Source organism: Sphingopyxis bauzanensis, from assembly GCF_002205675.1.
In the GTDB taxonomy this organism is placed as follows: Bacteria; Pseudomonadota; Alphaproteobacteria; order Sphingomonadales; family Sphingomonadaceae; genus Sphingopyxis; species Sphingopyxis bauzanensis.
In genome coordinates this window covers 1-49,389 of sequence record NZ_NISK01000009.1, presented here as the reverse complement: position 1 = coordinate 49,389, position 49,389 = coordinate 1, and the positions used below count along the sequence as shown (strand labels likewise).

Here is a 49,389-nt window from a genome sequence, read left to right as displayed (position 1 = left end):
ACTCGTGGCTCCGGCGAAAGCTGCGCTGCGCCCGGCTGAAACAATGCAAGCGAACCATGTCGATCGCCAACTTCCTCCAGGAAGCCGGCGTCCCGGAATGGCGCGCGTGGGTTCTGGCGCTTTCGGGAAAAGGATGGTGGCGACTGGCCGGCAGCCCCCAGGCCGCCGAAGCCATGACCATCGCATGGTTCAACCGGCAAGGACTTGTCAGCCTCGCTCATCATCACGCAGCGTTGAACATTACCGGAAACCGCCGTGGTACGTAGAACGTATGCCCGGTGGTGTGGGAGGGGGGTTCCGTGAGGAATCCCCCTACCCGATCATGGCGCGGCGATGGCGGCAGGATGCAACATCCAGGTCGCGGGCGGCGTTGCGGATACTCCAGTATGAAAGGATTATCCCATGGCAAACGCCGAGCCGCTCGCCTCGCACCGCATTCTCATCATGGCCACCGACGGGTTCGAGCAATCCGAACTTGAGGTGCCGCTTGAACGACTCCAGGCGGCGGGCGCAGTGGTCGATATCGCGTCGCTCAAATCGGGCGACATTACGGGATGGGACGGCGATGATTGGGGCGACGACATCGAGGTCGATCTGAAGATCGCCGACGTCAATATCGCCGACTATGCTGCGCTTGTTCTGCCCGGCGGCCAGATCAACCCCGATTTATTGCGCGTCGATGATGCCGCGGTGGGGCTGATCCGCGACTTCGACCGCGCTGGAAAACCGATTGCGGCTATCTGTCATGCTCCGTGGCTGTTGATCGAGGCGGGGCTTGCAAAGAGCAAGCGCCTGACCAGTTACAAGTCAATCCGTATCGACGTGATCAATGCGGGTGCGGAATTTGTCGATGAGGCAGTCGTGGTTGACGGCAATATCATCACCAGCCGCTGTCCCGACGACCTGCCCGCCTTTTGCGATGCGATTATCGAGGCTGTGGCTGAGAGCCGGATCGAGGCCTAGTTACGCCAACGTCAGAGCAAATCCAAACTTCCGAGCGCCAGCGCCTGCCGCGCCGGGCGCTCGGCCATGACCGCGAACATTTCGTCGCCGCGGTCGGTGCGTTCGACGTTCATCGACGCAAAAACGGCCATGAAATAGCCGCTGAGCGCCCCGATGCGGTAATCGTCCCACAGCGCCGGCGGGTCGGGGGCAATACCTCGTGCGCGCAACGCCGCGATCCAATGGTCGAAGGCCGGGCGGTCGGCGGCGGCGCGTTCCAAAGGGTCGGCGATGCTGGTGCCGACCAGATAGGCGAGATCGGCGGCGCCGCTGCCACGCCCCAGCGTCTGCCAGTCGACAAGCCAGCAGGCGTCGCCGTCAGGCGCGAACAGGATGTTGTCGATGCGAAGGTCGCCATGGACGAGCGCCCGTGCAGCGGGCTCGCGCGACAGATAAGCGTCGAGCTGCGCGACGATGCCCGCGCCAACGTCGAGGATTTCGGGCGCCAGGCGGGCGGCATATCGCTCGCGAAATCCCAGATAAAGCTGCGGGAATAGCGCCCGGACCAGATCGCCATTATCGCGGGCAAGCCACGGCATTTGCGCGAGGCGCGGATCATTCCAGAGATAGGCGTGGAGGCTGGCCGCAGCGTCGATGCACGGCACGAGGCCGTTAAGGCCAAGTCCTGCCAGCTGGTCGCCCTGCCGCGCCGGGGCGAGGTCGGAGAGGATGAGGATGAAGCCGACCTCATCGTCGGCAATCTCCGAATGATGGCAGCGCGGCGCCGGAACTCCGCTCGCGGCGGCGAGCTCGCGATACCAGCTGACTTCTTTGACGTAAGTGCCGGTGAGCTTGGCGATATTGCGGCTCGCTTCGTCATGGCTCGGGCATTTTGCGACCACGGTCGCGGGGGCTTCGGTGTTATCCTGCCAGTCGAGCGTCAGGCGGTAGCTATCGCACATTTGCCCGGTGCCGACTTTGGTCGCAGTGAAACCTTTAAGCCTTCCTTGCTGCCCGAGCACCCCGCCGAGCCAATCGGCAGACATCGCCTCGGGCGACGTCGGAAAGGTCATGCGGCTGGATCCATCAGCCCGGAGAGGCCAGTAGGTGCGTGCGGGCCAACAAATAACTGTTCGAGCACCCCCACCCCGACATCGGTCCGGTCGCCATCAGTCAGCTCGGCGCTAACCAGCGCCTGGACGTGCATCGCGAGCGGATTGCCCCACTGCCGCTTGGCCTCAGCGAGGCTGTCATGTGCGACTTCCAGCGCGCCATGATCGAAGCCGTGGCCCCAGACGGGATGGGTGTACCCGAGCCCGCTCATCGCGAACAATGGCCCACTGGGGGTGAGGGTCAGACGCGTGCTCCCGTCGAAATCGGCGGTCAATTTGTTCAGGCGTCGCGTTCCCGGCAGCCATTCGGCGGCAAAGGCCGGATCGGCGAAATGGCGTTCAGCGCCCTTGCCGCTCACCACCACCGCTCGCCGGTTCCACGGGCTGCCCTCGCCATCGTCGTTGCTGTGAAAGAACAACGAGCGATCGGCGAAATTGCACGGCGTCCACAGCCAGAAGAATTGGTGAAAATTGCCCTGCGGCGGCGGTTGCGGTTCGGCGGCGCCGACCGGGCGGATGCCCCAGCTGCGGTCGCGTGTCCCGGCCCAGTCGGACCCGACATCGACGCGCGCGCCATTGACCGCCAGCCAGCCCGACCAATGGCCGTTCTGGGTCATGCGGGTATAGTCCATGAAGAGGCGGGTGCCGTTGCGGCGCGTGAAGCGCGGTTCCTCGATCGGAAAATGGCGCGCGGTGAAATGCAACTCGCCGCTGAGCGGGCCGTCGTTGGCGGAGACAGTGAGCGTCAGCCGCTCCAGCGGTTCGTCGATGCGGATCACGATCGGACCGACCGCCAAATCCAGCCGCTCGCCCGCCGAGCGGCGGCTGGCGCGCAAGTTATACTGCACCCCGTCGATAAGGATGCAAAAGCCAGCATCGACGATCCCGAGCTGCGGATAAAATCCCATCGCGGCGGCAAAGAACACCGATCCGTCGGGAGCATAACCGTTGAAGAAATAGCGGTCGTAAAAATTGCGATCGGTGCCCGCAAAGGCGATCGGCTCGGCGCTCTGGTGCAGCGGGAAATCGTCGCCCTTGGTCAGCATCGTCGTTCCTCATCCCGTTTTTTCTTGCAACCTAACGGGATGGCCAAGGGCGTCAATGGGCGGCGTCAATGCACCGGCGGATCAACCGGCGGGACGGCGTGGATGGGTGCCACCGGTTCGCCGGGGTCGCGCGGCGGCAGGGCGTCGGTAGGAATATCGGTGATCTGCATGTCGGGGGTGGGGACGGCCGCGACATTGCGGACGCGGACTTCGACCGCGCCATCCTTGATCCGAAGTTCGTTGAAGCTGGGCGGGGTCGAACGGATGCGCTGCGACAAGGTACCAGCGCCAATCATGCGGATCGGACCCGCGGTGGTGGGCGCGACCAGGTCGAACGCGTCATGGACGTGGCCGGTCAGCACCGCCGCGACGCCGCGCGATGCCAGCGCCTCAAGCGCCCGCGCGCCGCCGCGGGTCAGCGCGCGTCCTTTTGTTCCAGCTTCGACCAGCGGATGATGGGCGGTGACGAGCGCGGTGATCCCGCTCGGCAGCGCGTCGATCGCGGTCAGCGTCTTGGCGAGCGCATCACGCGTCACCCAGCCTTTCGACCAGTCGAGCCGCCACTGCGCGCGTGCGGTGGTCTTGAGCGGCACCACCGCGACATCGGCAAAATCAAGCTCGCGTTCGACCAGCCGCTCGATTCGCCGGATGCGGCGATAGGGCCAGAAAAAGCGCGCGAATGGGTTGAAATAGGGCAGGTCGTGGTTGCCGACCTCCACCGTGACCGCCACGTCGAGCGCCTCGATCCAATCGCACGCTGCGGCAAATTCATGGCTGCGCGCGCGCATCGTCAGATCGCCGGTGATCAGCACCGCGTCGGGTTGTTCGCGCCGGACGCATTCGCGGAACCAGTCAAGCGCGGCGCGATCCTCCAGTCCGAAATGCAGATCGCTGATATGGAACAGCCGCGTCATGCCGTCGCGACGAAATCGACCGCGCTGGTGCCGATCGAAAAGCGGGCCGGCGACGCCATTTCGCCGAGCTCGCCGTCGAACTCGAGACAGATGCTCTCGTCGCTTTCAAGAGCGAGCGTCACGCCGGTTGCGATCGGCTCGCTCGGCCCGTCGCGGAAGTCGCCGCCGAGCCACGCAAGGCCGTGACGCAGCACATCACCGGTGCCTTCGGTCAATATGCCATCGGCGCGGATGCCGGTTGGCGTCGGGGTCAGGATCACGGCCGGATAGGCTTTGCCGTCGGCACCCACGCGGACGCCCGGGGCGTTCATCATCTCGTCGAGCGCCTCGGGCGCGGCGCGGCTTGCCTCGATGATCCCGTCCTGCCGCATCGTCTCACGCACCTCGGCCCAGCGCGTTGCCGGACCAGCGACGACGGTGATGAAGGCGGTGCCGGTGTCGGACCGGATCGTCGGGATCGCGCTGCGCCGCATCTTGCCTTGCAGGGCATCGGTCAGGATTTCGGGTGCCGACCGGTCGCCGTGCAGCGCCTTCGACAACAGGTTGAGCGTCCCGCCGGGCAGCACCAGGATTGCGCCATCCCAACCCGCCGCCTGCGTCGCCGCGGCGTTGATTGTGCCGTCGCCGGTCCATACCAGCAGCAGGTCGATGCGTTGCAGCTTCAATTGGGTCGCATCGGGAATGTCGCCGTCGGGCAAGGCAAAGGTCGCGACCAGCGGCGTCCCGTGGTCGCGGCAGAGCATTTCGATCTGTTCGCGCACAGCCTCGTCGTGGCCGCCGCTCTGGGTGTTGCAGATCAAGGCGGGGCGGGAGAAATGGCTGGTCATTGTCCTGTTCTACGCACGAGCGCGAAAAAGGTGGCGGACATCATCGCGGCTCTTTCGCCATCCCGATCGGACCGGGCGGGGCGGCGTCTTGTCGCGCCCCGCGCTGCCCTGTAGGGCGCAATCATGGCAGCAGAGATTTCCAAGGGACGGCGATTGATCAAATATCTGGTGGTGGCCGTCCTGCTCGTGCTGCTGTTCGGCGGCGCGGCGCGAATGATCGTCGCGGGCGGCGCGAAATCGCTGAATTTTGGCGACCGGTTTCTAGGTGATAGTGACGGCGCGACGTTACTGGTCGCGGGGCAGCCCTATGGCGAAGGGCCGCGCAACAAACTCAATATCTGGGTACCGACGGGGACCAAGAAAACCGACAAGCTGCCGGTGCTCGTCTTCCACTATGGTGGCGGCTGGTATAGCGGCGCGCGCGACGACTATGGCTTTGCCGGACGCGCCTTTGCCAAGCAGGGCTTTGTCGTCGTCATCCCCGATTATCGCATTGTGCCCGAGGGTCATTGGCCCGATTTCCTGCACGACAGCGCCGCCGCGGTGGCGTGGACCGACGCGCATATCGCGAATTATGGCGGCGATCGCGATCGCATCGCGCTGTCGGGCCATTCGGCGGGTGCCTATAACGCGGTGATGCTGGCGCTCGACCCACAGTGGATGAAGGCGGCAGGCAGTGACGCGTCGGTGATCCGCGGCGTCGCGGCGCTCGCTGGGCCTTATGACTTCTACCCCTTCGAAAAGGGTGGCCGCGCCGATGTCGCGATGGGCGATATCCGCCCGGTTGAGAAGACGCAGCCGATCACTTTCGTGAGCGCCGATGCGGCGCCGCTGTGGTTGGGTCACGGCACCGCCGACACCGTGGTGCGAGTCCGCAACAGCCGCCGACTGGCGGCGGCGATGCACAAGGTCGGCGGTTCGGCGACGCTGCGCGAATATCACGGGTTGAGCCACAATGACCTGGTCATGGCCCTGACCAAACCGCTGGCGTACAAAGGGCCGATCCTGCCCGAGATGACCGATTTCCTGCGCGGCGTCACCGCGCGCCGTGTTTCGCCCGCGCCAATTGCCGAATGATCCCGGCGATCGTCCTCGCGGGCAGTCGCCCCGGTCCCGACCCATTGCTGACGGGCAGGGGGATCTCGACCAAGGCGCTGCTGCCCATCGCGGGCCACGCAATGCTGGTGCATGTGGTGCGCGCGCTCCGCGCCTCGCCGCTCGTCGGGCCGATCACGATCTTGGCGCAGAGCAGCGCCGAGCTGGCCGCCGAGCCAGAGTTGGCAGGCTTCGCCGACGTGCATTTCGCCGATTCGGGGCAGGGGATCAGCAGCTCGCTCGCCGCGGCGCTGCCCGCGGGTGACGATCCGTTGCTCGTGACCACCGCCGATCATGTCCTGCTCACGCCGACGATGGTCGCCGAGTTCCTAACCGGCGCCGCGGATAGCGATGTCGCAGTGGCGATGGTCGAGCGCGCCGTGCTGCTCGCGCGCTATCCCGAATCCAAACGCACCTGGCTAAAATTCCGCGGCGGCTGGTGGTCGGGCGCGAATATGTTCTACCTGCGGGGGCGCCGCGTGATGCCTCTGCTCGATTTCTGGGGCCGGATCGAGCGTGATCGCAAAAAGGGGTTGAAGATCGTTGCCGCGTTCGGCCCGTGGTTGCTGAGCGGGGCGTTGCTTCGTCTATTCACGATCCAGCAGGGTGTTGCACGCGCCGGGCTGCGCTTCGGGCTGAAAGCCAGGATCGTGCCGATGTCCGAAGCCGAGGCGTGCATCGACGCCGATAAGCCCTCCGACATTGAGCTGATCGAGCGGATATTTGCCGCGCGGCGGCAAGCCGCTATAGGGCAGCCGCTATGACCATCGAAAAAGCTATCATCCTGTCGGCCGGGCAGGGTTCGCGCCTGCTGCCGCTGACCCGCGACATTCCCAAATGCCTGATCGACCTCAACGGTCGCACATTGATCGGGTGGCAGGTCGCGGCGCTGGCCGCGAACGGCATCAAGGACATCGTCGTCGTCACCGGGTTTCGCACCGAGCGGGTCGAGGATCATGCGCTGCAGCTCTACCGCGACACCGGGGTGCGCATCCGCACACTGTTCAATCCGTTCTTTCAGGTCGCCGACAATCTCGGTACCTGCTGGATCGCGCGCGAGGAGATGGACCGCGATTTCATCATTCTCAACGGTGACACCATCATTTCGGACGACCTCGTCGCGAAACTGATCGCGGGCGCGAACGAGCCGATCACCGTCACCGTCGACGTCAAGCCCGACTATGACGACGACGATATGAAGGTGAACCGCGACGCCGAAGGGCGACTGCATCACATCGGCAAACGCTTGCTGCCCCCCGACACCAACGCCGAATCGATCGGCATGCTCGCTTTCGTCGGCGACGGTCCGTCGATCTTTCGCAGCCAGGTCGACCAGATGATGCGCACCCCCGAAGGGGTCGAACGCTGGTATCTGCGCGCGATCGACGTGATCGCCAAGGGCAACCGCGTCGGCACGGTGTCGATCGAGGGGCTGGCGTGGCAGGAAGTCGATTTCCCGCAGGATGTCGAAGCCGCCGATACGCTCACCGCCAAATGGGCGGCGGAAGGGCTCTACGCGAAATAGGGCTTGAGCCAGCCGGTGAGCGCGGCGATCTGCGTCTCGTCCAGCTTCACCGCGTGCGCCAGATTGGGCTGCCCCGGCCAACCGGCGTCGGCAACCGTCAGGCCCGCCCCCGAGCGTTCGCCGTCGTAGCGCGGCAGGACGTGAAAATGAACGTGCGGGTCCACCATCATCAGCATCAGATAGTTGATCTTTGCATAGCCGACGGCGCCGGTCAGCGCCGCCTCGATCGCCGCGGTCGCGACTTTGAGCTCGGCATGCGCCGCGGCAGGCAAGTCGCCGAACGCCGTCGCGTCGGATTTCGCCGCGAGCACCAGCGCGCCGAGCGCCGGCTGTGCGGGGCGGAGGAGCACGACCCAATGATCATATTCGGCGATCAGCGTCGCGGGGTGGCCGAATTTGGCAATGGTTTCGTTCATGCATCTTCCATCCAGCTGACGATCGGGCGTCCGGCGCGCCGCGCGGCATAGGCCTGCACCAGTTGTACCGCATGGACAACCAGCGAGATGATCGTCCACCAGGCGACCGCGATCAACCCGATGTCGGGGCGCCCGGCGAGGGTGGCGAAGAACAGGATCGCGATGTTCGGATTGCGCCGCGCGGTGATCAGGCGGAACTGGCTGTCGAACCGGCGCCAGACATGGACGTCCATGCCGAAATCCTTGATGAACATCCCCTCAATCACGCGCTGGAGCACATAGCCCGCTACGACCGCGATCATCACCAGCAGGAAGGTCCGGTCCGACAGCGCCAAGCCCCAGGTGCCGAGCCCGACGCCCCAGAAATACCACCAGAAGGGCGGGTGGACCAGATCGACGCCATGGTCGGCGACATTGCCCCATTTGGACGAGGTGATCGTGCAGCGCGCCAGCTTGCCGTCGACGGTGTCGAACACCATGAAGATGAACGCGGCGAGCATCCCGGTCCAGTAGTGCCCGTAAGCGAACAGATAGGTTGCATAGATGCACAGCGCCGCGCCGATTGCGGTGACCATATTGGGGGTCATGCCGATGCTCGCCGCAATCCGCGTCAGCCACAGCGCCAGTTCGGGCCACAGATATTTGGTCAGCAGATCGGTGACGCCCTTGTACGCGCCGAAATAGCTTTTGCGCTCGATTTCGCGCCGCGTCTCCGGGGTCAGTCGCTGGATGAACGGCGTGTCGAGCTTGCGAAGCTGTCGGTTATAAATTTGCGGATTGGTGCGGTAATCGATCATCGTCAGCGCGTCGCGGTGCGCCGCGACATCATCGGGGTTCACGCCGCCGGTCAGATGCGCCATCACCAGCGTTTCGCCGTCCATCACCACCGCGCCGGGGAGGGTGACGATGTGGCGTAGCCACACCGGATCGAAGACATAGTCGAGATTGACGAACAACTGCGCGCCCGAGGCGGGGGGCGTATCGGGAAGCCCCTCGGCGCGCGCCATTCGGCGCAGCCGTTCGGCGTTGGTCATCCCCCACAGCAGGGTCGGATTGTCGCCGATCAGCGCCAGGGCGGGCAGGGTCGTTGGTTCGCTCATTCGCCGCTCATATCCTGCGCAGCGTCCATTGCAAGGAAGCGGGCAATCGCTTCGGCGCCGCGCCGTGCTGCGCCCGCGGGATCGCCGCCGATCGATTCGGCCAGCCGTTCACGCTGAGCGTTTAGATAGCCCGGATGGTGTGCGGCGGCTTGGTCGAGAGCGCGGGGCAGCCCCGCCAGATCGTCGACGACGTCGCCCAAGGTCCAGAACAGATAATCGGGATGACCGACCCATTGGGCGCCGTGCGCATTGAGGAACACGCACGGGCGCGGGGTCGCGAGAAACTCGTAAACCTGGCTGCTGACGTCGCCCAGATAGATGTCGGCGTCGCTGGTATAGCTCATGTCGAACAAGCGGTCGGACTGCAGATCGATCAGAATCTTTTGGGGAACCGCGAGCGCCATCACCGCGGCGCGCTCGGCATCACTGGCCTCGGCGAACAGGCGGATATGCGGTGCAACGACCAGATTGTAGCGATCCTGCGCGGAGAACCAACCGATGATGTCGTGTCCGAACCGGTCCCACGACGACAGGTCGCGCCGGAAATGCGGGGCGTAAAGGACGGTCGGTCGGCCGTTGCTGAACAGGCGAACGCGGCTGGTCTGAAGCCGGCGCATCAGGTCCATTTTTACGTAGCCGTTGACGGCATAGTGCCCCGGTCGAATGGTCCCGGCGTCCAGCATTCGCTGCTCGCTCTTTTCGCCCGCGACGAGCGCAAAATGGAAATGGCGGTCGCGCGCGTCGAAGGTGATCGCCCGGTCACCCGCGCCGTGCGGGGTGAAGATCAGTCGCGTGCGCCGCGGCAGGAAATGCCGGATCGCGGTCGTCGTCCGTTCGGGTACGATGATCGCATCAAATTGCCGCAGGAACGATAGCGCGCCGAACAGGATCGGCAGGCGCGGATGGCGTATGACCGCGCGATCGCGCAGCCAGCGGCTGATCCCGCGCTGACCGAGCAGCGTGATGCGCGGAGCAAAACCGGGGTAGGCTGCCGCCACCTGCTCGACCACCGGCAGATGGCGTGTACTAGCAACCGCGACCTCAACGTCCCAACCGGTAGCCGCCATCTCAGCGGCAATGGGCAGCGCATGGAAGATCTGGTGCGGTTCGCCGATAAACAGGAAGAGAATACGCATTATCGGCCCTCGGCGGCGGCGCCTGCCGCAGCCTCTTCGAAGTTCGCCACCCGCCAGCCATGCTTCGCCGCCAGCCGGACAAATTTGTCGCCGCGGCCGACAAGCCAGGATTCATCGGCGAGGGCGAAGGTCGGTGCGTCGCTGACATGGTCCGAATAGGCGCGGATGTGCGCGGCACCTGCCGCATGGGTGCTCAGCCATTCGGCCACGCGCCGCGCCTTTTCGGCGCCGTAGCAATTAGGTCCGTCGAGCACCGGGAGCCAGTTTCCGTCGGGATCGCGCTGATGGCGCGTGGCGATGATTGCGTCGAACTTCAGTGCGTCGGCAATCGCGCCGGCGTAAAATTCAGGCGCCGCGGTGGCCATCAAGAGCCGGTAACCCTGCGCCCGATCGTGCGCGATGCAGGCTTGAGCGCCCGGCGGCACATCGCGCTGTACCCGCCATGTAGCGAAGTGTGTCGCAAGCCGCGCGGCCCGCGCAGGTGTCAGATGCGGCCCAAGCATCAGGCGGATTGCGGCGGGTTTGAACCGGTCACGGCCATAAAACCGCAGCGCATAGCCGATCATCAGCGCGGCCAGCCCGGGCAGCAACAGCAGGCGCCACGGCGCGTCGCGCGCCGCCGCCCACAAGAGGAACAGGGTGAAGGTCGGTTTGCGCAGGACGGTGCGGTCGAGGTCGTAGATCGCGATGCGGGTGGCGTGGTCGGTCATGGTACCTCGCTCCCGATAAGTCGCAGCTTTCGCCCCGCTTTACCGAGCGACGCGCGGTCGGCATAGGGCAGCGCGAAGCGGATCGCTGCCCAGATCGATGCCAGGGCGATGATCACGATCAGCGGCAGCGCGATCGGATCGGGCAGCCGGTCGGCCAGCAGCGCGGCGCCGCCCGCGACGAACGTCAGTACCATCCCGCGTATCGCCACGACCGGGAACTGGCGGTCAAATGGATGCAGCTTTTCGTTCATCGCCAGCTGGAGTGTCGGAATCCCCGCCATCACCACCAAGCCGATCGACGTCGCGAGCGTCACGCCGGTCAGCGCGTCCATATGCCCGACGATCAGCCAGCCCGCGCCGACCGCGACCCCGACGCCAAAGAAGCTTGCAGTCAGCTGGTGGCGAAAGGCCGAGACCACCTGCAACACCGGCGACGAAATGCCGAGCACCGCCTCGGCGGCGCGCGCGAACAGCAGGATGATCAGCGCCGCCTGCGCCGCTTGCGCTTGCCCGCCGAACAGGCTGAGCAGTGACGCGCTGCCCGCCGCGAGGACAGCTGCGAGGGGGAGGGCGATCGCGGCAATCAGCCGCGTCGCATAAGCATAGATGTCGGCAACTTGCGCGCGGTCTTCGCGCTCGGCGCTCGACGCAAGCGGCGCCATGACATAGACAAAGGCGATCCGGACGAGCTGGACGACGCTCGACAGCTTGCGCGCGATAGTGAACAGGCCTGCCGCCGCGGCACCGGCGGCGCCCGGAAGGATCAGGTTTAGGATCAGTGCGGGCGCGTCCCCGAACAACCGCGCGATGACGTTGGACGGCAGGATCGACAATCCGGCCCAGAAGGTCTGGCGCTCGATGTCGCTACCCCGCCCTCCGCGCCGCAGATCGCCGAAACTATAATAGCGGGAAAGCAGGCGGACGCAGAGGATGGCGGTGATCGCGAGCGAGCAGAGATGCGCGATGAACAGCCCCTTGAGGCCGAAACCGCCGACGAAAAACAGGCCGGCGAACACCAGCCGCATGATCTGTTCCCACACGATCCGCAGCCGAATTTCCGCGCCGAACACCATGCGGGCGCGCATCGCGCTGGTCGCAATCTCGACAAAGGCCCAGAGCGGCAACGCCCAGACGAAGATCTGGATCGCGGGAACGACAAGCGGGCGATCGCGCTCGGCGACGTTGAGCAGCGGCGCGAGGTCGGCAGCAAAAAAGGCGATGATGCCCGCGACAGCCAGGCACGGACCGACGCCAAAGAGCATCGCCGTCCGAAGTGCCGCGGCAGCTTCGGCATCGCTTGCCGATTGGGGCACCGTGCGCTGCATCGCGCTGGTCATGCCAAGGTCGAAGATATTTTCGAGCAGGTTGATCGTCGCCCACAGCACCGCATAAAGGCCATAGCCCGCGAGCCCGAACATCAGCACGTAAAGCGGCTGCGCGACGATTTCGACGACCGCGCCCAGCCGCGCGAGCACCGTGGTGCCAAGCCCGCGCGCGACGCTGCGGCTGGTGACGGCGGGTTGGGCGGCGCTTTCGCTCATTGCTGCCGCCCTAGCGCCTTGCCCGCGCGGCTGCCAGCGGCTTTCGCGCTTTCAACCCGCCATCACCCCCTTGTCGTCCCCGCCAATCGGGTCTAGTCAGCCCGCAATCGTTAAGGGAGCCTCGCGACATGGCCGAATTCCGCCTGCCCAAGAACAGCCGCCCGCAAAAGACGGGCAAGGTCCACAAGGCCGAGGGCGCGGCTGCCGTCAAAACCTTTAAAGTCTATCGCTACGATCCCGACAGCGGCCAGAATCCGCGCTTCGATACCTTCGAGGTCGACACCGAAAAATGTGGCCCGATGGTACTCGACGCGCTGATCAAGATGAAGAGCGAGCAGGACAGCTCGCTGACCTTCCGCCGCTCGTGCCGCGAGGGCATTTGCGGCAGCTGTTCGATGAACATGAACGGCAAGAACGGCCTCGCCTGCACCACCGCGATCGAGGATCTGAAGGGCGCCATCACGATCACCCCGCTGCCCGCGATGGATGTGATCAAGGATCTGGTCCCCGACTTCACCCATTTCTACGCCCAATATGCCTCGATCGAACCCTGGCTGAAGACCAAGACGACGACGCCGAGCGGCAAGGAACGGCTGCAGTCGCCCGCCGAGCGCGAAAAGCTCGATGGGCTGTATGAGTGCATCCTGTGCGCCTGCTGCTCGACCAGCTGCCCCAGTTACTGGTGGAACAGCGACAAGTTCCTCGGTCCGGCGATCCTGCTTCAGGCGTATCGCTGGCTCGCCGACAGCCGCGACGAGATGACCGGCGAGCGGCTCGATGAGCTCGAGGATCCCTTCCGCCTCTATCGCTGCCACACGATCATGAATTGTGCCAACGCCTGCCCGAAGGGGCTCAACCCGGCGCGCGCGATCGCCGAGATCAAGAAGCTCGAGGCCGAGCGGCAGGTGTGAACGACGGGATCGAGGAGCCGCGCCGCGCCGACCATTTTAGCGCCGAAGAAACGGGCGATGGCTGGCTCAGCTGGGATCTGAAAGACGCTACGCGCTTCAACAGCTTCATCGAGCCGCTGACGGTCCGGGTCGAACCATCGACCGCGGATGGCCGCCCCTGTGCTCGGGTCCGGATGATCCCAGAGCGCAAGCACAGCAACCTGGGCAACAACGTCCATGGCGCGGTGACATTGGCACTGGTCGATATCGCGCTGTTCGCGGCGTCGCATCAGTTCGGTTCGCTCAACGCCGGCCATTCGGTGACGCTCGACCTGTCGACGCAATTTGTCGGCGCGGGGCGGGTCGGCGAGCCGCTCGATGCGGTCGTGGAGCTGGTGCGCGAGACGGGTCGCCTGATCTTCCTGCGCGGGCTGGTGGTGCAGGGTGAAGGCGACAGCCATATCGTGCTGAGCTTCGCCGGCACCATTCGCAAGGCGAGCAAGGATCGCGGCTGATGTCGGTGCTGGCGGCCTATGACGCGCTCGTCGCGGGCGGCGAGCTTCGCCCTGATCCCGAACAGCGTGCCGCCGCCGAGCGGCTTAACGCGTTGCAGGCCGAACTCGAGGCGGTGCCGCCGCGCGGCAGCCTGCTGTGGCGGCTGACCGGGCGCAAGCCCGAGAGCCCTCGCGGCGTCTATCTGTGGGGCGCGGTCGGGCGCGGCAAGTCGATGCTGATGGACCTGTTCTACGACCAGCTCCACATCCAGCGCAAACGGCGCGTCCATTTCCACGCCTTCATGCTCGACGTCCATACGCGGATGCGCGAGGTACGCAAAAGCGAGGCGGGCGATCCGATCCCGCTGGTCGCCGATGCGCTGGTCGCGGACGTTCGCTGCCTGGCGTTCGACGAGATGGTGGTGAACAACAGCGCTGATGCCATGATCCTCTCGCGCCTGTTCACCGCGCTGATCGATCGCGGGGTGACGGTGGTTGCGACCTCGAACCGTCCGCCGTCCGACCTCTACAAGGACGGGCTCAACCGCGAGCATTTCCTGCCCTTCATCGCGCTGGTCGAGGCGAAGCTCGACGTCATGGGACTGAACGGCCCCACCGACTATCGCCGCGACCGGCTGGGTGACGGGGCGCGCTGGTTCGTGCCCGCCGACGAGGCGGCGAGCGCGGCGCTGTCGGCGGCCTTTTTCCGCCTGACTGACTATCCGCCCGAGGACCGCGCGCACGTTCCGACGCTCGATCTTGACCTAGGCGGAGGGCGGACGTTGCATGTCCCGAAAGCGCTGAAGGGCGTTGCGGTTTTTTCGTTCAAGCGGCTGTGCGCTGAAGCGCGCGGGGCGTCCGACTATCTGGCGGTGGCGCGCCATTTCCACAGCGTTATCATCGTCGGTATCCCGCGCATGGGGCCGGAAAACCGCAACGAAGCGGCGCGCTTCGTGACGCTGATCGACGCGCTCTACGAATATAAGGTCAAGCTGCTCGCGAGCGCGGCAGCGATGCCCGATGGGCTTTATGTCGCAGGTGACGGCGCGTTCGAGTTTGAGCGGACCGCGAGCCGCCTCGCCGAAATGCAGTCCGATGAGTATCTCGGGCTAGGCCATGGCCAGCAGGACGCCGGTGGCAATCTTTCCCCAGCGTGACGAGTTGATCGTCACCGCGATAACATCGCGAACATAGCGCACTTCATGCGCAAGATGCCCAATCCCTTGTTGAATGACGCGGCGCAGCGTGCGCAGCGGCCGCGGTGCAGCGACCTGGATCCGCGCCGGACGCGCGGGCGGCGCGGGCAAGGTGGCCAGGCCGCCGCTGGTCACCCGCGGATCGTCGGCAACGGCGCGGCACAGCGCCTCCATCCGCGATATGGCGAGCCGGTTGGCGACCTTGCGATCTCGGCTGAGCAATTCGAAACTGTGGCTGAATGCTGAAAACTGGGTCGCGCCGCTGGCGGCCGAATGGTCGATCGCGTCGCGCATTTCCTCTTCGGACATCGCGCAGAGCTGGGCCGGGCGAAAGCGGTTGGCGCGGTCCATCAGCCCACTGACCGGCACTTCGGCCACGCCAAGGTGCTCGCGCATTCCCAGGTTGCCCGCATCGAGTGAAATGGCGCAACCATGACCCAGATAGCTAGCGTTGAAACTACTGTCGAAGCGAAAGCCCAGCGCTGCCAGCGCGCGCAGCGTATCGTCGTTGGCGCCGAAATTGCCGGCGCGAAAGGCAATCGGCTTGGGGGCGCCGGCGCCCACCAATATGTCGCGGGCGAGCGCGATCAGCTTCTTTTGCGCAGGCAGAGGAAAATCGCCAATGTTGCGGCCGGTGAGCCGCCCTACGGGGTTGAAGCGTGCGAAGGTCAGCCATTCGGTATGAATATGCACCTGCACTTCGTGCCCGCGCTCGACGACGGGATGCACGATCGCATCGATGACTTCGGGACCGTACACCAGAGCTGGCATCGGATCGATGAAGAACACCCCGGTCAGGCCGTGGCGTTCGAGCATGTCCATCTGGAAATGGATGCCGAAATCGCCGTCCCGGCAGCGGCCGAGGATCGAGCTTTCGAAATTGGCGCGCGCATCGGCGCCGCGCTGGTACAGCCCGGCCGATAGCTCGGTATCGAAACTGATGATTGCCCGCGTCATCCGCTCGCGCTTAGCACCCCAGCGATAAAGGAGGGTTAAATTGGCAATGCGGCCATCCCCCGACATCCTGAAACCTGTCATTCAAGCGCTGCATTGTCCATCCGAACCCGCGCAAGAGAGGTGGCAGCGCCTCCTTTTGTTACTGCGAACTATTTGCAAAAAAAGGCGGTTTTTCGACCTTTTCGCGGTTGTTTCGTTAAGGGAATCGGCGTAGGGGCGACCCCAGTCTTGGGATCGGCATGGCACTTTAGCCCGTGTGCCGCCGGTCTGTGAAGCATTGCCGGGCTTGCCAGGAAGGGAGTGCCGCGCGCCATGGGACGCAAGAAGATCGCATTGATCGGAGCCGGAAATATCGGCGGGACGCTGGCGCTGCTCGCCGCGCAAAAGGAACTCGGCGATGTCGTCCTGTTCGACGTGGTCGAAGGCGTGCCGCAGGGCAAGGCACTCGATCTCTCGCAGGTTGGTCCGATCGCGGGCTTCGACGCGAAGATCACCGGCTCGAACGACTATAAGGATATCGCGGGCGCCGACGTCATCATCGTCACCGCCGGGGTCGCCCGCAAGCCGGGGATGAGCCGCGACGACCTGCTCGGCATCAACCTGAAGGTCATGAAGGCCGTCGGCGAAGGCATCAAGGCCAACGCTCCCGACGCCTTCGTCATCTGCATCACCAATCCTTTGGACGCGATGGTGTGGGCGCTGCGCGAATTTTCGGGCCTGCCGCACAACAAGGTCGTGGGCATGGCCGGCGTGCTCGACTCGGCGCGCTTCAGCCACTTCGTCGCTGACGAATTCGACGTGTCGGTCAAGGATGTGAACACCTTCGTGCTCGGCGGCCACGGCGACACGATGGTCCCCGTCGTTCGCTACTCGACCGTCAACGGCATCCCCGTCCCCGACCTCGTCAAGATGGGCCTGTCGTCGCAAGACAAGATCGACGCGATCGTCAAGCGTACCCGCGGCGGCGGCGGCGAAATCGTCGCGCTGCTTGGCACCGGTTCGGCTTTCTATGCGCCTGCAGCCTCGGGCATCGCGATGGCGGAAGCTTATCTGGGCGACCAGAAGCGCATCCTGCCCTGCGCCGCTTTTGTCGATGGCCCATACGGCCTCGACGGCCTGTACGTTGGCGTGCCGGTTCTGATCGGCTCCGGCGGGGTTGAGAAGATCGTCGAGATTGAACTCGACGATACCGACAAGGCGGGCCTGCAGGTTTCGGTCGACGCAGTCAAGGAACTGCTCGACGCGTGCAAGGCGCTGGATTCGAGCCTCGCTTGATCTTTTTTGGCTGCGCCCGGTGCTTGCGCCCGGCGGGCTGACTCTCCCCAGGAGAATTAGAATATGTCCATTCTCATCGACAAAAACACCAAAGTCATCACGCAAGGGATGACCGGAGCGACCGGCACCTTTCACACCGAACAAGCGCTGGCTTACGGCACGCAAATGGTCGGCGGCGTGACGCCGGGCAAGGGCGGCACGACGCATATCGGCCTCCCGAACTTCAACACCGTCGAGGAAGCCAAGGCGGCGACCGGCGCGACCGCGAGCTGCATCTATGTGCCGCCCCCGTTCGCTGCCGACTCGATCCTTGAAGCGATCGATGCCGAGATGGAGCTGATCGTTTGCATCACTGAGGGCATTCCGGTGCTCGACATGGTCAAGGTAAAGCGTGCCCTCAGCGGTTCGAAATCGCGCTTGATTGGCCCGAACTGCCCCGGCGTTCTGACCCCCGGCGAATGCAAGATCGGCATCATGCCGGGCAGCATCTTCTCAAAGGGCAGCGTCGGCGTCGTCTCGCGGTCGGGCACACTGACCTATGAAGCGGTGTTCCAGACGACCAATGCAGGCCTGGGCCAGACGACCGCCGTCGGCATCGGCGGCGATCCGGTCAACGGCACCAACTTCATCGACGTGCTCGAACTGTTCCTCGCCGACGAAGCGACCAAATCGATCATCATGATCGGCGAAATCGGCGGCGACGCCGAGGAGCAGGCAGCGCAGTTCTTGATCGACGAAGCCAAGCGCGGCCGCAGAAAGCCGATGGCGGGCTTTATCGCGGGCCGTACCGCCCCTCCGGGGCGCCGCATGGGACATGCCGGCGCGATCGTGTCGGGCGGCAAGGGCGACGCCGAAAGCAAGATCGCGGCGATGGAAGCTGCGGGCATCACCATGTCGGCCAGCCCCTCCGAACTTGGCACGACCCTGGTCGAAGTGCTGAAAGAACGCGTGTGATTTAAGCGCCCGCTGGCAACAGTCGTTGTTAGCGGGCGTTGCTCCCCATATCCTCCCCGGAGCCATTTCTCTTTCGAGAATGGAAAAGACAATGAACCTCGAACGACAAAGCTTTGACATCGATGAGCCGCAGGCCGGTCCCAGCTGGGCGCCAAAAAACTGGCCGCCGGTCGACAGCGACGACCTGACCGCTGCGCTCGACCCGCAGCAGATGCAGGTCGCGGTCAAGGCCGCCGCCGCGAAGGGCGGTGCGCCGCTGTCGAACGCCGAAGTCGAACGTGCGGCGAATGATTCGATCCGCGCGATGATGCTGATCCGCACCTATCGGGTGCGCGGGCACCTCGCCGCTAATCTCGATCCGCTGGGGCTGAGCCAGCGCGAGTTGCCGGCCGACCTGACCCCCGAATATCATGGCTTTGTCGGTGCCGATCAGGACCGGCCGGTCTGGCTCGGCGGCACTTTGGGTTTTGAGCGTGCGACGGTGCGGGAGCTCGTTGCTGTGCTGCGCGCCAATTATTGCGGCAATGTCGGCCTCGAATATATGCACATCGCTGACCTGAAGGAGCGCCAGTTCCTGCAGGAACGGATGGAAGGCGCCGACAAGATCATCGAATTTTCGGTCGAGGGCAAACGTGCCATCCTGAGCAAGGTGATCGAGGCGGAGGAGTGGGAGAAATTCCTCGCCAAAAAATATGTCGGGACCAAGCGTTTCGGCCTCGACGGCGGCGAATCCATGATCCCCGCGATGGAAGCCATCATCAAATATGGCGGCCAGTACGGGGTCAAGGAAATCGTCTATGGCATGGCGCATCGCGGGCGTCTGAACATGCTCGCGAACGTGATGGCGAAGCCGTATAAGATCATCTTCCACGAATTTGCCGGCGGATCGGCGAACCCCGACGACATCGGTGGTTCGGGCGACGTTAAATATCACCTCGGCACCTCGACCGACCGCGAGTTTGGCGGCGCGTCGGTGCATATGTCGCTGGTCCCCAACCCCTCGCACCTCGAAGCCGTCGATCCCGTCGTGCTCGGCAAGGTGCGCGCGCAGCAGGTTGTGCGTGACGATTTGACCAAACATGAGCAGGTGCTCCCGGTGCTGATTCACGGCGACGCGGCGTTTGCGGGCCAGGGGATCGTCTGGGAATGTCTCGGCTTCTCCGGCATCCGTGGTTACAATACCGGCGGTTGCATCCACTTCATCGTCAACAACCAGATCGGCTTTACCACCAGCCCGCAGTTCGCGCGCTCGTCCCCCTATCCATCGGACGTCGCAAAGGGCGTGATGGCGCCGATCCTGCACGTCAACGGCGACGATCCCGAAGCGGTGACCTTTGCGTGCAAGCTCGCGATCGATTTCCGCCAGCAGTTCAAGCGCGACGTCGTCATCGATATGTGGTGCTATCGCCGCTTCGGTCACAACGAAGGCGACGAGCCGTCGTTCACCCAGCCCCTGATGTACGCGCGCATTCGCCAGCATCCGCCGGTGTCGCAGCTTTGCGCCGCGAAGCTGGAAAGCGAAGGCGTGATCGACGCCGGGTGGGCCGATGCCCGCCGCGCCGAGTTCATCGCGCGGCTCGAGGATGATTTCGAGGGCGCCAAGAGCTACAAGCCGAACAAGGCGGACTGGTTTGCCGGGCGCTGGTCGGGGTTGCACGCCCCCGCCGACCCCGAAAATTCGCGGCGCAATATCGCGACCGGGGTCAGCGAAAAGCTGTTCGATTCAATCGGCCGGATCATGACGTCGGTTCCCGACGACCTCGACGTCCACAAGACGCTGCGCCGCGTGATCGACGCGCGCGGTGCGATGTTCGCCGACAAGAGCGACAAGGAAGTGTTCGACTGGGCGACTGCCGAAAGTCTCGCCTTCGGTACCTTGCTCAGCGAGGGCTATCAGGTCCGCCTGTCGGGGCAGGATTCGGGGCGCGGCACCTTCAGCCAGCGCCACGCCGTCTGGGTCGATCAAAAGGACGAGCGCAAATATGTGCCGCTGACCACCGTCCCGCATGGCCGGTTCGAAGTGCTCGACAGCCCGCTGTCCGAATATGGCGTGCTCGGGTTCGAATATGGCTATGCGATGGCCGATCCGAAGTCGTTGGTCCTTTGGGAGGCGCAGTTCGGCGATTTCGCCAATGGTGCGCAGATCATGATCGACCAGTTCATCGCATCGGGCGAGGCAAAATGGCTGCGCGCCAACGGGCTCGTGATGCTGCTGCCGCATGGGTACGAAGGGCAGGGGCCCGAGCATAGCTCGGCGCGCCTCGAACGCTTCCTGCAACTGTGCGCGGGCGACAATATCCAAGTGTGCAATATTTCGACACCGTCGAACTATTTCCACGTCCTGCGCCGCCAGATGCTCCGCCCATTCCGCAAGCCGCTGATCATCATGACGCCCAAGTCGCTGCTCCGCCACAAGTTGGCGGTGTCACAGCGCAGCGACTTCATCGGCGAGGCGCATTTCCGCCGCATCATGTCCGACCGCACCGCGCTCGAAGACAAAGACGTCAAGCGCGTCGTGCTCTGTTCGGGCAAGGTCGCCTATGACCTGATGGAAGCGCGTGACGCCGCGGGGCAGACCGACACGACGGTCATCCGCATCGAACAGCTTTATCCCTTCCCAGGTGAAGCACTGAGCGTGCGGCTGAAGCGTATGCCGAAGCTGGAAGACGTGGTGTGGGCGCAGGAAGAACCGCGCAACAACGGCGGTTGGTCCTTCGTCGAACCCTTTATCGAGGACGCGCTGACTGCTGCCGATAAAAAGGGCATGCGCCCGCGCTACGCCGGCCGCACCGCCGCGGCATCGCCCGCGACGGGCCTGATGAGCCGTCACCAGACCGAGCAGGCGGCGCTCGTCGCCGACGCGCTCGGCCTGAGCGTCCGCGCCGAAATCCGCCGCAGCAAGAACAAAGCCTGATCCAAGCTTAAGCCCCCCCAAGGAACTGCACGCATGAGCACCGAAGTCAAAGTCCCCACATTGGGCGAAAGCGTTACCGAAGCGACGATCGGCGAATGGCTGAAACAGCCGGGCGATGCCGTCGCGCTCGACGAGCCGATCGCCAGCCTTGAGACCGACAAGGTCGCGGTCGAGGTTCCCTCGCCGGTCGCCGGGGTGATGGGTCAGCAGGTCGCCGCGGTCGGCGACACCGTCAATGTCGGTGCGACGATCGCAACGATCGAAGCGGGTGACGGCAAGGCCGCCGCGCCCGCAACTGCTCCCGCCGCAAAAGCCGAAGCAGCCGCTCCGGCTCCCGCCGCGACCGCTCCGGCGCCCGCAACCGAGGACAGCGGCGACGGCGTCACCACCCTGTCGCCCGCGGTGCGCCGTCTGGTGCTCGAGCATGGTCTCGACCCGAGCCGGATCAAAGGCACCGGCAAGGATGGCCGCCTGACCAAGGAAGACGTCCTTGCGGCCGCCAATGCGGCGCCCGAAGCAGCGCCCGCCGCTGCGCCTGCGCCGGCGGCCGCGCCCGCTGCATCGGGCGCCCCGGGCCGCCGCGAGGAACGCGTCAAGATGACGCGGATGCGTCAGACGATCGCCAAGCGCCTCAAAGCGGCGCAGGAAACCGCCGCGATGCTGACGACGTTCAACGACGTCGACATGTCGGCGGTGATGGCGACGCGCGACAAATATCGCGAGACGTTCGAGAAAAAGCATGGCGTCCGCCTCGGCTTCATGAGCTTTTTCACCAAGGCGGCCGCGCTCGCCGCGCACGATATTCCGGCGGTCAACGCGCGCATCGACGGCGACGAGATCGTCTATTACGACTATCTGGACTTGTCGGTCGCGGTCAGCGCGCCGAACGGGCTGGTCGTGCCGGTCGTCCGCAACGCCGACGGCCTGAGCTTCGCCGAAATCGAAAAGGCCATCGCCGACCTCGGCAAGCGCGCCAAGGACGGCACGCTGACGATGGACGACATGACCGGCGGCACCTTCACCATCTCGAACGGCGGCGTGTTCGGCGGCCTGATGTCGACTCCGATCATCAACCCGCCGCAGTCGGCGGTGCTCGGTCTGCATCGCATCGAGGATCGCCCCGTCGTGCGGAACGGCGAAATCGTGATCCGCCCGATGATGTATCTGGCGCTCAGCTACGACCACCGCCTGATCGACGGCCGCGAGGCGGTAACCTTCCTGAAAACGATCAAGGAAGCGATCGAGGATCCGACGCGGTTGCTGATTGATCTGTAGTGCCGTCGCCCCAGCGAAAGCTGGGGCCGCTATCCCCCTGGCGTCGCTCTTGGCAGCCAGCGATCCCAGCTTTCGCTGGGATGACGAACGGAGTTTGAAATGGCTGATTACGACTACGACGTTCTTGTCATTGGTTCCGGCCCCGGCGGTTATGTCGCGGCTATCCGCGCTGCCCAGCTTGGGCTCAAGACCGCGTGCGCCGACGGCCGCGCGACGCTTGGCGGTACGTGCCTCAACGTCGGCTGTATCCCGTCGAAGGCGATGCTGCATGCGTCCGAATATTTTGATGCCGCGGCCAACGGCATGATGGCCAAGATGGGGATTGATGTGACCCCCAAGCTGAACCTGCCCGCGATGCACGCGCAGCGCATCGACGCGGTCAAGGGGCTGACCGGCGGCATCGAATTCCTGTTCAAAAAGAACAAGGTCGACTGGCTGAAGGGCTATGCCGCCTTCACCGGCAAGGACAGCGTCGAGATCGCGGGCAAGACCTATCGCGCCAAGAACATCATCATCGCCACCGGTTCGTCGGTGACCCCGCTGCCGGGCGTCGATGTCGACAACGACAAGCAGATCATCGTCGATTCGACCGGCGCGCTCGAACTGGCCAAGGTGCCGGATCATATGGTCGTCATCGGCGGCGGCGTGATCGGGCTCGAGCTGGGCAGCGTGTGGCGCCGCCTGGGCGCGAAGGTTACCTGCGTCGAATTTCTTGACCAGATCCTGCCCGGCATGGACGCCGATATCCGCAAGGATGCGAACCGCATCTTCAAGAAGCAGGGCATCGAATTCAAGCTGAAGACCAAGGTCACCGGCGCGGCGGTCAAGGGCAAGAAAGCCGTGCTGACGCTCGAACCCGCAGCAGGCGGCGACGCGGAAACGCTCGAAGCTGATGTCGTGCTGGTGTCGATCGGGCGGCGCCCGAACACCGACGGGCTGGCGCTCGACAAGGCGGGCCTTTCGGTCAACGCGCGCGGCCAGATCGAAACTGGTCATGATTTCGGCACCCAAGTGCCCGGCATCTGGGCGATCGGCGACGTCATTCCCGGCCCGATGCTCGCGCACAAGGCCGAGGACGAAGGCATCGCCTGCGCCGAAAATATCGCGGGCCAGACGGGCATCGTGAACCACGACGTCATCCCGTCGGTCGTTTACACCTGGCCTGAAATCGCCGGGGTCGGCCTGACCGAAGAGCAGGCGAGGGAAAGGGCCCAAAGTCCTGAAGGCATCAAGGTCGGCAAATTCCCGATGGCGGGCAACAGTCGCGCCAAGACCAACCATGAGCCCGACGGCTTTGTGAAGATCATCGCCGATGCCAAGACCGACCGCGTCTTGGGCGTCTGGTGCATCGCCAGCGTTGCCGGAACGATGATCGCGCAGGCGGCGCAGGCGATGGAGTTCGGCGCGACGTCCGAAGACATCGCCTACACCTGTCACGCGCACCCGACGCACAGCGAGGCAATCAAGGAAGCGGCAATGGCGGTGACGGGCAAGCCGATCCACGTCTGATCGGGATCACAGGGGGAGAGAGATTATGGCGAAGCATTGGCTCTGGGCAGCGGCTTCGCTGACCCTCTCCCTCACCGCGACGAGCGCGCAGGCGGCGCCCGACCTCAATGCCGCCAACGCGCGGCTGACCGCGCTGCTCGACAAAAATTATCCGGCGCTCGACGCGCTGTATCGCGATCTGCATCAGAACCCCGAACTCGGGATGCAGGAGGTGCGCACCGCGGGCATATTGGCGCAACAGCTGCGCAAGGCGGACTTCACCGTGACCGAAAAGGTCGGCGGCACCGGCGTCGTCGGCGTGCTGAAGAACGGCGACGGCCCGACGATCCTGATCCGCGCCGACATGGACGCGCTGCCGATGGAGGAAAAGACCGGCCTCGCCTGGGCGAGCAAGGCGCGGGCGACGTATGAGGGTAAGGATGTGCCGGTCATGCACGCGTGCGGCCATGACACCCACGTCGCCTATCTCGTCGGCGTCGCGCAGGCGCTCGCCGCGATGCGCGACAGCTGGTCGGGGACGGTCGTCCTGATCGGTCAGCCCGCAGAGGAGATATTGAAGGGCGCAAAAGCAATGCTCGACGACGGGCTGCTGACGCGCTTTCCCAAGCCCGATTATGGTTTTGCCGCGCATGTGCTGAACGGCCCGACGGGGACGGTGGGGATCAAGGCTGGCACCGCTTTCTCGGCCTCCGACAGTTATTCGATTACCTTTCACGGCCGCGGTGGTCATGGCTCGATGCCGTCGGCGGCGCTCGACCCGATCCCGATCGCGGCGCGCTTCGTCACCGATGTGCAGACCGTCATCAGCCGCGAAAAGGATCCTTATGCGTTCGGCGTGCTGACGATCGGCGCGATCAATGCGGGCAGCGCTCCCAACATCATTCCCGACAGCGCCGAGGTGAAGGTCAACATCCGCTCGCTGACCCCCGAGGTGCGCCAGTTGCTGCGTTCAGGCGCCGAGCGGTCGGCCAAGGCGGCGGCGATGATGGGCAATGCGCCCGAGCCGACGATCACCTATCTGACTGGCACCGCCAGCCTGGTGAACGATGAATCGATGGCCGCCAACGGCTTTGCAATCCTCAAGCCGGTGTTCGGCGAAAAATTGCTGTTCGCGCCCGCCAGCGCGCCGCCGGTATCGGCGAGTGAGGATTATTCGGAATTTGTCGGTGCGGGCATCCCGTCGCTCTATTTCGCGGTCGGCGGCTATGACCCCGCGGTGCTCGCCGATCTGAAGGCGAAGGGTCAGCCAATACCGACCAACCATTCGCCCTTCTTTGCCCCCCAGGCTGAGCCAGTGATCCGCGGGGCGGTTTCGGCGATCGTCCTGTCGGTCATCGGCGGGGTGCGGCCGGGGACGAAATAGGCGCCGATGTTCGATTTCGACAACGCGCTGATCGTCCGCCTGCTCGACCTGGCGGGTATCGGCGTGTTCGCGCTGTCGGGCGCGCTGATGGCGGTGCGGCTGCGCCAGACGCTCGTCACGGCGAGCTTCTTTGCGCTGCTCACGGGGGTTGGCGGCGGCAGTGTGCGCGATCTGCTGATCGGCGCTCCGGTGTTCTGGGTGCAGGACGAGGCGATTTCGGTGGTTTGCATTGCGATCGCGCTGATCGTCTGGTCGACGCCTGAGCGTTGGTGGCAGGGGCGCTTGCTCGAATGGGCCGATGCGGTCGGGCTCGCCGCGTACAGCGTGTTCGGAACTGCCAAGGCGATGGCGTGGGGCGTGCCGCCGATGCCCGCATTGCTGATGGGGGTAATCACCGGCTGCGTCGGCGGGATCATCCGCGACGTTTTGGCGGGAGTGCCGTCGATCATCGTGCGCCCCGAAATCTATGTTACCGCGGCGGCGCTGGCGTCGGGGCTGTTCCTGCTATTGCTGTGGCTCGGCGTCGGCACCCCGTTTGCGGCGGTGATCGGTGCGATTGCCGGCTTTGCCTTGCGCGGCGCGGCGATCCGCTGGTCACTCGCACTCCCTGCCTATCGCGATCCAAAAACCGGCGCTTAGGCGCCCGACTTGACGTTCGCGTCAACTGCGCCATGGTGCCGGAAATCGGCCAAAGGATTTCCGGCACCATGACCATCGCACAGACGACCGCCAACGGCATCAATATCGCCTATGAAGACAAGGGGCCGCGCGACGCGCCCGTGATACTGCTGGTGATGGGGCTGGGCGGGCAGCTGACATTGTGGCCCGACGAGTTCGTCGACGCGCTGAACACCCACGGATTTCGCACCGTCCGTTACGACAATCGCGACGTCGGGCTGTCGACGCGCTTCGAGGCGGCGGGGGTGCCGAACCTGAAATGGATGTTCGTGAAGGCGGCGATCGGCTTGCCGGTGCGCCCCGCCTATACGCTCGCCGACATGGCCGCCGACGGTATGGCGCTGCTCGATCATCTCGGGATCGACCGCGCGCATATCGTCGGGGCGTCGATGGGCGGGATGATTTCGCAGCATATCGCGGCGCGCTATCCCGATCGTACCCTGTCGCTGACCTCGATCATGTCGAGCACCGGCAACCGCCGCCTGCCGCGGGCGCGCAAGGAAGCAATGCAGGTGCTGGCGAACCGCCCGATGAGCGGCGATCCTGAGGATATGATCGCCTATTCAGTCCGCGCCGCGCGGGTGATCGGTAGTCCGGGTTACCCCGCGGCCGAGGAGCGATTACAGCGCCGCGTCCGTGCCGATTTCGAACGCGGCTGGTATCCGCAGGGCGTCGCGCGGCAGATGGCGGCGATCGTGGCCGATGGCGACCGGCGGGCGCTGCTGAAATCGATCACCGCGCCGACGCTGGTGGTGCATGGCGAGGATGATCCGCTGGTGCCGCTGGCCGCGGGACGGGACACCGCTGACAATATCACCGGGGCGCAGTTGCTGACGATCCCGGGCATGGGGCATGACCTGCCGCTCGCGCTGGTCGATACGCTGGCCGACGCAATTGCGGGGCATGCAAAGGCTGGGGTCGTCGCGGCGTAACGAACGCCCAGCTTTCAATGAGCGTCCTTGCGAGCGAAGCGGGCCGAAGGCGGCCGTAGGCCAACCAATCCAAGGCGGTTTACGCCACTCTGGATTGCCGCGTCGCTTCGCTCTTCGCAATGACGACGATTACTTCAGGAGCAGCGCCATCATCGCAAAGAACCCCTTCGCCTCGGCCTTGCCCGGACGCGGCACGGCGGGCAGATAGCCGCGGCAGTCGAGGCATGATGCCTGCACCGACCCGGTTTGGGTGAGCAGCGCCATATCCTGCATCAGCCGCCGTTCGGTCAGCTGGCGGTTCATTGCCGCGATGCCGAACCAGCCGCGCGGCGCGGCGGCGGTTTCTTCTTCGCCCTTGCCCCAGCTGGCGAGCATTTTCGAAAATGCGCTCGGCTCGTCCTCATAATATTTGGCGTGGAAGTCGCCATCGACCTTGGCGAGTTTCGCCGCCGCTGCCAGCGCGTCGGGCAGGCCGCCGAACTGATCGACCAGGCCCAGCTGGCGCGCGGTGCCGCCCGCCCATACGCGCCCTTCGGCGACTGCCTGAACCTTCTCCAGCGACTGTTTGCGGCTTTTCGCCACCAGCCCGGTGAAGCGGGCATAGACGTCCTCGACGCTCGCCTGCGCCAGCGCGTTGAACTCGTCGTTGACGCCGCCGAACACGTCGGGCTGTCCCGACAGCGGCGTCGTTGCGATGCCGTCGGCGGTGACCCCGATCTTGGCGAGCGCCTGATCGAAGCTGGGCAGGATGCCGAACACCCCGATGGATCCGGTGATCGTCTCGGGCTCGGCGAAGATGCGGTCAGCGGGGGTGGACACCCAGTAGCCGCCCGACGCCGCGACATTGGCCATCGACACGACGATCGGCAATTTCTTCGCCTTCGCGGCGAGCAAGGCCTGGCGAATTTCTTCGGACGCCAGAACCGACCCGCCGGGCGAATCGACGCGCAGGACAATCGCCTTGGTGCTGCTGTCGGACGCCGCGTCGAGGATATGCTGGGCGACGGTGGTGCCGCCAGCGATGCCGGTCGGCGCCTCGCCATCGACGATCTCGCCGACGACGGGGACAACCGCGATCGCGCTGCCCTTCAGTTCGGGCGGATTCGCGGCGACCCAGTTTTCGAGCGGGATCGCATTATATTCCCACGGCTTGCTGTCGTCATAAGCGCCGCTGATTTCGGCGACACGGGTGTTGAACGCCATGCGGCTGCCGAGCTTGTCGATCAACCCTGCGTCGAGCGATGCCTTGGACAGGTCATTGCCCGCCGCACGCACCGCGCCCGCGGTATCGGCAATATAGGCGTCGATCTTGGCCGCCGGACGCGCCTTTTTGACGTCGGTCAGCCAATTTTCCCACAGCACGCTGGCATAGGCGAGATTGGCTTCTTTCGCTTCGGGCGACTGATCGCTGCGCAGGAAGGGTTCGACCGCGCTTTTGAAGGTGCCGACGCGGTAGATGTTCGCGGTGATGCCCAAGCGGTCCATCAAGCCCTTGTAATAAAGCCGCGATCCGCCGGGGCCGGCGATCGCAACGCCGCCGATGCTGTCGGCCCACACTTCGCTGGCGTGCGATGCGATCTGGTAGCTGTCGGTGGTGTAGGCGGTGGCAAAGGCCAGCACCGGTTTTTTCTTGGCGCGAACCTTGTCGATTGCGCTGCCGATTTCGGCGAGCGAGACCTGCCCGCCGCCAAGGAACCGATCAAGGTCGAGGACGACCGAGGTCACGCGCTTGTCGTTCGCGGCGGTTTCGAGCGAATGAACGACATCGCGGACGCGGATTTCCTTGAGCTGATCGCTGCCCGACAATGCGGTGAAGGTATCGACTTCGGCAGGCTGTTCGCTGACCACGCCGTCAAGTTCGATCAGCAGCGCGCCTTCGCTGACCGGCAAGCCCGCGTTGGGGCGGCCGGCGAGGAGGCCGAACAGCGCGACGAAGAACAGCAGCAGGAAGATCAGCGCGAGCGCGTCCTTGATCCCGACGAGCAGATTCCACACTTTGCGCGGAAAGCTGGTCCTCGACCGCGGCTTGTCGTCGCCAGGGAGCGGGCGGCGCACGGGGATCGCCCAGGGGCCGGCGGGATCTTTCGGAGTGTTGGCGGTGGTTTCGGTCATGTCGCAGATCTAGGGATGCGGCTCGCCGTTGGCAATGCACGCTTCGACCGGCGGGTCATGTGGCCCTATCGGCGACATCACAGCCAGCCTTCGCGGCGGTACCAGCGCACGGTTTCGGCGAGCGCGTCGTCGGTTTCCCGCTCCGGGCGCCACAGATCGGCAGGCGGGTGCGCGCCCGCGGTCGCGACCCAGTCGGGGTGCGCGATATAGCGCGCGCGGTCGGGGGTCAGCTTGGCGCGGCCGCGGCGGACGAGTTTGTCGATCTGCCCACCCGCCTTGAGCACGGACCGTGGGATTGCGAGGGTCGAAACATGGCTGCGTCCCACCGCACGCCCGATCGCGCGGGCAAAGCTGCGGTGCGACCAGCCGGTGGGCTTGCCGTCGTCGGGTTCATAAACGGCACCAATGCTGGCATCGCGATCGGCGGCGAGCGCGACGAGCAGGCGCGCGAGGTCATCGACATAGATCGCCGACATGCGGCCGGTGGGCGGCAACAGCGCGATGCCGCGCCGTGCCATGCGGAACAGGTCGAGCATTTCGGTATCGCCCGGGCCGAAGACCGCGGGTGGGCGGACGATCGTCCAATCGAGGCCGCTGTCGCGCACAATGATTTCGGCGCGTTCCTTCGACCAGCCATAGTTGGAAAGGCCGGGCTCGCGCGCCGCCAGCGACGAGACATGGATGAAGCGTGTTACGCTGGCGCCGCGTGCGGCATCGATGACTTGGCGGGTCGCGGTGGCGTTGCCCGCCTCGAACGCAGCACGGGTCGGGACGTTGACCACCCCCGCAATGTGCATCACGACGTCGCTGCCCGCGGCCATTTCGGCAAGGCTGTCGGGCTTGTCGAGCGCGCCCGCGATCCAGGTCACGCCTGCGCGCTCGGGCTGGGGGCGGCGGGTGAGGGCTCGGACATGCCAGCCTTGCTCGACCGCTTGCCGCATCGTCGCGCCGCCGACGAAGCCGGTTGCCCCGGTCATCGCCAGGACAGTGGTCAAATTTCGATACTCCCCGCTCGCGGGGAGGTGGCAGCGGCGTAGCCGCTGACGCAGGGGGCGCGCGTGGGCGCGCGACGTTGAGCGAGGACGTCAAATCTCTCCACCACCGCTTCGCAGCGGTTCCCCTGCCCACAAGTGGGGAGGGTCTGGAAGTGGATTTTCACAGCAGCACCATATGGTCGCGGTGGACCATCGCGCTGCGCGGTGCATAGCCGAGCGCGGCTTCCTGCGCGTCGCGGCCGAGGCCGACAATCGTCGCAGCATCGGTTGCGGGATATTCGGAAAGCCCGCGCGCAATCACGACACCGTCAGAACCGACGATATCGAGGACGTCGCCGCGCGCGAAGCTGCCCGTTGCGGCCTGGACCCCGGCGGCGAGCAAGCTGGCGCCGCCGCGCAGCGCGCGGGCGGCTCCGGCGTCGATCGTCAGCCGCCCCTTGGCGGTCAGCCCGCCCGCGAGCCACGCCTTGCGCGCGTTGGCGCCTTTTTCGGCGACGAACAGGCTGTGCCGCGCGGCGATCGACAGCGGCCGGTCGATGCGTCCCGAGGCGATCGCGAGATGCGCGCCCGCGGCATTGGCGATGCGTGCCGCAGCGATTTTCGACACCATGCCGCCCGATCCCATGCCCGACGCCGATCCGGTGTCGGCCATCGCTTCGATCGCGGCATCGATGCGTTCGACCCGCTCGATATGATTGGCGCCCGGCAGTGCCGGGTTCTTGTCGTAAAGTCCGTCGATGTCGGACAGCAGCACGACACCGCCCGCCCCCGCCGCCTGCGCGACGCGCGCCGCCAGACGGTCGTTGTCGCCAAAGCGGATTTCCTCGGTTGCGACGCTGTCATTTTCGTTGATGATCGGCACGACGCCGAGGCTGAGCAGCCGGTCGAGCGTCGCCGCAGCATTCAGATAACGCCGCCGGTCCTCCAGATCGTCGAGCGTCACCAATATCTGGGCCGCGGTCAGCCCTTCAGCGGCCAGCACCTCGGCCCACACCTGCGACAGCGCAATCTGCCCGGTCGCCGCGGCCGCCTGCGCATCTTCCAAAGTGCCGCGCCCGCCCTTCGCCAGTCCCAGCCGCCGCGCGCCAAGTGCGATCGCGCCCGACGAAACGACGGCGACCTGCTGGCCGGCGCGGGTCCGTTCTGCAATGTCGGCGGCGATGCCCGCCAGCCAGTCACGCCGCACTGCACCATCGGGATCGACGAGCAGCGCCGACCCGATCTTGACGATCAGACGCGAACAGGTGGCGGGGGGGAACAGGCTCATCGCGCCGCCGATAGCGCGATGCACCGTCATCGCCAATGCGAATGTCATGATGGCGTCGGTTGACGTAATTTACTTCCAAGGTTGTCGTACTTGTCACTGCATCGACCCCGCAAGGACCGGACCGTCCGGGGCGACGCGAATGGCGGGGAAAGCGCGGCAGGTTGTTGTGGAGGTTATGTCACCGGAATGATGTAGGAAAACGCTATTTTTTGCGGGTGGGGATGTCAGTTTTGGGGTGGAAAGCTGCCGTCGCGCTGATAGTGAGGGTGGACGGAGAGCGAAGCGATGAGCGCCAAGAAAACCCGGATCATGTATATCGAAGACAAGTCGGCTGGCCTCAATGGCCCCGCGCGGATCGGTCGCATGACATTTTCCAAATCAGGCCAATCGATCCATTATCAGGGCCGCACTTTTCAGCGGTTGGGAGGTGACGGCTTCAAGGCCAACTACTTTGACGCTGAAACTGGTGACCAGTTTTGGATCTCCGGGCCGCGAAAGGATGGTCGGGACCGGCTATACCCCTCAAGTTCGAAGCCCGTCGAAATCGATGCCGACGTGCATGACGAATATTGGAAAGCCATTCGCGGCGAAGCTGTGGCGTATGGCCTTTGATGGTCGATTACGGCCGTCACGGCAGGCAAGCTGATTAGCGGCCGCCGCCGAAGGTGTAGCTGAGGGCAACACCGACCGACGGCTGGCTGCGGCTGCCGAGTTGGCGCGTCACCGGCGAGTCTGCCGAATCGCCGACCAGTCGATCATAGCGGCCATATACGGCCACGCCCCAGTTCCGCCCGAGCATTCGGTGATAGCCGGCGGTCACGCCGACCGACTGGATCCCGCCGTCGGTATCATAGGCGGGCAGGCCGGAGGTCGCGGCGGCGGCGGGGGTCACGCCGAAATAGGCGTTGGCGTATTTGGCATCGCCCAGCGTGACGCGCGGGCCGATCGAGAATAGCCAGTCGTCGCCCTCGCGCGCGATATAGTCCGCGCTCAATTCGCCGACCCAGCCTTTGTGGCCGCTCAGCGCCTTGCGGCCTTCGACGCGGACGCGAATTGCGGGCGTGAGGGACACCTGTGCAAAACCGCCGGCCTCGAACGAAAAGCCGACTTTGGGCAGGTCGGCGCCAATGTCGGCGGCGGTGCGTTTGCCGATGAAGCCCAGCGCCGGTCCGAAAGCAAAGTTTCCGGACTGAATGAGCGGTCCGCCAAAGCTCTCGTCGGCGGCCTCGAAGGTGAAGTCGGTTCCGGCGCGCTCGCGCGAGACATCGATATAGGGGCCGAACGACAGATCTTTCGATCCGGGCCATGACGGTGACAGTTGCGGCCCAAGGATAACGCGGGTGCGCTTTTCGGAGCCGCTGGCCGCTTCCTGCGCATCGGCAGGAAGAGCGGCGACTCCGAGAATGGGGGCAGCGCAGAGCAGAAACTTGATCGCACGATGGGGCGAGAACATCCGGAATTCCTTGTTGTTTATGCTACAAGGCGCGCGCCCCGTTTAGGTTCCTAAACCGGCGACCAGTCGGTCGTCTCTTCGCCCTCGTCGTTGCGCACGACGGGGCGTTTTTCAGGGCCGATGATTTCGAGCAGCTTGTCGAGGATCGCAGGCACACCCGCACCGCTCGCGCCCGACAGCGCCATCACCGGCGCGCCGCTGGCTTCGGCAAGCTCGGCCGACAGCGCCGCAACCAGTTCATCGTCGAGCGTGTCAATCTTGTTGAGCGCGACGATCACCGGCTTATCGATAAGATCGGCGCCATAGGCTTCAAGCTCGTCGCGGACGATGCGGTAGCTGGTGGCGACATCCTCGTCATTGGCGTCGACCAGATGGAGAAGCACGCGGCAGCGTTCGATATGACCGAGGAAGCGGTCGCCGACCCCGGCGCCGTCGGCGGCGCCTTCGATCAGGCCGGGGATGTCGGCGACGACAAACTCATTGCCCTTGTGACTGACCACCCCAAGTTGCGGGCGCAGGGTGGTAAAGGCGTAAGCGCCGACCTTCGCCTGCGCGTTGGTGACGCCGTTGATGAAGGTCGATTTGCCCGCGTTGGGCAGCCCGACTAGGCCCGCGTCGGCGAGCAGCTTGAGCCGCAGCCACACCCACTTCTCCTCGCCCGGCCAACCCGGGCCGTGCTGGCGCGGGGCGCGGTTGGTGCTCGTCTTGTACGATGCGTTGCCGCGCCCGCCATCGCCGCCGCGCAGGAAGACGAGCGTTTCGCCCTCCTTGGTCAGGTCGGCGAGCAGACTGCGGTCTTCGTCGTCGTCGAGGATCTGGGTGCCGATCGGCACCTGGATTACGAGGTCGGGGCCCCCCGCGCCGGTGCGATCGCGCCCCGCGCCGGGGGTGCCGCGCTTGGCCTTGAAATGCTGGGTGTAGCGAAAGTCGATCAGCGTGTTGAGCCCGGCGACGGCTTCAAAGATGATGTCGCCGCCCTTGCCGCCATTGCCGCCGTCGGGGCCGCCATATTCGACATATTTTTCGCGCCGGAAGCTGACTGCACCGGGGCCGCCGTCGCCGGACTTGATGTAGATTTTCGCTTGGTCGAGGAAATGCATGGGAAGCCTTTGGAGCGGAAGACATCGCGTTTCGCATCGCATGAAGCGGCGTCGGCGATGGTCCTTATTCATGTGGCGGCGTCACCTTGGCGACGTCGCTCGGCACGAACTATGTGATTGGGTTGCGCACCCCTTAGTCGCAGCGCGCCGAAATGGCCAGTTTTGTGATGCATCCGCGATCGGGTCGACGAAATGGGCTGGCGCAGCGCCAAGCCGACGCAACTTTACGGACGGCTGCTCGTTGGGTGGGTAAGGCATCGCACGATGCTTGCGCCAGAATTTTCCTGAAAGGATTTCAAATGTTTGACAACAAGAATGTCAGCACTCTCAATTCGCTGATCGCCACCACGCTCGATAGCGTCGATGGCTATCGCAAGGCCGCCGAAGAAGCCAACGCAGCGCAGTTTCGCGACCTCTTTCTCAACCGTGCCAATGAGCGCCAGACGATTGTCTCGGCGTTTCAGGCCAAGGTGCGCGAACTTGGCGGCAATCCCGAAGACGATGGCACCGTGCTCGCATCGGCGCACCGTGCGTTCCTGGGTTTGCGCGACGCGCTGACCGGCGATCGCGACGACGCAGCGGTTGTTGCCGAGGTCGAGCGCGGCGAGGATCACATCAAGGCGAAGTTTGAAAGCGCGCTGAAGGACGGCGATCTTGATCCGGCGGTGCAGCAGCTGATCCAGAGCAGCTTTGCCTCGGTCCGCGACGGCCATGACCAGATGTCGGCGCTCAAGCATCAGCTGAACGCCAGCTAAGACCTTCTCCCGCCCTCCCGGAGAAGTATGGAAACGGCGGTCCCGACATGCGGGGCCGCCGTTTCTATTTCGGTTTTTGCGCCGCCCAGAAGTTGGCGATGCGTCCGGTGATCAACTCGCACGCCAGCGCGCGCGCGGTGTCGCGCGGCAGGCCGAGCGCTTCAGCCATTGCGCCGCCGAGCTGTGCGTCGCCGAGCGCCATCAGCACCAGCGCCAGCGTGTCCTCATGCATCAGGCGCTTTTCGTGCGCGTCGGGCGCCATGCCGTCGATCAGCTTGTGGATCGCATCGACGATCGGGTCGAGTGCATCATCGTTGCCTGTCGCCGCCATCCACGTGGCGAGCGCTCCCGCGCCGCCGCTGTCGAACGCGTCAAACGCCAGGTCGACGATTTCGCGCACATTGCGTTCGCCCGGGGGCGATGCGGCCATTTTTTCGCCGATCGTCGCGCACACGGTTTCGGCGAGATAGGCGGCGAGCGCCTTTTGCAGCCCCGCCGCGCTGCCGAAGTGGTGGAGCAGATTGGCGTGGGTTCGGTCGATGCGTCCCGCGACCGCCTTCAGCGTCACCGCCGCCGGCCCGGTTTCGATCAAAATTTCGCGCGCGGCCTGCAGAGCAACGAACCGGCTCTCCTCAGGACTCAGACGCTTCTTCACTATTGACATGCTTGTAAGTAAACCCTAGATATTTCCCCATCGCCCCTTTTCGACGGTATGAACCATATGTCCAGCCTTTCCCTCTCCCCGACCCCCGCTGACCTGTCGATCACGCCGCGCGACATGCGCTTTGGCCGTGAGGACAAGCAGGGTCGCTGGTGGCTGAACGGCGACCCGATCGCGTCGGCTTTCCACACCGCGCTGTCGGTAACCTTCCCGCGCGGCGAGGCGATGTTCATCGAAGCGGTGAAGGCGCACCGCGGCGGCGTACCCGACAAGCTGGCGCGCGAAATCCGCGCCTTTACGCAGCAGGAAGTGATCCACAGCCGCGAGCATGTCGTGTTCAACAAGAAAGCGGCCGAAGCAGGTTACGACCTCAGCGAGTTGGAAGCCGACGTCAACCAAGTGCTCGACCTGATCAAGCAGCGCCCCCAGATCGTCAACCTGATGGCGACGATCGCGCTCGAACATTATACCGCGATGATGGCATCGGTGATGCTGCGCGACGAAAGCATGTATGCGGGCGCCGAGCCCGAATGGGCAGCGCTGTGGAAATGGCACGCAATCGAAGAGATCGAGCATAAGGGCGTCGCCTACGACACCTGGCTGCACGCGACCAAAGACTGGAGCCGGTTCAAGCGCTGGCGCGCCAAGTCGATCATGATGCTGCTCGTCACCAGCCGCTTCTGGCCGAAGCGGATCAAGGGCATGAAGAATCTGCTCAAGCAGGACGGGCTGACCGGCTGGCGCGTCACGGCGCGCATCTGGTGGTATCTGCTCGGGTCGCCGGGGGTGCTGCGCAAGAGCTTCCTGCCGTGGCTCAGCTATTTCCTGCCGGGTTTCCACCCGTGGAACCACGATGATCGCGCGCTGATCCAGAAATATGAAAGCGACTATGTCGACGCGGTCATGCCCACGCTGGCGTCGGGCCCGGATATGGTCGCCGCCGCGGCTTGAGAATCAGTCGTCGGTAGCGACGAGCGCCCGCGGTGCAATGCGGTAGCCCCAGACGCAGAGTCCGAGCATGAACAGGTTCGAGACGAGGTCGATCGCCATCAAACGCGTCATCACCGGCACGACGAACACGAAATAATAGTTGAACCAGAAAAAGGGCAGCAGCGCTGCGCCGTAGATGAGGAAGGTGCTGCGCGTCCAGCGGCTGAACGCGATGAACAGCCCGCCGAGCACCGCCTGCGCCCCGAAACAGCCCATCAAGAGCGCGCTCGTCGTACTGAGATGCTGATATTCGGGACTGATCCCCAGGCGTTCGACCATGTGCGGCGCAACCAGGCACCAGGCGCCGAGGATCAGAAAGGGAAGGGCGAGCAGGCGCTGCGGCCAGAGGGGCGTCAACATGACGCGATGTTATCAGTCCCGCGCACGCCCGCCAACGCCGGGCTGGACGCGCTGGCCGCGGTCCCATATCCCCCTGCGGGCGGAGGGGCCATGCAACCACAAATGACCGCTGCTGAAGTCACGCAGCTCGAGCTACAGTTGGCGGGGCTATCGTCGCTGCTCGAATTCGGCTGCGGCGGCAGTACGCTGGTCGCGGCGCGGCAGGTGCGGCGGATCGTCAGTGTGGACAGCGATCCCGCTTGGTTGGCCAAAGTGCAGGCGAACATTGCGGGCGAAGCGGTGGAGTTCACGCCGTTCCACGCCGACATCGGGACAGTCGGCGAATGGGGCTATCCAACCGACGAAAGTCGCCTGCGCGACTGGCCGCGGTATCACAGCCAGATCTGGCGCGGGATGAGCGGCAGCCCCGATGCGGTGCTGATCGACGGGCGCTTTCGCGTCGCGTGCCTGTTGCAGGCAATCATCCACTGCAAACCCGACTGCATCTTGCTGTTTCACGACTTTTCGGACCGGCCTCATTACCAGGTGGTTCTAAAGCATGTCGATGTGCTGGCGCGTGTCGATACGCTCGCAGTGATGCGGACGAAGGCGCAGGTCGATGGCACTGCCGTACTGCACGACCTGTTCGACCATTTTCTGAACCCCGATTGACCCGCCTGCCGCGCTTCGGCACATCCGCGCCATGCCTGTCGTCGCACCCGTCATCGAAACCACCCGCCTCCGCCTGCGCTCCGGGCGGCTGGCCGATAAGGATCATCATGTCGCCATGTGGGCCGATGGACGGGTCACGCGCTTTATCGGCGGCGAACCGCGCGCGCCCGATGTCAGCTGGGGGAAGTTTTTGAGCGCGGCCGGACTATGGCCGGTGATGGGCTTTGGTTATTGGGTATTCGCCGACAAGGCGACCGACGCGCTCGTCGGAATGGGTGGCCTGTCCTATTTCGGGCGCGGCATAGCCGAGCTGGAGGGCTTGCCCGAGGCAGGTTGGGCGTTTGACGCCGATCACTGGGGTGCCGGATTTGCGACCGAAGCTATGACAGCTGCATTGGGGTGGGCGGACGCCAACCTTGATGCGCCCGAGGTGCGGTGCATTATCGATCCCGGCAATGATGCGTCCGAGCGCGTCGCTGCCAAGCTGGGATTCCGGTGCATCGGCGAAAGCGATACGCTGGGGCATGTCGTGGCGATCTATTCTCGGAGGCGCGGCGGATCGCTTTAGCCCGGATTGCCAATGGCGATACGGACCAAATTTTCGCTTGGCGTTGCTAGCGTGTCCGTTCCCGTTCCAGAAATTCGCCGACGACTTTCAGTCCAAATTCGTCGGTGACGAAGCTCTGGCCGATGCCGCGGGTCAGAATCAGCGGCAATTTGCCGCCGCGCACCTTCTTGTCATGCGCCATATGCGCGGCCAGCGCCGCGCCGTCGGCTTCGACCCCCGCGCTTGCCAGATCGTTCGGCAAGCCGACCGCGGCGAGATGCGCGGCGACGCGGTCGGCATCGGCGCCCGGGCACAGACCTTGCACTGCCGAAAAACGGTGAGCGAGCGCCATGCCAGCGGCCACGGCCTCGCCGTGCAGCAGTTTGTCGGAATAGCCCGTCGCGGCCTCGAGCGCATGACCGAAGCTGTGGCCAAGGTTGAGCAATGCCCTGATGTCCTGCGTCTCGCGTTCGTCGGCGGCAACGATGCGGGCCTTCGCTGCGACGCTATGGGCGATCGCCTTGTGCCGGGCGGCGCTGTCGCCCGCGAGCAGCGCCCCGCCATGCGCTTCGCACCAGGCGAAGAAAGCGGCATCGTCGATCAAGCCATATTTGATCACTTCGGCATATCCTGCGGCCAAGTCGCGGCGCGGCAGCGTCTCGAGTGTCGTCGGATCGATCACGACCAGCGCGGGCTGGTGAAAAGCGCCGATCATATTCTTGCCCGCGGCGACGTTGATCGCGGTCTTGCCGCCGACGCTGCTGTCGACCTGCGCCAGCAATGTGGTTGGCACCTGGATGAATTGGCAGCCGCGCTTGACGATACTGCATGCGAAGCCGACAAGGTCGCCGATCACGCCGCCACCAAGCGCGATGACATGGTCGCTGCGTTCAATCCCTTCGCCGATCAGCCATTCGGTCAGGCGAGCGAGCCCGGCCCAGCTTTTCGTCGCTTCGCCGGGGTCGAGGACGAAGGACGAAAAGGAGATATTCTCCATCGCCAGCGCGGTGCCGAGGGGGACCAGATAATGATCGGCGACATGGGCATCGGTGACGATCATCGTCCGCGGGCGTTTCAATAATGGCGCGACATGCTCGCCGATGCTGCGGATCAGCCCGTCGCCAATCAGGATCGGATAACTGCGGGCGCCAAGGTCAACGGTCAGCTGTTCCATTGCGGATCTTCCCATTTTGACAGCGCCTCCAGTATCGCGCGCACGGTGTGATCGTGCGGGGTGCTCGCCGAACTGATGCGCAGATGCGCCTCGGCATAGATCGGGTTGCGGACCGCCGCCAGTTCGCGCAGCACCTCGGCAGGGTCGCGGTTCTTGAGCAGGGGGCGGTGGCTGCGGCGCCCGACGCGCTCAACCAATGTCGCGATGTCGGCATCGAGCCAGATGCACAGGCTGTCCCGCAGGATCAGCGCACGTGTATCGGGGTTAATGAACGCGCCGCCGCCGGTCGCCAGAACCATCGGTTTGCCCGCGAGCATGCGCGCGATCACCCGCCGCTCGCCGTCGCGAAAATGCGCTTCGCCAAAACGTTCGAAAATGTCGGCGATCGTCATCCCGGCGGCGCGTTCGATTTCGTCGTCGGCGTCGGCGAAACGCATTCCGAGCCGCCCCGCAAGGCGGCGGCCTACAGTGGATTTGCCTGACCCCATCAATCCGACAAGCACGATCGACCGGTCGCGGATCGATGTGGGATTGGCAGCAGCCGGGCTTTTCGGGTTTCGCGACATGGTGCGCGGGGCTATACCGCCCGGGACGCGCGGAACAACGGTTTTCGCCGATCAACGAAGGCCCGTTCAATCGGGCGCGAAGGATTGAGGTGGACGTGGCCGACAAGATTGGCGAAAGCGCAGCGCGATGACGAAAAAACTGCTGACGCTGACCTTCGCCCTGTCGGGTACTGCGCTGGCCGCCGCGCTGGTGCTGCCCGCGCTCGCGCAGGAATCGCTGCTGCCCGAAGGCTTTGGCAATCCTGCCGACACCCCGGCGCCGCGCCCCACGCCAACGCCGTCGCAAACCCCCGCGCCGACATCGGCACCGAAAAACGGCACGACCCCACCGCCTGTCACCTCCACGGTGGGCGCCACCGACACTGCCGGAACGGCCGCCGACGCCGCTGACGAAGAGGGCGAAGACGGCGAAGAGGTCAGCCCTGGCACGCTGAAATACGACCTACCGCCGGGCGCCCGCCGCCTGCTGACCCGCATCGGGCCGCTGACTCCCGAAACCGGCGGACTCGCTCCCGATGCCTTTGGCGTGCGTGGCCAATATGCCGCGGCAATCATGCGCCGCACCAACGGCCAGTTTGCGTCGCGCTGGGGCCAGATCCTGCTTCGCCGCGCTCTCGTTTCGGCAATCGACACCCCCGATACGATTAACGGCGCCGATCTGGCCGCCGATCGTGCATCGCTGCTTTTGCGGATGGGCGAATCGATCGCGGCCCGCTGGATCGTCCAGGCGGTCGATTATGATCGCGCGAGCCCGCGCCTCGTGGCTACGGCGCAGCAGACCTATCTGGCCAACGCCGATCCGGCAGGGATGTGTCCGTATGTTCCGGCGGGTTTGGCCCATGGCGACGAGCAGGCATGGCGGCTGGCGTCGGCGATCTGTTCGGGCTTGTCGGGCGAGGCGGGGCCGGCGGGCTGGGCGATCGGGCGCGTCCGGTCGAGCGGCAAGATTTCGAATTTCGACATATTGCTTACCGAACGTGTGCTCGGCGCAACCGGCAGCGGGCGCCGCTCGACGACGATCGAATGGGATAATGTCGACCGGCTGACCAGCTGGCGGTTCGGGATGGCGACCGCGACGGCGGTCCCCGTCCCCGAACCCGTTCGCACGTCGGCCCCGGCCAATATGAAGGGCTGGACGGTGCTCGCGCCGATGACCGAAATGGCGAATCGCGTCGCTGCGGCGCCCGAGGCGGCGGCGCGCGGCGTGCTGTCGAGCGAAGCCTATGTGTCTTTGCTGAGCGCGGCGGCGAGTGAGGAAGAGCCCGCGGAGGCACTTGCGGCGCAGACCGACCAGTTGCGGGCGGCCTTTGGTGCGGCCGATGGCGGTGAACGCCATGCCGCGATGCAAGGGCTTTGGGGTGCTGGAACAACACCCGTGCAGAGCTACGCCGCGATGGTTTCGACCGCGCGCGCCGCCGCCGCATTGCCAGTGAGCACCGATGTCGGGAGCGATCCCTGGCAATTGCTGGGGTCGATGCTGGCTGGCGGTTACGACGTCAATGCCATCGCTTGGGTGCCGAAGGTGACGGTGGGCAGCCGCGCGTGGGGCGTGCTGGCGGTCGGGTCGCCGCGGCCGCTCAACGGCACGACGGCTGGCACCGTCGGGCAGTTTTCGGGCGATGACGATAGCGCCGGCTATCTGCGCTCGAAATTTCTGCTCGCCGGACTGGCGGGCCTCGGGCGGATCGAAACGGGTGCTGCGGCGTCGGCGGCGAGCGATCTCGAAGTCGATCTGGGCAAGCAGACGCGGTGGTCGCGCGCGATCATGGCGGCCGCCGAGCGGCGCGAGCCGGGCATGGTGGCGTTGCTCGCCGCCGCCGGAATGCAGGGCGAATGGTCGAAAGTGCCGCCCTATCATCTCTATTATATCGTCCGCGCGCTGCGCGAGGTGGGGCTGGCGTCCGAAGCGCGGATGATCGCCGCCGAAGCGCTGGTGCGTGTCTGAGTCTGAGCGGTCGATGGCGCAGTCAGACGATGTCTGACGGGGCAGCGATCGACCGTTTTCTGGAGATGATGGCCGCCGAGCGCGGCGCGGCGCGAAACACGCTCGCCGCCTATCGCCGCGATCTGGAGCAAGCGGCCGAATGGATCAAAGGCCCGATCGCCGATGCGGACGTCGCGGCGCTGCGCCGATTGATGGCAGATTATCAGTCGCTTGCGGCTAGCAGCGCGGCGCGCAAACTGTCGGCGCTGCGGCAGTTCTTTGCCTTCCTGCTCGACGAAGGCGACCGCGCCGACAATCCCGCGCTCGATATTGCACGGCCGACGACGCGCCGCCCGCTGCCGCGCATTTTGACCCATGAGCATGTCGAGCGGCTGTTCGCGCAGGCCGAAGAGGACGCTGCAGGCGAAGCGCCGCCTGCGCGCGCGGTGCGGATGCTGTTGCTGCTCGAACTTCTCTATGGTTCGGGGCTGCGCGCGAGCGAGTTGGTGGCACTGCCGCGGCGCGCGATCGCGGGCGAGCGCGAGTATCTGATCGTGCGGGGAAAGGGCGACAAGGAGCGGCTGGTTCCGTTGTCGGATCGGGCGCGCGGCGCGCTCGACCGGTGGGTTCCGCTGCTGGCGTACGGTTCGCTCTGGCTGTTCCCGTCGGGCAAAAGCCATGTCTCGCGCGTCCGGTTGTTCCAGATGCTGCGCGATCTGGCGGCCCGCGCGGGGATCGATCCGATCGCGGTCAGCCCGCATGTGCTGCGCCACGCCTTTGCCACCCATTTGCTGGAGGGCGGGGCGGACCTTCGCGCATTGCAGCTGATGCTGGGCCATGCCGACATCGCGACGACCGAGATCTATACCCATGTCGACAGCCGGCGCCTCGTCGAACTGGTCAATCGCCGCCACCCGCTCGCGCACATGGACGCCCGACCGGAGTCGCCAGACGTTGACGTTGCGGCGCCATCGGCTTAGCGGTCCGACGATGACAGCCTTTCTGGACTTCGAAAAACAGGTCGCCGCGCTCGATCGGCAAATTGCCGAATTGCGCGAGATGGGGGACGACCCCACGCTCAATATCGACAATGACATCGCGCGGCTGGAGGATAAGTCCTCGAAATTGCTGCGCGATATCTACACCAAGCTGACGGCCTGGCAAAAAACGCAGGTCGCGCGCCATCCCGACCGCCCGCATTTCAAACATTACGTCGCCGAGATGTTCGACGACTGGATGCCGCTCGCCGGCGACCGCAACTTCGGCGACGATCAGGCGATTTTGGGCGGGCTGGCGCGCTTTCGCGGCCGCCGCGTGATGGTGATCGGCCATGAAAAGGGCGACGATATCCCGTCGCGGATGAAGCATAATTTCGGGATGGCCAAGCCCGAGGGCTATCGCAAGGCGATCCGCCTGATGCAGCTCGCGGACCGTTTTGGCCTGCCGGTGATCACGCTGGTCGATACCTCGGGCGCCTTTCCGGGCATCCAAGCCGAAGAACGCGGTCAAGCCGAAGCGATCGCGCGCTCGACCGAACAATGTCTGGCGCTCGGCGTGCCGATGGTTGCGGCGATCGTCGGTGAAGGCGGCTCGGGCGGCGCAATCGCGCTCGCTGCCGCGAACCGCGTGCTGATGTTCGAACACGCCGTTTATTCGGTGATTTCACCCGAAGGTTGCGCGTCGATCCTGTGGCGGACGTCGGACAAGGCGGCCGATGCTGCGGCGGCGATGAAGATGTCGGCGCAGGATCTGCTCGGGCTGAAGATCATCGATCGCATCGTTCCCGAACCCGTCGGCGGGGCGCATCGCGATCCCGACATGGCGATTGCCGCGCTCGGCGATGCGATCGCACAGGAACTCGACAGCCTGTCTGGTATGCCGCGCGACGCAGTCCTTGCCGCGCGTGAGGAGAAATTCCTCGCAATGGGGCGCGCCTGACGCGCCGCAATAGCGGAACCCGATCGCGGGGATTAGCGTTCATCGTCAAGATACTGGCCGCGTCGCTGGCAAGCCGCGGGCGCGCCACGGCTTGCCTCGTGGCGAATAGGGGATATTCCTTGGGTAACGAACGGCATGTGGGAGGCGCAGCGATGAGCAAAATCAAGAAAAACAGCCTGGCAATCAAGCTGGCGGCGACGGCGGCGCTCGGCAGTCTCGCTTTGACCGGCGTTGCCGACGCTCAGCTCAAAGCGATCAAGACGGCGACCAACATTTCGCCGTCCGAACGCAAGCAGGGCGATGAAGCGCATCCGCAGCTGATGGCCGAATTTGGCGGTGCGTATAACGGCCCGCAAGCGGCCTATGCCGTCCGCGTCGGACAGAATATCGCGCTGCAATCGGGGCTGTCGAATGCGCGCAGCGATTTTACCGTCACTTTGCTCAACTCGCCCGTGAACAACGCCTTCGCGATCCCCGGCGGCTATGTCTATGTCACGCGCCAGTTGATGGCGCTGATGAACGACGAGGCCGAACTCGCCGGGGTACTGGGGCATGAGGTCGGTCATGTCGCCGCGCAGCACAGCAAAAAGCGCCAGTCGGCGGCGACGCGTAATCAGATTCTGGGAGTGCTGGGCGCCGTACTCGGCGGCGCAATCGGCGACAGCGGCGGCGTGATTGGCGGACTCGGTGGCCTGCTCCAGAATAACGCGATGCGGGTCGCACAGTTTGCAACGCTGGGCTTTTCGCGTAGCCAGGAATTACAGGCCGACCAGCTCGGCGTTCAATATCTACGCAGCGCGGGGTACGACCCGCTGGCGCTCTCGACGATGCTCGCGAGTCTCGCCAACCAGACCAATCTTGATGCGCGGCTGTCGGGCGGCGACGCACGGTCGCTGCCGGCGTGGGCGAGCACGCACCCCGACCCCGCCTCGCGCGTCCGCAACGCTCAAACGCTGGCGAGCCGTGTCGGCGGCACCGGCGGCGTGCGGAATGCCGACGCCTTCCTCGCCGCCATCGACAATGTCCTTTACGGTGACGATCCGGCGCAGGGCGTCGTCGAAGGTAACCAGTTTCTACACCCCGATCTGCGTCTGCGTTTTGAAGTGCCGCGCGGATACGGCATGCAGAATGGTACCACCGCGGTGTCGGTCAGCGGCAATGGCGGGCAAGCCCAGTTCACCACCGGACCCTACAGCGGCGACATGAATGCCTATATCGCCGCCGCGTTTAAATCGGTCGCGGGCAATTCGGCAATCAGCCCCAGTGCGGTCCAGCGGACGACGGTGAATGGGCTTCCTGCCTTTTATTCGACGGCGCGCGTCGCCAGCCAGTCGGGGCAGGTCGATGTGACGGTTTTCGCGTATGAGTTTTCGCGGAGCAGTGCGTTTCACTTCGTTACGTTGACGAAGGCGGGCGGCACCGGCGTGTTCAACCCGATGTTCAACAGCGTCCGGCGGCTGAGTGCGGCCGAAGCGGCGGCGATCAGGCCGCGGCGGATCGATGTGGTGACGGTAGGGCGCGGCGACACGATGGCCAGCTTGGCGCGGCGCATGGCGTACAATGATTATCAGGCCGAGCGGTTTCAGGTGCTTAACCGGCTGACCGCATCGAGCCGGTTGACGCCGGGGCAGAGGGTCAAGATCGTCGTGTACGCCAGCCGGTAAGACATCGGACGCAAAAAAGGGCGGTGTTGCCACCGCCCTTTTCTCTTTTCCTTTCCGACCGCAAATCCGGTCGGCCGTTTTTATTAGGTCGTCTTCAGTCCGTTATCCACCTTCTGGAAGGTGCTTTCGACGCTGTTGCCAACCGCGCCCATGGCCGTGATGCCGGCGACGGCGATCAGAGCGGCGATCAGGCCGTATTCAATGGCGGTAGCGGCCTTGGTATCGCGGACGAACTTTTTGATGAACTTCATGACTGGTCTCCTGATTTCACTTACCCTGTTGACGGTCTGGTCTGGGTCAACACTGACTGGTTTAAGGCGAATAGGTTTTGAAAATCTTAATGACGGAACCAGGATAAATCGTCGCCGGGTTCCCATAATCGGACAGTGGATCACATGACGTTTGTCGCAGACGTCGAAACTTTGTCCCACATTGTCGTGGTAGAATTACCGACCTCGGTGATAGTGCTGACGGCGGCAAGAAATATGAGGGCCAGTATCAGCCCATATTCGACGGCTGTGGCGGCCCTGGTCGACCGCATCAGCCTGTAAAGATTGCGCATTGTTCCACCCCTGACTGAAATATAGTTCCCGAGGATGCCCATGTTCGCACAGGAAGGTTAACAATTTGTCCGTCGCCAACCCGGGAAAACCGCCAAAAAGTGACCTGGTCGTAGTTGCCGCCGCGCTCGTCGATCGCGACGGTCGCCTGCTTGTCCAACAGCGGCCCGACGGATTGCCAATGGCCGGGCTATGGGAGTTTCCGGGCGGCAAGATCGAGCCGGGTGAGACGCCAGAACAGGCGCTGATCCGCGAACTCGCCGAAGAATTGGGCATTGATGTCGAACAAGCCTGCCTCGCGCCCGCCTGCTTTGCGAGCGACATGCTGGGGGATCGGCACCTGCTCTTGTTGCTATATGTTTGTCGTAAATGGCGCGGTACGCCTCTCGCACGACATGCGAGCGCGCTCCGCTGGGTGCGCCCGGTCGACCTTTACGGACTGGCCATGCCGCCAGCGGATAAGCCGCTGATCGGTCTGCTCGAAGCGTTGATTTAGGCTTTGGGCTTCAGCGCTGCGGCGAGCGAGGCTTTGCCGCTGCCGCGCCGGGCCGGCTGTGGCTGGTCCGGATGGGGCGCCCAGCCGCTGAAATGGACGAGGCGAAAGCTTTCGGCGACGCGGCCGTCGGCGTCGGCCTGTGCGGCAAAGGCAGCCGTGATGCTGGCAATTTCCGTACGGGTCAGCGGTGGTGGCGCCGGGTCAAGCCGACTCGCCATGCCGCCCGCCCTGAGATCGCGGACCAATGCCAGCCAGTCGCCATAGCGAACGGTCAGCGCCTCGACATCGACGACGGGCAGGGTAAAGCCGACGCGTTGGAGCAGATTGCCGATCGCCGAAAGGTCGATCTGCGGGTGCATCCGGGCGATGGTGCGCACGCCGTCGGCCATGACCGCGCGGCGCAAGCGCGGCAGGCTGCCGTCCCCCACAAAAACGCCGAGGAGAAGTCCATCCGGAGCGAGCAAGGCACGCAGTCGGACAAGCGCGCCGGGAACATCGTTGAGGCTGTCGAGCCCGCCCGGCCAGACGACAAGGTCGAAGCTGGCAAAAGGCAGGTCGATGCTGTCCGCTTCGCAAACCATTGCGCCAGTAAGGGCCGCCAGACGCGGTCCGGCTTCGACAATCGTCAGCTCATGGGCAATGCCGCGCAAGTGCGCCGTCAGCGCCGGATCATGCGCGCCGATCAACAGGATACGCGAAAACGCGCGCGTCACCATCGCTAGCCGGTCTACGATCGTCTCGGCGATGACCGGCGCCAGAAAATTGGCCGAGGCTGGTACGTTCACCATCCGGTCGCGCTGGGCACGATGGCGCGCGGACGAAAAGAGCGGGCGTGGCGAATGCGACATGCGCCGCTTGTGCCGCCGCAGAGGATGCGGCACAAGTCGTCGATGGCGGCAATAATGGGTGATGTCGAAGAAAATGCGGCGGCGACGGCGCGTTGGTCGTGCCACCTACGCGCCGTAGTGGGACCATCGCCGACTATGCACTACTCCCACGCCGCCCCGGCTGCGGCGTCAGTGTCGGCGAGGACCGGCAGTTTTGCTGACCTGCTGGACAGCGCTTGATTTTTCGATGGCCCGGCCTGCTCGCATTGCTCGAACCATTATGCTCAGGGTGTTGCGGCGCAGCGAAGCGAAACGGGTGGCGGCTCTCACATGGGCGCGCGTCGTTCCCGACGCACTGATGACAAGCAACATATTTGACTTTGCCTCGTTGGATTCCGATATGTCCGACCACATCATGACAGGATAGCCGCATGGCAAAGATCGAAGTATTTACAAAATTCCTCTGCCCCTATTGCTCGCGTGCGAAAGCGCTGCTCGATCGCAAGGGCGCCGAATATCAGGAAATCGACGTGACGATGGATCGCGCAGGGTTCAATGCGATGGTCGAGCGTGCGGGGGGAGCACGCACGGTTCCGCAAATCTTTATCGACGGCAAACATATCGGCGGCAGCGACGACATGGCGGCGCTTGACGCGCGCGGCGGGCTCGACTCGCTGTTGGGGATCGCCTGACCTTGATCGTTTTCGATCTTTGCTGCGCTGCCGGAGATCATCGTTTCGAAGCGTGGTTCGCGAGCAGCGACGCCTTTGCCGACCAGCAGGCGCGCGGGCTGATCGGCTGCCCGGTGTGTGGCGACAGCGATGTGAAAAAAGCTGTGATGGCTCCGCGCGTGGGCGCCAAGTCGAACCAGTTGACAGTCAAAGCGTCGACCAGTCCGAACAATGCCGCGACAGCGGGCGAAATTTCGCCCGAACTGGTACGCAAAGTCATAGCCGAAATTGCAGCGAAACAGGCCGAGATGCTACCCCGATCGCGCTGGGTCGGGCGCGATTTTGCAAACGCGGCGCGCGCGATGCACGAAGGCCGCACAGCAGAGGATCTGATCCACGGCCAGGCTTCGCCGCAGGAGGCGCAGGCGCTGCGCGACGACGGGATCCCGGCGATGCCCTTGCTCGTGCCAATCGTCCCGCCCGACGCGGTAAATTGATCCGGCCCAATTGACGCTGCGCGTGCGGCGCCGCTACACGAGCCGCGGCGCACCCGTAGCTCAGCAGGATAGAGCATCAGATTCCTAATCTGGGGGCCACAGGTTCGAATCCTGTCGGGTGCACCATTTCTCACATGTTTTGAACGATTTGTGGATGCTCCATTGACGGGCACCAAATTATGATTGTTCCATCGAGCACAGTTTGAGCACAATTCGTTAGGCGCACGCGAATATTGCCGCGTCAAATCCGGATTTGATAAGCTCATGTCTGATGAGACTTTGACTGGAAAATCCGACCATGAAATTGACCGACAACCTGTGCCGAACCGCGAAAGCGAACGGCCGCTATCAAGACTTCAGTGACCCCGGCACGCCTCTAACCTTCCGCGTGAAGGTCAACGGGGAAAAGCTGTTTCTCTGGCGTGGCCGGATCGGCGGCAAGCAAACACAACGCGTAATCGGCAGCTATCCTGTCAATCGGCGTGCAAACGGGACCCCCTATCGGCGCGCAAAAGGGACCCCCTTACACGATGGCGCAAGGTTGATCGGACACGCGCCGTTGCGCTGCGCGCGGCGTAGGGAGGGCGGAGCCCGACCGGAGGCGCGCGCAGCGCAAAGCATCTCTTATTCGGAAGTCAGCGGGGGCGATCAGCTGCGGTTTTTTAAAGCGCCAGCTGTCATTGCCGGTCTCGACGATATCGCAATGATGAGTGACACGATCGAGGAGCGCGGTGGTCATCTTGGGATCGCCGAACACCGTTGGCCACTCCCCGAACGCGAGGTTGGTGGTGATGATAACGCTGGTCTGCTCGTAGAGCTTGCTGACCAGATGGAACAGCAGTTGGCCGCCTGAGCGGGCGAACGGCAGATATCCCAGTTCGTCGAGCACGACCAGGTCGAGGCGGGATAGCTGGGCGGCGAGAGCGCCGCTCTTGCCGATTCTGGCCTCCTCTTCGAGGCGGGTCACCAGATCGACGGTGTTGAAGTAGCGGCCTCGCGCACCCGAGCGAACGACATTGGCGGCGATGGCGATGGCAAGGTGGGTTTTGCCGGTGCCCGTGCCGCCGACCAGGACGATGTTGCGCCGAGCGGGCAGGAACGCGCCGCTGTGAAGCGAACGCACCAGGCCTTCATTGATCGGTGTGCCCTCGAACCGGAACGCATCGATATCCTTCACGACCGTCAGCCTGGCGGCCGCCATCCGGTATCGGATCGAGGCAGCATGGCGATGTGTTGCTTCCGCGCGCAGAAGGTCGGTCAGTATCTCCATCGTGGTGCGCTGGCGCTGAAGGCCGGTGGTGACCGCATCGTCGAACGCGCCCGCCATGCCCTTGAGCCCAAGCCCGCGCATCGCCTCGATCATGTCATGCCGCTGCATCG

At 64.7% G+C, this 49,389-nt stretch carries 49 protein-coding genes, 1 tRNA gene and 1 pseudogene; 29 read left to right on the top strand and 22 right to left on the bottom strand.

Going from position 1 to position 49,389, the window contains the following annotated elements; translation table 11 throughout:
• A partial coding sequence (locus CDQ92_RS20345) for a hypothetical protein (RefSeq protein ID WP_272897567.1) occupies window positions 1-266 on the top strand: 266 nt, incomplete at its 5' end.
• A gap of 136 nt (window positions 267-402) precedes the next feature.
• The gene (locus tag CDQ92_RS20340; RefSeq protein ID WP_088444090.1) at window positions 403-963 is read left to right on the top strand and encodes a type 1 glutamine amidotransferase domain-containing protein; all 561 of its coding nucleotides are present in this window, start codon (window positions 403-405) and stop codon (window positions 961-963) included.
• Between the two features lie 11 nt (window positions 964-974).
• Here CDQ92_RS20340 and CDQ92_RS20335 read toward each other — a convergent pair whose 3' ends face one another.
• From CDQ92_RS20335 to CDQ92_RS20320, 4 genes are all read right to left on the bottom strand, one after another.
• A complete protein-coding gene (locus CDQ92_RS20335; RefSeq protein WP_088444089.1) occupies window positions 975-2,015 on the bottom strand; it encodes a phosphotransferase family protein in 1,041 nt (346 codons plus the stop codon).
• Window positions 2,012-3,100 (bottom strand): Rv3169 family protein, encoded by a 1,089-nt coding sequence (locus CDQ92_RS20330; RefSeq protein ID WP_088444088.1) that lies wholly within the window; start codon window positions 3,098-3,100, stop codon window positions 2,012-2,014. The genes CDQ92_RS20335 and CDQ92_RS20330 overlap by 4 nt, the downstream gene beginning before the upstream one ends.
• Before the next feature lie 65 nt (window positions 3,101-3,165).
• Window positions 3,166-4,014, bottom strand: coding sequence for a metallophosphoesterase family protein (locus CDQ92_RS20325; RefSeq protein ID WP_088444087.1), 849 nt, complete (start codon window positions 4,012-4,014; stop codon window positions 3,166-3,168).
• Window positions 4,011-4,841, bottom strand: coding sequence for a diacylglycerol/lipid kinase family protein (locus CDQ92_RS20320; protein WP_088444086.1), 831 nt, complete (start codon window positions 4,839-4,841; stop codon window positions 4,011-4,013). The genes CDQ92_RS20325 and CDQ92_RS20320 overlap by 4 nt, the downstream gene beginning before the upstream one ends.
• Before the next feature lie 123 nt (window positions 4,842-4,964).
• On the opposite strand from CDQ92_RS20320, the gene CDQ92_RS20315 reads away from it, so the two are divergent.
• The 3 genes from CDQ92_RS20315 to CDQ92_RS20305 are packed head-to-tail and all read left to right on the top strand — an operon-like array spanning window position 4,965 to window position 7,461.
• Window positions 4,965-5,918, top strand: a complete 954-nt coding sequence (locus CDQ92_RS20315; protein WP_229667007.1) for an alpha/beta hydrolase — start codon at window positions 4,965-4,967, stop codon at window positions 5,916-5,918.
• Entirely contained in the window at window positions 5,915-6,700 is a 786-nt protein-coding gene (locus tag CDQ92_RS20310; RefSeq protein ID WP_088444084.1) for a nucleotidyltransferase family protein, read from the top strand. The genes CDQ92_RS20315 and CDQ92_RS20310 overlap by 4 nt, the downstream gene beginning before the upstream one ends.
• Window positions 6,697-7,461: a phosphocholine cytidylyltransferase family protein gene (locus CDQ92_RS20305; protein WP_088444083.1), complete on the top strand. Its 765-nt coding sequence runs from the start codon at window positions 6,697-6,699 to the stop codon at window positions 7,459-7,461. Before CDQ92_RS20310 ends, CDQ92_RS20305 begins: the two co-directional genes overlap by 4 nt.
• On the opposite strand, the gene CDQ92_RS20300 is transcribed toward CDQ92_RS20305, so the two are convergent.
• The 5 genes from CDQ92_RS20300 to CDQ92_RS20280 are packed head-to-tail and all read right to left on the bottom strand — an operon-like array spanning window position 7,449 to window position 12,364.
• Window positions 7,449-7,877 (bottom strand): HIT family protein, encoded by a 429-nt coding sequence (locus tag CDQ92_RS20300; protein WP_088444082.1) that lies wholly within the window; start codon window positions 7,875-7,877, stop codon window positions 7,449-7,451. The genes CDQ92_RS20305 and CDQ92_RS20300 overlap by 13 nt on opposite strands.
• Window positions 7,874-8,977, bottom strand: coding sequence for a CDP-alcohol phosphatidyltransferase family protein (locus tag CDQ92_RS20295; protein WP_088444081.1), 1,104 nt, complete (start codon window positions 8,975-8,977; stop codon window positions 7,874-7,876). Before CDQ92_RS20295 ends, CDQ92_RS20300 begins: the two co-directional genes overlap by 4 nt.
• The gene (locus tag CDQ92_RS20290; RefSeq protein WP_088444080.1) at window positions 8,974-10,113 is read right to left on the bottom strand and encodes a hypothetical protein; all 1,140 of its coding nucleotides are present in this window, start codon (window positions 10,111-10,113) and stop codon (window positions 8,974-8,976) included. The genes CDQ92_RS20295 and CDQ92_RS20290 overlap by 4 nt, the downstream gene beginning before the upstream one ends.
• Window positions 10,113-10,823, bottom strand: coding sequence for an HAD-IB family phosphatase (locus tag CDQ92_RS20285; protein WP_088444079.1), 711 nt, complete (start codon window positions 10,821-10,823; stop codon window positions 10,113-10,115). Before CDQ92_RS20285 ends, CDQ92_RS20290 begins: the two co-directional genes overlap by 1 nt.
• Window positions 10,820-12,364 (bottom strand): lipopolysaccharide biosynthesis protein, encoded by a 1,545-nt coding sequence (locus CDQ92_RS20280; RefSeq protein ID WP_088444078.1) that lies wholly within the window; start codon window positions 12,362-12,364, stop codon window positions 10,820-10,822. The genes CDQ92_RS20285 and CDQ92_RS20280 overlap by 4 nt, the downstream gene beginning before the upstream one ends.
• A 128-nt stretch (window positions 12,365-12,492) precedes the next feature.
• Here CDQ92_RS20280 and CDQ92_RS20275 point away from each other — a divergent pair, with 128 nt between their 5' ends.
• The 3 genes from CDQ92_RS20275 to zapE are packed head-to-tail and all read left to right on the top strand — an operon-like array spanning window position 12,493 to window position 14,905.
• A complete protein-coding gene (locus CDQ92_RS20275; protein ID WP_088444077.1) occupies window positions 12,493-13,275 on the top strand; it encodes a succinate dehydrogenase iron-sulfur subunit in 783 nt (260 codons plus the stop codon).
• Window positions 13,272-13,769 (top strand): PaaI family thioesterase, encoded by a 498-nt coding sequence (locus CDQ92_RS20270; protein WP_229667008.1) that lies wholly within the window; start codon window positions 13,272-13,274, stop codon window positions 13,767-13,769. Before CDQ92_RS20275 ends, CDQ92_RS20270 begins: the two co-directional genes overlap by 4 nt.
• Entirely contained in the window at window positions 13,766-14,905 is a 1,140-nt protein-coding gene (gene zapE, locus CDQ92_RS20265) for a cell division protein ZapE (RefSeq protein WP_088444076.1), read from the top strand. The genes CDQ92_RS20270 and zapE overlap by 4 nt, the downstream gene beginning before the upstream one ends.
• On the opposite strand, the gene CDQ92_RS20260 is transcribed toward zapE, so the two are convergent.
• Window positions 14,858-15,982: a polysaccharide deacetylase family protein gene (locus CDQ92_RS20260; RefSeq protein WP_229667009.1), complete on the bottom strand. Its 1,125-nt coding sequence runs from the start codon at window positions 15,980-15,982 to the stop codon at window positions 14,858-14,860. The genes zapE and CDQ92_RS20260 overlap by 48 nt on opposite strands.
• A 231-nt stretch (window positions 15,983-16,213) precedes the next feature.
• Here CDQ92_RS20260 and mdh point away from each other — a divergent pair, with 231 nt between their 5' ends.
• The 8 genes from mdh to CDQ92_RS20220 all read left to right on the top strand — a co-directional run bounded on the left by mdh (window position 16,214) and on the right by CDQ92_RS20220 (window position 26,801).
• The gene (gene mdh / locus CDQ92_RS20255) at window positions 16,214-17,176 is read left to right on the top strand and encodes a malate dehydrogenase (RefSeq protein WP_088444075.1); all 963 of its coding nucleotides are present in this window, start codon (window positions 16,214-16,216) and stop codon (window positions 17,174-17,176) included.
• A 63-nt stretch (window positions 17,177-17,239) separates the two neighbouring features.
• The gene (sucD, locus tag CDQ92_RS20250) at window positions 17,240-18,130 is read left to right on the top strand and encodes a succinate--CoA ligase subunit alpha (RefSeq protein ID WP_088444074.1); all 891 of its coding nucleotides are present in this window, start codon (window positions 17,240-17,242) and stop codon (window positions 18,128-18,130) included.
• Window positions 18,131-18,221: 91 nt separating this feature from the next.
• Window positions 18,222-21,044 (top strand): 2-oxoglutarate dehydrogenase E1 component, encoded by a 2,823-nt coding sequence (locus tag CDQ92_RS20245; protein ID WP_088444098.1) that lies wholly within the window; start codon window positions 18,222-18,224, stop codon window positions 21,042-21,044.
• Window positions 21,045-21,077: 33 nt separating this feature from the next.
• On the top strand, window positions 21,078-22,319 hold the full coding sequence (gene odhB, locus CDQ92_RS20240) for a 2-oxoglutarate dehydrogenase complex dihydrolipoyllysine-residue succinyltransferase (protein WP_088444073.1): 1,242 nt from the start codon (window positions 21,078-21,080) through the stop codon (window positions 22,317-22,319).
• A 99-nt stretch (window positions 22,320-22,418) separates the two neighbouring features.
• Complete coding sequence (gene lpdA / locus CDQ92_RS20235; protein ID WP_088444072.1) at window positions 22,419-23,828, top strand: dihydrolipoyl dehydrogenase; 1,410 nt, start codon at window positions 22,419-22,421, stop codon at window positions 23,826-23,828.
• Window positions 23,829-23,853: 25 nt separating this feature from the next.
• Window positions 23,854-25,191 (top strand): amidohydrolase, encoded by a 1,338-nt coding sequence (locus CDQ92_RS20230; RefSeq protein WP_088444071.1) that lies wholly within the window; start codon window positions 23,854-23,856, stop codon window positions 25,189-25,191.
• A gap of 6 nt (window positions 25,192-25,197) precedes the next feature.
• Window positions 25,198-25,830 (top strand): trimeric intracellular cation channel family protein, encoded by a 633-nt coding sequence (locus tag CDQ92_RS20225; protein ID WP_088444070.1) that lies wholly within the window; start codon window positions 25,198-25,200, stop codon window positions 25,828-25,830.
• Between the two features lie 68 nt (window positions 25,831-25,898).
• Window positions 25,899-26,801 carry an alpha/beta fold hydrolase gene (locus CDQ92_RS20220; RefSeq protein WP_088444097.1) on the top strand — a complete coding sequence of 301 codons (903 nt, stop codon included), beginning with the start codon at window positions 25,899-25,901 and terminating at the stop codon, window positions 26,799-26,801.
• Between the two features lie 129 nt (window positions 26,802-26,930).
• Here the strand turns inward: CDQ92_RS20220 and sppA are convergent, their stop codons facing one another.
• From sppA to proB, 3 genes are all read right to left on the bottom strand, one after another.
• Window positions 26,931-28,913 carry a signal peptide peptidase SppA gene (gene sppA, locus CDQ92_RS20215; RefSeq protein WP_088444069.1) on the bottom strand — a complete coding sequence of 661 codons (1,983 nt, stop codon included), beginning with the start codon at window positions 28,911-28,913 and terminating at the stop codon, window positions 26,931-26,933.
• A 77-nt stretch (window positions 28,914-28,990) separates the two neighbouring features.
• Window positions 28,991-29,890 (bottom strand): NAD-dependent epimerase/dehydratase family protein, encoded by a 900-nt coding sequence (locus tag CDQ92_RS20210; protein ID WP_088444068.1) that lies wholly within the window; start codon window positions 29,888-29,890, stop codon window positions 28,991-28,993.
• 178 nt (window positions 29,891-30,068) lie between these two features.
• Window positions 30,069-31,175 (bottom strand): glutamate 5-kinase, encoded by a 1,107-nt coding sequence (gene proB / locus CDQ92_RS20205; protein WP_088444096.1) that lies wholly within the window; start codon window positions 31,173-31,175, stop codon window positions 30,069-30,071.
• Window positions 31,176-31,460: 285 nt separating this feature from the next.
• Here proB and CDQ92_RS20200 point away from each other — a divergent pair, with 285 nt between their 5' ends.
• Window positions 31,461-31,787: a 1-deoxy-D-xylulose-5-phosphate synthase gene (locus tag CDQ92_RS20200; protein WP_088444067.1), complete on the top strand. Its 327-nt coding sequence runs from the start codon at window positions 31,461-31,463 to the stop codon at window positions 31,785-31,787.
• 34 nt (window positions 31,788-31,821) lie between these two features.
• Here the strand turns inward: CDQ92_RS20200 and CDQ92_RS20195 are convergent, their stop codons facing one another.
• Together CDQ92_RS20195 and obgE are read right to left on the bottom strand one after the other, a co-directional pair.
• A complete protein-coding gene (locus CDQ92_RS20195) occupies window positions 31,822-32,628 on the bottom strand; it encodes a MipA/OmpV family protein (protein ID WP_088444066.1) in 807 nt (268 codons plus the stop codon).
• 50 nt (window positions 32,629-32,678) lie between these two features.
• Window positions 32,679-33,728, bottom strand: coding sequence for a GTPase ObgE (obgE, locus tag CDQ92_RS20190; protein ID WP_088444065.1), 1,050 nt, complete (start codon window positions 33,726-33,728; stop codon window positions 32,679-32,681).
• Window positions 33,729-34,027: 299 nt separating this feature from the next.
• Here obgE and CDQ92_RS20185 point away from each other — a divergent pair, with 299 nt between their 5' ends.
• Entirely contained in the window at window positions 34,028-34,483 is a 456-nt protein-coding gene (locus CDQ92_RS20185) for a PA2169 family four-helix-bundle protein (RefSeq protein ID WP_088444064.1), read from the top strand.
• Between the two features lie 64 nt (window positions 34,484-34,547).
• Here the strand turns inward: CDQ92_RS20185 and CDQ92_RS20180 are convergent, their stop codons facing one another.
• On the bottom strand, window positions 34,548-35,147 hold the full coding sequence (locus CDQ92_RS20180) for a TetR/AcrR family transcriptional regulator (protein WP_088444063.1): 600 nt from the start codon (window positions 35,145-35,147) through the stop codon (window positions 34,548-34,550).
• Window positions 35,148-35,204: 57 nt separating this feature from the next.
• Here CDQ92_RS20180 and CDQ92_RS20175 point away from each other — a divergent pair, with 57 nt between their 5' ends.
• Window positions 35,205-36,095, top strand: a complete 891-nt coding sequence (locus CDQ92_RS20175) for a metal-dependent hydrolase (RefSeq protein ID WP_088444095.1) — start codon at window positions 35,205-35,207, stop codon at window positions 36,093-36,095.
• A 3-nt stretch (window positions 36,096-36,098) separates the two neighbouring features.
• Here CDQ92_RS20175 and CDQ92_RS20170 read toward each other — a convergent pair whose 3' ends face one another.
• Window positions 36,099-36,494: a hypothetical protein gene (locus CDQ92_RS20170; RefSeq protein ID WP_088444062.1), complete on the bottom strand. Its 396-nt coding sequence runs from the start codon at window positions 36,492-36,494 to the stop codon at window positions 36,099-36,101.
• A gap of 102 nt (window positions 36,495-36,596) precedes the next feature.
• Between CDQ92_RS20170 and CDQ92_RS20165 the strand changes: the two genes are divergently transcribed.
• Window positions 36,597-37,145, top strand: coding sequence for a hypothetical protein (locus CDQ92_RS20165; RefSeq protein WP_229667010.1), 549 nt, complete (start codon window positions 36,597-36,599; stop codon window positions 37,143-37,145).
• A 31-nt stretch (window positions 37,146-37,176) separates the two neighbouring features.
• Entirely contained in the window at window positions 37,177-37,713 is a 537-nt protein-coding gene (locus CDQ92_RS20160) for a GNAT family N-acetyltransferase (RefSeq protein WP_088444061.1), read from the top strand.
• Window positions 37,714-37,759: 46 nt separating this feature from the next.
• On the opposite strand, the gene aroB is transcribed toward CDQ92_RS20160, so the two are convergent.
• On the bottom strand, window positions 37,760-38,866 hold the full coding sequence (aroB, locus tag CDQ92_RS20155; protein WP_088444060.1) for a 3-dehydroquinate synthase: 1,107 nt from the start codon (window positions 38,864-38,866) through the stop codon (window positions 37,760-37,762).
• Entirely contained in the window at window positions 38,854-39,432 is a 579-nt protein-coding gene (locus tag CDQ92_RS20150) for a shikimate kinase (protein WP_088444059.1), read from the bottom strand. The genes aroB and CDQ92_RS20150 overlap by 13 nt, the downstream gene beginning before the upstream one ends.
• Window positions 39,433-39,559: 127 nt before the next feature.
• Between CDQ92_RS20150 and CDQ92_RS20145 the strand changes: the two genes are divergently transcribed.
• The 4 genes from CDQ92_RS20145 to CDQ92_RS20130 all read left to right on the top strand — a co-directional run bounded on the left by CDQ92_RS20145 (window position 39,560) and on the right by CDQ92_RS20130 (window position 44,958).
• Window positions 39,560-41,377 carry a hypothetical protein gene (locus tag CDQ92_RS20145; protein WP_088444058.1) on the top strand — a complete coding sequence of 606 codons (1,818 nt, stop codon included), beginning with the start codon at window positions 39,560-39,562 and terminating at the stop codon, window positions 41,375-41,377.
• Between the two features lie 29 nt (window positions 41,378-41,406).
• Window positions 41,407-42,336: a tyrosine recombinase gene (locus tag CDQ92_RS20140; RefSeq protein ID WP_088444057.1), complete on the top strand. Its 930-nt coding sequence runs from the start codon at window positions 41,407-41,409 to the stop codon at window positions 42,334-42,336.
• 10 nt (window positions 42,337-42,346) lie between these two features.
• Window positions 42,347-43,294 carry an acetyl-CoA carboxylase carboxyltransferase subunit alpha gene (locus CDQ92_RS20135; RefSeq protein WP_088444056.1) on the top strand — a complete coding sequence of 316 codons (948 nt, stop codon included), beginning with the start codon at window positions 42,347-42,349 and terminating at the stop codon, window positions 43,292-43,294.
• A 152-nt stretch (window positions 43,295-43,446) separates the two neighbouring features.
• Window positions 43,447-44,958: a M48 family metalloprotease gene (locus CDQ92_RS20130; RefSeq protein WP_088444055.1), complete on the top strand. Its 1,512-nt coding sequence runs from the start codon at window positions 43,447-43,449 to the stop codon at window positions 44,956-44,958.
• An 83-nt stretch (window positions 44,959-45,041) separates the two neighbouring features.
• Here CDQ92_RS20130 and CDQ92_RS20125 read toward each other — a convergent pair whose 3' ends face one another.
• On the bottom strand, window positions 45,042-45,209 hold the full coding sequence (locus CDQ92_RS20125; protein ID WP_088444054.1) for a Flp family type IVb pilin: 168 nt from the start codon (window positions 45,207-45,209) through the stop codon (window positions 45,042-45,044).
• A gap of 376 nt (window positions 45,210-45,585) precedes the next feature.
• Here CDQ92_RS20125 and CDQ92_RS20115 point away from each other — a divergent pair, with 376 nt between their 5' ends.
• Window positions 45,586-46,014: a (deoxy)nucleoside triphosphate pyrophosphohydrolase gene (locus CDQ92_RS20115; RefSeq protein ID WP_088444053.1), complete on the top strand. Its 429-nt coding sequence runs from the start codon at window positions 45,586-45,588 to the stop codon at window positions 46,012-46,014.
• Here CDQ92_RS20115 and CDQ92_RS20110 read toward each other — a convergent pair.
• On the bottom strand, window positions 46,011-46,862 hold the full coding sequence (locus tag CDQ92_RS20110; protein ID WP_158213918.1) for a class I SAM-dependent methyltransferase: 852 nt from the start codon (window positions 46,860-46,862) through the stop codon (window positions 46,011-46,013). The two genes, CDQ92_RS20115 and CDQ92_RS20110, sit on opposite strands and share 4 nt — an antisense overlap.
• Before the next feature lie 410 nt (window positions 46,863-47,272).
• Here CDQ92_RS20110 and grxC point away from each other — a divergent pair, with 410 nt between their 5' ends.
• From grxC to CDQ92_RS20095, 3 genes are all read left to right on the top strand, one after another.
• The gene (gene grxC, locus CDQ92_RS20105) at window positions 47,273-47,533 is read left to right on the top strand and encodes a glutaredoxin 3 (RefSeq protein ID WP_088444052.1); all 261 of its coding nucleotides are present in this window, start codon (window positions 47,273-47,275) and stop codon (window positions 47,531-47,533) included.
• Window positions 47,534-47,535: 2 nt separating this feature from the next.
• Complete coding sequence (locus tag CDQ92_RS20100; RefSeq protein ID WP_088444051.1) at window positions 47,536-48,009, top strand: DUF1178 family protein; 474 nt, start codon at window positions 47,536-47,538, stop codon at window positions 48,007-48,009.
• A 49-nt stretch (window positions 48,010-48,058) separates the two neighbouring features.
• Window positions 48,059-48,135: transfer RNA gene (locus tag CDQ92_RS20095), tRNA-Arg, on the top strand.
• 535 nt (window positions 48,136-48,670) lie between these two features.
• Here the strand turns inward: CDQ92_RS20095 and istB are convergent.
• Window positions 48,671-49,387 (bottom strand): annotated as a pseudogene (gene istB / locus CDQ92_RS20090) (IS21-like element helper ATPase IstB); the annotation flags it as partial.
• Between the last annotated feature and the right edge of the window lie 2 nt (window positions 49,388-49,389).

Coding starts and splice junctions, on each gene's coding strand:
- CDQ92_RS20225 (WP_088444070.1), top strand. CDS start 25,198: ATGTTCGATTTCGACAACGCGCTGATCGTCCGCCTGCTCGACCTGGCG.
- CDQ92_RS20305 (WP_088444083.1), top strand. CDS start 6,697: ATGACCATCGAAAAAGCTATCATCCTGTCGGCCGGGCAGGGTTCGCGC.
- CDQ92_RS20295 (WP_088444081.1), bottom strand. CDS start 8,977: ATGAGCGAACCAACGACCCTGCCCGCCCTGGCGCTGATCGGCGACAAT.
- CDQ92_RS20195 (WP_088444066.1), bottom strand. CDS start 32,628: ATGTTCTCGCCCCATCGTGCGATCAAGTTTCTGCTCTGCGCTGCCCCC.
- CDQ92_RS20220 (WP_088444097.1), top strand. CDS start 25,899: ATGACCATCGCACAGACGACCGCCAACGGCATCAATATCGCCTATGAA.
- CDQ92_RS20200 (WP_088444067.1), top strand. CDS start 31,461: ATGAGCGCCAAGAAAACCCGGATCATGTATATCGAAGACAAGTCGGCT.
- CDQ92_RS20335 (WP_088444089.1), bottom strand. CDS start 2,015: ATGACCTTTCCGACGTCGCCCGAGGCGATGTCTGCCGATTGGCTCGGC.
- CDQ92_RS20170 (WP_088444062.1), bottom strand. CDS start 36,494: ATGTTGACGCCCCTCTGGCCGCAGCGCCTGCTCGCCCTTCCCTTTCTG.
- CDQ92_RS20185 (WP_088444064.1), top strand. CDS start 34,028: ATGTTTGACAACAAGAATGTCAGCACTCTCAATTCGCTGATCGCCACC.
- obgE (WP_088444065.1), bottom strand. CDS start 33,728: ATGCATTTCCTCGACCAAGCGAAAATCTACATCAAGTCCGGCGACGGC.
- lpdA (WP_088444072.1), top strand. CDS start 22,419: ATGGCTGATTACGACTACGACGTTCTTGTCATTGGTTCCGGCCCCGGC.
- CDQ92_RS20245 (WP_088444098.1), top strand. CDS start 18,222: ATGAACCTCGAACGACAAAGCTTTGACATCGATGAGCCGCAGGCCGGT.
- mdh (WP_088444075.1), top strand. CDS start 16,214: ATGGGACGCAAGAAGATCGCATTGATCGGAGCCGGAAATATCGGCGGG.
- CDQ92_RS20315 (WP_229667007.1), top strand. CDS start 4,965: ATGGCAGCAGAGATTTCCAAGGGACGGCGATTGATCAAATATCTGGTG.
- CDQ92_RS20340 (WP_088444090.1), top strand. CDS start 403: ATGGCAAACGCCGAGCCGCTCGCCTCGCACCGCATTCTCATCATGGCC.
- CDQ92_RS20325 (WP_088444087.1), bottom strand. CDS start 4,014: ATGACGCGGCTGTTCCATATCAGCGATCTGCATTTCGGACTGGAGGAT.
- CDQ92_RS20135 (WP_088444056.1), top strand. CDS start 42,347: ATGACAGCCTTTCTGGACTTCGAAAAACAGGTCGCCGCGCTCGATCGG.
- grxC (WP_088444052.1), top strand. CDS start 47,273: ATGGCAAAGATCGAAGTATTTACAAAATTCCTCTGCCCCTATTGCTCG.
- CDQ92_RS20300 (WP_088444082.1), bottom strand. CDS start 7,877: ATGAACGAAACCATTGCCAAATTCGGCCACCCCGCGACGCTGATCGCC.
- CDQ92_RS20310 (WP_088444084.1), top strand. CDS start 5,915: ATGATCCCGGCGATCGTCCTCGCGGGCAGTCGCCCCGGTCCCGACCCA.
- CDQ92_RS20110 (WP_158213918.1), bottom strand. CDS start 46,862: ATGTCGCATTCGCCACGCCCGCTCTTTTCGTCCGCGCGCCATCGTGCC.
- CDQ92_RS20130 (WP_088444055.1), top strand. CDS start 43,447: ATGAGCAAAATCAAGAAAAACAGCCTGGCAATCAAGCTGGCGGCGACG.
- CDQ92_RS20330 (WP_088444088.1), bottom strand. CDS start 3,100: ATGCTGACCAAGGGCGACGATTTCCCGCTGCACCAGAGCGCCGAGCCG.
- CDQ92_RS20175 (WP_088444095.1), top strand. CDS start 35,205: ATGTCCAGCCTTTCCCTCTCCCCGACCCCCGCTGACCTGTCGATCACG.
- aroB (WP_088444060.1), bottom strand. CDS start 38,866: ATGGAACAGCTGACCGTTGACCTTGGCGCCCGCAGTTATCCGATCCTG.
- CDQ92_RS20280 (WP_088444078.1), bottom strand. CDS start 12,364: ATGAGCGAAAGCGCCGCCCAACCCGCCGTCACCAGCCGCAGCGTCGCG.
- sppA (WP_088444069.1), bottom strand. CDS start 28,913: ATGACCGAAACCACCGCCAACACTCCGAAAGATCCCGCCGGCCCCTGG.
- proB (WP_088444096.1), bottom strand. CDS start 31,175: ATGAGCCTGTTCCCCCCCGCCACCTGTTCGCGTCTGATCGTCAAGATC.
- CDQ92_RS20165 (WP_229667010.1), top strand. CDS start 36,597: ATGACCGCTGCTGAAGTCACGCAGCTCGAGCTACAGTTGGCGGGGCTA.
- CDQ92_RS20160 (WP_088444061.1), top strand. CDS start 37,177: ATGCCTGTCGTCGCACCCGTCATCGAAACCACCCGCCTCCGCCTGCGC.
- CDQ92_RS20210 (WP_088444068.1), bottom strand. CDS start 29,890: ATGACCGGGGCAACCGGCTTCGTCGGCGGCGCGACGATGCGGCAAGCG.
- CDQ92_RS20180 (WP_088444063.1), bottom strand. CDS start 35,147: ATGTCAATAGTGAAGAAGCGTCTGAGTCCTGAGGAGAGCCGGTTCGTT.
- CDQ92_RS20150 (WP_088444059.1), bottom strand. CDS start 39,432: ATGTCGCGAAACCCGAAAAGCCCGGCTGCTGCCAATCCCACATCGATC.
- CDQ92_RS20285 (WP_088444079.1), bottom strand. CDS start 10,823: ATGACCGACCACGCCACCCGCATCGCGATCTACGACCTCGACCGCACC.
- CDQ92_RS20260 (WP_229667009.1), bottom strand. CDS start 15,982: ATGACAGGTTTCAGGATGTCGGGGGATGGCCGCATTGCCAATTTAACC.
- sucD (WP_088444074.1), top strand. CDS start 17,240: ATGTCCATTCTCATCGACAAAAACACCAAAGTCATCACGCAAGGGATG.
- CDQ92_RS20320 (WP_088444086.1), bottom strand. CDS start 4,841: ATGACCAGCCATTTCTCCCGCCCCGCCTTGATCTGCAACACCCAGAGC.
- CDQ92_RS20145 (WP_088444058.1), top strand. CDS start 39,560: ATGACGAAAAAACTGCTGACGCTGACCTTCGCCCTGTCGGGTACTGCG.
- odhB (WP_088444073.1), top strand. CDS start 21,078: ATGAGCACCGAAGTCAAAGTCCCCACATTGGGCGAAAGCGTTACCGAA.
- CDQ92_RS20230 (WP_088444071.1), top strand. CDS start 23,854: ATGGCGAAGCATTGGCTCTGGGCAGCGGCTTCGCTGACCCTCTCCCTC.
- CDQ92_RS20275 (WP_088444077.1), top strand. CDS start 12,493: ATGGCCGAATTCCGCCTGCCCAAGAACAGCCGCCCGCAAAAGACGGGC.
- CDQ92_RS20125 (WP_088444054.1), bottom strand. CDS start 45,209: ATGAAGTTCATCAAAAAGTTCGTCCGCGATACCAAGGCCGCTACCGCC.
- CDQ92_RS20290 (WP_088444080.1), bottom strand. CDS start 10,113: ATGCGTATTCTCTTCCTGTTTATCGGCGAACCGCACCAGATCTTCCAT.
- CDQ92_RS20140 (WP_088444057.1), top strand. CDS start 41,407: ATGTCTGACGGGGCAGCGATCGACCGTTTTCTGGAGATGATGGCCGCC.